Source organism: Photobacterium piscicola (genome assembly GCF_046058925.1).
Taxonomy (GTDB): domain Bacteria; phylum Pseudomonadota; class Gammaproteobacteria; order Enterobacterales; family Vibrionaceae; genus Photobacterium; species Photobacterium piscicola.
The window spans coordinates 2364530-2422200 of record NZ_CP175534.1 but is presented as its reverse complement, the minus strand read 5'-3'; the positions used below and the strand labels follow the sequence as shown (position 1 = coordinate 2422200).

At 39.7% G+C, this 57671-nt stretch carries 53 protein-coding genes, 2 tRNA genes, 1 pseudogene and 1 other annotated feature (2 of these 57 running past the window's edge); of the genes and pseudogenes, 33 read left to right on the top strand and 23 right to left on the bottom strand.

From position 1 onward, the window contains the following. Together ACJZU6_RS11475 and ACJZU6_RS11470 are read left to right on the top strand one after the other, a co-directional pair. Positions 1 to 1446 carry the 3' portion of a Na+/H+ antiporter NhaC family protein gene (locus ACJZU6_RS11475; RefSeq protein ID WP_408900302.1) on the top strand. Its footprint begins 147 nt before the window's first position, so 1446 of the gene's 1593 nt are visible here — the last part of the coding sequence; its start codon lies off the left edge, out of view; its stop codon occupies positions 1444 to 1446. A gap of 173 nt (positions 1447 to 1619) precedes the next feature. Next, complete coding sequence (locus ACJZU6_RS11470; RefSeq protein WP_080156822.1) at positions 1620 to 2198, top strand: thymidine kinase; 579 nt, start codon at positions 1620 to 1622, stop codon at positions 2196 to 2198. A gap of 168 nt (positions 2199 to 2366) precedes the next feature. Here ACJZU6_RS11470 and hisIE read toward each other — a convergent pair whose 3' ends face one another. The 9 genes from hisIE to ACJZU6_RS11425 all read right to left on the bottom strand — a co-directional run bounded on the left by hisIE (position 2367) and on the right by ACJZU6_RS11425 (position 10595). Further along, positions 2367 to 2987, bottom strand: a complete 621-nt coding sequence (hisIE, locus tag ACJZU6_RS11465) for a bifunctional phosphoribosyl-AMP cyclohydrolase/phosphoribosyl-ATP diphosphatase HisIE (protein WP_408900301.1) — start codon at positions 2985 to 2987, stop codon at positions 2367 to 2369. Next, positions 2984 to 3757, bottom strand: coding sequence for an imidazole glycerol phosphate synthase subunit HisF (hisF, locus tag ACJZU6_RS11460; RefSeq protein WP_080156820.1), 774 nt, complete (start codon positions 3755 to 3757; stop codon positions 2984 to 2986). The genes hisIE and hisF overlap by 4 nt, the downstream gene beginning before the upstream one ends. Positions 3758 to 3766: 9 nt before the next feature. Continuing rightward, positions 3767 to 4501 carry a 1-(5-phosphoribosyl)-5-[(5-phosphoribosylamino)methylideneamino]imidazole-4-carboxamide isomerase gene (gene hisA, locus ACJZU6_RS11455; RefSeq protein ID WP_408900300.1) on the bottom strand — a complete coding sequence of 245 codons (735 nt, stop codon included), beginning with the start codon at positions 4499 to 4501 and terminating at the stop codon, positions 3767 to 3769. Positions 4502 to 4533: 32 nt separating this feature from the next. Continuing rightward, complete coding sequence (hisH, locus tag ACJZU6_RS11450) at positions 4534 to 5184, bottom strand: imidazole glycerol phosphate synthase subunit HisH (protein WP_408900299.1); 651 nt, start codon at positions 5182 to 5184, stop codon at positions 4534 to 4536. Continuing rightward, positions 5184 to 6257 (bottom strand): bifunctional histidinol-phosphatase/imidazoleglycerol-phosphate dehydratase HisB, encoded by a 1074-nt coding sequence (gene hisB, locus ACJZU6_RS11445; RefSeq protein WP_408900945.1) that lies wholly within the window; start codon positions 6255 to 6257, stop codon positions 5184 to 5186. The genes hisH and hisB overlap by 1 nt, the downstream gene beginning before the upstream one ends. A gap of 8 nt (positions 6258 to 6265) precedes the next feature. Continuing rightward, positions 6266 to 7318: a histidinol-phosphate transaminase gene (gene hisC, locus ACJZU6_RS11440; RefSeq protein ID WP_408900298.1), complete on the bottom strand. Its 1053-nt coding sequence runs from the start codon at positions 7316 to 7318 to the stop codon at positions 6266 to 6268. A 2-nt stretch (positions 7319 to 7320) separates the two neighbouring features. Continuing rightward, entirely contained in the window at positions 7321 to 8622 is a 1302-nt protein-coding gene (hisD, locus tag ACJZU6_RS11435) for a histidinol dehydrogenase (RefSeq protein ID WP_408900297.1), read from the bottom strand. A 3-nt stretch (positions 8623 to 8625) separates the two neighbouring features. After that, positions 8626 to 9522 carry an ATP phosphoribosyltransferase gene (gene hisG, locus ACJZU6_RS11430; protein ID WP_080156815.1) on the bottom strand — a complete coding sequence of 299 codons (897 nt, stop codon included), beginning with the start codon at positions 9520 to 9522 and terminating at the stop codon, positions 8626 to 8628. A 59-nt stretch (positions 9523 to 9581) separates the two neighbouring features. Next, positions 9582 to 9717: a sequence feature (His leader region), on the bottom strand. A 353-nt stretch (positions 9718 to 10070) separates the two neighbouring features. After that, on the bottom strand, positions 10071 to 10595 hold the full coding sequence (locus ACJZU6_RS11425; protein ID WP_408900296.1) for a YchJ family metal-binding protein: 525 nt from the start codon (positions 10593 to 10595) through the stop codon (positions 10071 to 10073). 222 nt (positions 10596 to 10817) lie between these two features. Here ACJZU6_RS11425 and ACJZU6_RS11420 point away from each other — a divergent pair, with 222 nt between their 5' ends. Next, the gene (locus tag ACJZU6_RS11420) at positions 10818 to 11711 is read left to right on the top strand and encodes a sulfite exporter TauE/SafE family protein (RefSeq protein WP_408900295.1); all 894 of its coding nucleotides are present in this window, start codon (positions 10818 to 10820) and stop codon (positions 11709 to 11711) included. 79 nt (positions 11712 to 11790) lie between these two features. On the opposite strand, the gene lpxH is transcribed toward ACJZU6_RS11420, so the two are convergent. Together lpxH and ACJZU6_RS11410 are read right to left on the bottom strand one after the other, a co-directional pair. Then, positions 11791 to 12531, bottom strand: coding sequence for a UDP-2,3-diacylglucosamine diphosphatase (lpxH, locus tag ACJZU6_RS11415; protein ID WP_408900294.1), 741 nt, complete (start codon positions 12529 to 12531; stop codon positions 11791 to 11793). Between the two features lie 44 nt (positions 12532 to 12575). Next, positions 12576 to 13070 carry a peptidylprolyl isomerase gene (locus ACJZU6_RS11410; RefSeq protein ID WP_036795443.1) on the bottom strand — a complete coding sequence of 165 codons (495 nt, stop codon included), beginning with the start codon at positions 13068 to 13070 and terminating at the stop codon, positions 12576 to 12578. A 190-nt stretch (positions 13071 to 13260) separates the two neighbouring features. Between ACJZU6_RS11410 and cysS the strand changes: the two genes are divergently transcribed. Both cysS and glpQ read left to right on the top strand, forming a co-directional pair. Continuing rightward, positions 13261 to 14643 (top strand): cysteine--tRNA ligase, encoded by a 1383-nt coding sequence (gene cysS / locus ACJZU6_RS11405; RefSeq protein WP_408900293.1) that lies wholly within the window; start codon positions 13261 to 13263, stop codon positions 14641 to 14643. 373 nt (positions 14644 to 15016) lie between these two features. Continuing rightward, the gene (gene glpQ / locus ACJZU6_RS11400) at positions 15017 to 16099 is read left to right on the top strand and encodes a glycerophosphodiester phosphodiesterase (protein ID WP_408900292.1); all 1083 of its coding nucleotides are present in this window, start codon (positions 15017 to 15019) and stop codon (positions 16097 to 16099) included. A gap of 78 nt (positions 16100 to 16177) precedes the next feature. On the opposite strand, the gene ACJZU6_RS11395 is transcribed toward glpQ, so the two are convergent. Together ACJZU6_RS11395 and ACJZU6_RS11390 are read right to left on the bottom strand one after the other, a co-directional pair. Continuing rightward, the gene (locus ACJZU6_RS11395) at positions 16178 to 17002 is read right to left on the bottom strand and encodes an ion transporter (RefSeq protein ID WP_080156810.1); all 825 of its coding nucleotides are present in this window, start codon (positions 17000 to 17002) and stop codon (positions 16178 to 16180) included. Positions 17003 to 17184: 182 nt separating this feature from the next. Further along, complete coding sequence (locus tag ACJZU6_RS11390; RefSeq protein ID WP_080156809.1) at positions 17185 to 17823, bottom strand: YchE family NAAT transporter; 639 nt, start codon at positions 17821 to 17823, stop codon at positions 17185 to 17187. A gap of 735 nt (positions 17824 to 18558) precedes the next feature. On the opposite strand from ACJZU6_RS11390, the gene adhE reads away from it, so the two are divergent. Then, a complete protein-coding gene (gene adhE / locus ACJZU6_RS11385; protein ID WP_327770566.1) occupies positions 18559 to 21237 on the top strand; it encodes a bifunctional acetaldehyde-CoA/alcohol dehydrogenase in 2679 nt (892 codons plus the stop codon). Between the two features lie 231 nt (positions 21238 to 21468). Here adhE and ACJZU6_RS11380 read toward each other — a convergent pair whose 3' ends face one another. From ACJZU6_RS11380 to cmoA, 7 genes are all read right to left on the bottom strand, one after another. Beyond that, positions 21469 to 22158, bottom strand: a complete 690-nt coding sequence (locus ACJZU6_RS11380) for an SDR family oxidoreductase (RefSeq protein ID WP_408900291.1) — start codon at positions 22156 to 22158, stop codon at positions 21469 to 21471. A 222-nt stretch (positions 22159 to 22380) separates the two neighbouring features. After that, entirely contained in the window at positions 22381 to 22938 is a 558-nt protein-coding gene (locus ACJZU6_RS11375; RefSeq protein WP_408900290.1) for a VC2046/SO_2500 family protein, read from the bottom strand. 87 nt (positions 22939 to 23025) lie between these two features. Continuing rightward, entirely contained in the window at positions 23026 to 24000 is a 975-nt protein-coding gene (locus tag ACJZU6_RS11370) for an alpha-L-glutamate ligase-like protein (protein WP_408900289.1), read from the bottom strand. A gap of 3 nt (positions 24001 to 24003) precedes the next feature. After that, positions 24004 to 25518 carry an inactive transglutaminase family protein gene (locus ACJZU6_RS11365; RefSeq protein ID WP_408900288.1) on the bottom strand — a complete coding sequence of 505 codons (1515 nt, stop codon included), beginning with the start codon at positions 25516 to 25518 and terminating at the stop codon, positions 24004 to 24006. A gap of 14 nt (positions 25519 to 25532) precedes the next feature. Continuing rightward, entirely contained in the window at positions 25533 to 26339 is an 807-nt protein-coding gene (locus ACJZU6_RS11360; protein WP_080156804.1) for an ATP-dependent zinc protease, read from the bottom strand. 88 nt (positions 26340 to 26427) lie between these two features. Continuing rightward, the gene (cmoB, locus tag ACJZU6_RS11355; protein WP_408900287.1) at positions 26428 to 27402 is read right to left on the bottom strand and encodes a tRNA 5-methoxyuridine(34)/uridine 5-oxyacetic acid(34) synthase CmoB; all 975 of its coding nucleotides are present in this window, start codon (positions 27400 to 27402) and stop codon (positions 26428 to 26430) included. Positions 27403 to 27418: 16 nt separating this feature from the next. After that, positions 27419 to 28147, bottom strand: coding sequence for a carboxy-S-adenosyl-L-methionine synthase CmoA (gene cmoA / locus ACJZU6_RS11350; RefSeq protein ID WP_080156802.1), 729 nt, complete (start codon positions 28145 to 28147; stop codon positions 27419 to 27421). A gap of 353 nt (positions 28148 to 28500) precedes the next feature. Here cmoA and bla point away from each other — a divergent pair, with 353 nt between their 5' ends. Then, entirely contained in the window at positions 28501 to 29364 is an 864-nt protein-coding gene (gene bla, locus ACJZU6_RS11345; protein WP_408900286.1) for a class A beta-lactamase, read from the top strand. A gap of 20 nt (positions 29365 to 29384) precedes the next feature. On the opposite strand, the pseudogene ACJZU6_RS11340 reads toward bla, so the two are convergent. Continuing rightward, a pseudogene (locus ACJZU6_RS11340) lies at positions 29385 to 30278 on the bottom strand (DUF72 domain-containing protein). A 325-nt stretch (positions 30279 to 30603) separates the two neighbouring features. Between ACJZU6_RS11340 and aspS the strand changes: the two are divergent. From aspS to nadA, 19 genes are all read left to right on the top strand, one after another. Further along, positions 30604 to 32385 (top strand): aspartate--tRNA ligase, encoded by a 1782-nt coding sequence (gene aspS / locus ACJZU6_RS11335; RefSeq protein WP_080156799.1) that lies wholly within the window; start codon positions 30604 to 30606, stop codon positions 32383 to 32385. Between the two features lie 228 nt (positions 32386 to 32613). Further along, positions 32614 to 33135: a crossover junction endodeoxyribonuclease RuvC gene (gene ruvC, locus ACJZU6_RS11330; protein WP_327770574.1), complete on the top strand. Its 522-nt coding sequence runs from the start codon at positions 32614 to 32616 to the stop codon at positions 33133 to 33135. Positions 33136 to 33335: 200 nt separating this feature from the next. Then, on the top strand, positions 33336 to 33959 hold the full coding sequence (ruvA, locus tag ACJZU6_RS11325; RefSeq protein WP_080156797.1) for a Holliday junction branch migration protein RuvA: 624 nt from the start codon (positions 33336 to 33338) through the stop codon (positions 33957 to 33959). Between the two features lie 27 nt (positions 33960 to 33986). Further along, positions 33987 to 35003 carry a Holliday junction branch migration DNA helicase RuvB gene (gene ruvB / locus ACJZU6_RS11320; protein WP_107275376.1) on the top strand — a complete coding sequence of 339 codons (1017 nt, stop codon included), beginning with the start codon at positions 33987 to 33989 and terminating at the stop codon, positions 35001 to 35003. Positions 35004 to 35952: 949 nt separating this feature from the next. Then, positions 35953 to 37539, top strand: coding sequence for a cytochrome ubiquinol oxidase subunit I (cydA, locus tag ACJZU6_RS11315; RefSeq protein ID WP_080156795.1), 1587 nt, complete (start codon positions 35953 to 35955; stop codon positions 37537 to 37539). Positions 37540 to 37557: 18 nt separating this feature from the next. Next, entirely contained in the window at positions 37558 to 38694 is a 1137-nt protein-coding gene (cydB, locus tag ACJZU6_RS11310; protein ID WP_408900285.1) for a cytochrome d ubiquinol oxidase subunit II, read from the top strand. A 14-nt stretch (positions 38695 to 38708) separates the two neighbouring features. Beyond that, positions 38709 to 38816 carry a cytochrome bd-I oxidase subunit CydX gene (cydX, locus tag ACJZU6_RS11305; protein WP_080156793.1) on the top strand — a complete coding sequence of 36 codons (108 nt, stop codon included), beginning with the start codon at positions 38709 to 38711 and terminating at the stop codon, positions 38814 to 38816. Beyond that, positions 38809 to 39111 carry a cyd operon YbgE family protein gene (locus tag ACJZU6_RS11300; protein ID WP_235865856.1) on the top strand — a complete coding sequence of 101 codons (303 nt, stop codon included), beginning with the start codon at positions 38809 to 38811 and terminating at the stop codon, positions 39109 to 39111. Before cydX ends, ACJZU6_RS11300 begins: the two co-directional genes overlap by 8 nt. Before the next feature lie 272 nt (positions 39112 to 39383). Continuing rightward, positions 39384 to 39788, top strand: coding sequence for a tol-pal system-associated acyl-CoA thioesterase (ybgC, locus tag ACJZU6_RS11295; protein WP_080156792.1), 405 nt, complete (start codon positions 39384 to 39386; stop codon positions 39786 to 39788). Beyond that, the gene (tolQ, locus tag ACJZU6_RS11290) at positions 39789 to 40475 is read left to right on the top strand and encodes a protein TolQ (RefSeq protein ID WP_080156791.1); all 687 of its coding nucleotides are present in this window, start codon (positions 39789 to 39791) and stop codon (positions 40473 to 40475) included. Positions 40476 to 40481: 6 nt separating this feature from the next. Continuing rightward, complete coding sequence (gene tolR / locus ACJZU6_RS11285; RefSeq protein WP_080156790.1) at positions 40482 to 40934, top strand: protein TolR; 453 nt, start codon at positions 40482 to 40484, stop codon at positions 40932 to 40934. Between the two features lie 3 nt (positions 40935 to 40937). Beyond that, positions 40938 to 42047, top strand: a complete 1110-nt coding sequence (gene tolA, locus ACJZU6_RS11280; RefSeq protein WP_408900284.1) for a cell envelope integrity protein TolA — start codon at positions 40938 to 40940, stop codon at positions 42045 to 42047. A 71-nt stretch (positions 42048 to 42118) separates the two neighbouring features. Beyond that, positions 42119 to 43441, top strand: coding sequence for a Tol-Pal system beta propeller repeat protein TolB (tolB, locus tag ACJZU6_RS11275; protein ID WP_408900283.1), 1323 nt, complete (start codon positions 42119 to 42121; stop codon positions 43439 to 43441). 65 nt (positions 43442 to 43506) lie between these two features. Further along, the gene (pal, locus tag ACJZU6_RS11270) at positions 43507 to 44076 is read left to right on the top strand and encodes a peptidoglycan-associated lipoprotein Pal (RefSeq protein ID WP_080156787.1); all 570 of its coding nucleotides are present in this window, start codon (positions 43507 to 43509) and stop codon (positions 44074 to 44076) included. Between the two features lie 21 nt (positions 44077 to 44097). Next, complete coding sequence (gene ybgF, locus ACJZU6_RS11265; protein ID WP_080156786.1) at positions 44098 to 44826, top strand: tol-pal system protein YbgF; 729 nt, start codon at positions 44098 to 44100, stop codon at positions 44824 to 44826. A gap of 240 nt (positions 44827 to 45066) precedes the next feature. Beyond that, positions 45067 to 45393 carry a hypothetical protein gene (locus ACJZU6_RS11260; RefSeq protein WP_144396171.1) on the top strand — a complete coding sequence of 109 codons (327 nt, stop codon included), beginning with the start codon at positions 45067 to 45069 and terminating at the stop codon, positions 45391 to 45393. A 17-nt stretch (positions 45394 to 45410) separates the two neighbouring features. Next, positions 45411 to 45731 carry a hypothetical protein gene (locus ACJZU6_RS11255; protein ID WP_408900282.1) on the top strand — a complete coding sequence of 107 codons (321 nt, stop codon included), beginning with the start codon at positions 45411 to 45413 and terminating at the stop codon, positions 45729 to 45731. A 9-nt stretch (positions 45732 to 45740) separates the two neighbouring features. Continuing rightward, a complete protein-coding gene (locus ACJZU6_RS11250) occupies positions 45741 to 46118 on the top strand; it encodes a hypothetical protein (protein ID WP_080156783.1) in 378 nt (125 codons plus the stop codon). 376 nt (positions 46119 to 46494) lie between these two features. Further along, positions 46495 to 47556 (top strand): quinolinate synthase NadA, encoded by a 1062-nt coding sequence (gene nadA, locus ACJZU6_RS11245; protein WP_408900281.1) that lies wholly within the window; start codon positions 46495 to 46497, stop codon positions 47554 to 47556. 99 nt (positions 47557 to 47655) lie between these two features. Here nadA and ACJZU6_RS11240 read toward each other — a convergent pair whose 3' ends face one another. Further along, complete coding sequence (locus ACJZU6_RS11240; RefSeq protein WP_080156780.1) at positions 47656 to 48231, bottom strand: UPF0149 family protein; 576 nt, start codon at positions 48229 to 48231, stop codon at positions 47656 to 47658. 301 nt (positions 48232 to 48532) lie between these two features. On the opposite strand from ACJZU6_RS11240, the gene ACJZU6_RS11235 reads away from it, so the two are divergent. From ACJZU6_RS11235 to ACJZU6_RS11205, 7 genes are all read left to right on the top strand, one after another. Beyond that, positions 48533 to 50185: a LytS/YhcK type 5TM receptor domain-containing protein gene (locus tag ACJZU6_RS11235; RefSeq protein WP_235865854.1), complete on the top strand. Its 1653-nt coding sequence runs from the start codon at positions 48533 to 48535 to the stop codon at positions 50183 to 50185. A gap of 4 nt (positions 50186 to 50189) precedes the next feature. Continuing rightward, positions 50190 to 50921: a LytTR family DNA-binding domain-containing protein gene (locus ACJZU6_RS11230; RefSeq protein WP_080156779.1), complete on the top strand. Its 732-nt coding sequence runs from the start codon at positions 50190 to 50192 to the stop codon at positions 50919 to 50921. Between the two features lie 189 nt (positions 50922 to 51110). After that, positions 51111 to 52310, top strand: a complete 1200-nt coding sequence (locus tag ACJZU6_RS11225; protein WP_408900280.1) for an OFA family MFS transporter — start codon at positions 51111 to 51113, stop codon at positions 52308 to 52310. A 315-nt stretch (positions 52311 to 52625) separates the two neighbouring features. Continuing rightward, complete coding sequence (locus ACJZU6_RS11220; protein ID WP_080156777.1) at positions 52626 to 53081, top strand: L-alanine exporter AlaE; 456 nt, start codon at positions 52626 to 52628, stop codon at positions 53079 to 53081. Positions 53082 to 53295: 214 nt separating this feature from the next. Then, positions 53296 to 53383: transfer RNA gene (locus ACJZU6_RS11215), tRNA-Ser, on the top strand. A 27-nt stretch (positions 53384 to 53410) separates the two neighbouring features. Further along, positions 53411 to 53501: transfer RNA gene (locus ACJZU6_RS11210), tRNA-Ser, on the top strand. A gap of 597 nt (positions 53502 to 54098) precedes the next feature. Further along, positions 54099 to 55373 (top strand): DEAD/DEAH box helicase, encoded by a 1275-nt coding sequence (locus ACJZU6_RS11205; RefSeq protein WP_408900279.1) that lies wholly within the window; start codon positions 54099 to 54101, stop codon positions 55371 to 55373. A 118-nt stretch (positions 55374 to 55491) separates the two neighbouring features. Here ACJZU6_RS11205 and ACJZU6_RS11200 read toward each other — a convergent pair whose 3' ends face one another. Further along, on the bottom strand, positions 55492 to 57671 hold the 3' portion of the coding sequence (locus ACJZU6_RS11200) for a GH92 family glycosyl hydrolase (RefSeq protein ID WP_408900278.1). Its footprint extends 211 nt past the window's final position; the window shows 2180 of its 2391 coding nt (coding positions 212–2391); its start codon lies beyond the right edge, outside the window; it ends in the stop codon at positions 55492 to 55494.

Genomic DNA, 57671 nt, shown 5'->3' with positions numbered 1-57671 from the left:
ACAGCGTCCTATCTTGTTACATCAATTAAAGGGTTATTCATTGCAGAGGATGGCATAAATACTTGGAATATGAGTATTGTGCTGTTTTTAATATTGCTCGGGATGACCACTGCGTTATTAACTTTGTCTGGGGGGACTCGTGCTTTTGCTGAGTGGGCACAGACAAAAATTAAAACCAAACGTGGGGCAAAACTTTTGGCCGCTTTTTTAGGGGTATTCATTTTTGTCGACGACTATTTTAATAGCCTTGCGGTTGGTTCTATTGCCCGTCCTGTGACTGATCGTTTTCAAGTTTCACGTTCAAAGCTTGCTTATATTCTTGATTCAACGGCAGCACCTATGTGTGTTTTAATGCCAGCATCAAGTTGGGGAGCTTACATTATTACGCTTATCGGCGGTATATTAGTGACTCACGGCGTTACTGAATATACGCCATTAAGTGCCTTTATGACGTTAGCTCCAATGAATTTTTATGCTATTTTTGCATTAGCAATGGTGTTTGTGGTGTCATGGTTCCAGTGGGATATTGGACCCATGAGAAAACATGAAAGAGCGGCTAGTCATGGCCGTGGAACTGATGTCGGCGGTGATGTTGATGATCAGGCGAAAGACTTAACAGAAGAGCTCGATATCAAAGAGAGTTTGCAAGGACGAGTTGGTGATTTAGTGTGGCCAATTATTATTCTTATTATTGCTACGTTCTTTTTTATGGTATTTACGGGCTATCAAGTTCTTGTTACAGAAGGTAAGCCATTTTCATTATTAGGCGCTTTTGAAAATACCAATGTTGGCCAAGCATTATGTCTTGGTGGTAGCTTTGGTTTAATTGCCGCGATTATTCCTGTGTTTCGTCAACGTATTGCAGCAAAAGAGATCAGTAACACACTTTGGGTTGGCGCAAAATCAATGTTTGGTGCAATTTTAATTCTATTGTTTGCATGGAGTATTGGTGGCGTTATTGGTGATATGAAAACGGGACAATATTTATCTACCCTTGTTCAAGGTAATATTAATCCTGCATTACTACCAATGATCCTGTTTTTATTATCAGGCATTATGGCATTCTCAACCGGCACCTCATGGGGAACATTTGGCATAATGTTACCTATTGCTGGTGATCTTGCTGGGGCGACTGAAATTAGTTTAATGTTACCTATGCTTGCAAGTGTGCTTGCAGGTTCGGTGTTTGGTGATCACTGTTCTCCAATATCTGATACGACGATATTGTCATCGACAGGTGCTCGTTGTCATCATATAGATCATGTAGCGACCCAATTACCTTATGCATTATCTGTGGCCGTTATTTCTGCGATTGGATTCTTAACCTTAGGGATTACAGATTCATTAGCGTTAGCATTTTTAGTGGCAACCGTTGCATTTATATTAATGTGTTTCCTTTTATCATGGTTGTCGAGCCGACCATTAAAAGGGGCGGCATTACGTTAATAGTAAACGTTATTAAAATAACCCAATGGGCGTAAATTGAACCAGTTGATGATGATCAACTGGTTTTTTTATAGTAACAATAACAGTTGTTGACCTAGGTACTTTCCATTACCAGTAATTTTATGTAGCATCTGCGCGATTTTTAAATGTAATTCGTATGACTAGGAAAGCTAATGGCCCAGATGTATTTCTATTACTCAGCAATGAACGCTGGGAAATCGACCACATTATTACAATCATCATTTAACTACCGTGAGCGCGGCATGACGCCAATTATTTTTACGGCGGCGATTGATGATCGTTTTGGTAAAGGTAAAGTTAGCTCTCGCATTGGTTTACAAGAAGATGCTGAATTATTTAATTCAAAAGATGATTTGTACCAGATATTAATCAACTTTTCGAATGCAGGAAAAATTGATTGTGTGCTAATTGATGAATGCCAATTTTTAACCAAAGAGCAAGTTTATCAATTAACTGAAGTTGTCGATAAATTAGATATTCCAGTGTTATGTTATGGATTACGTACTGATTTTCTTGGCGAGTTATTTGAAGGTAGTCGTTATTTATTATCTTGGGCTGATAAATTAGTTGAGCTAAAAACAATTTGTCACTGTGGTCGTAAAGCAAATATGGTTATTCGTCAAGATGAAGCGGGTAATGCTATTGCTGATGGTAATCAGGTTGAGATTGGTGGTAATGATCTTTACCTCTCAGTGTGCCGAGCGCATTATAAAGAAGCACTGGGGCGATAATACGCATTTAAATGAATAAAAAAAGGAAGCATAGCTTCCTTTTTTTGTGCGGCAATAATAATTTCGTTGCGTAATAAAATAAGTAATATCAGAATAACAGGTGTTGTTTGAATCTTATTATATGATTTATGAGATTATTACGTATTGCATATTAATGACGATTACTCATTATTGTTGGTGACGTTGTTTAAGTTTATTGATGACATCTTCCAGAGCAAGATTCTGATCTTGTAATAGAACCAATAAGTGGTAAATAAGATCAGCTGATTCACAGACTAATTCCGCTTTATCACCCGACGTTGCCGCAAGCGCGACTTCAACCCCTTCTTCGCCCACTTTCTGCGATATACGTTTGGTACCACGGTTATAGAGGCTCGCGGTGTAAGATGAGTCGGGATTTGCACCTTTACGATCAGCCAGTACTTGTTCAAGTTGATGAAGGAACACCAGTGCCGGTTGAGTATTAGTCGTGTCATCATTACCAAAACAACTAGTGGTGTTTAAATGACAAGTAGGACCCATCGGATTGACTTGAATTAATAACGTATCTTGATCGCAATCGAGCTGAATACTTTTTAGGTGTAATACGTTGCCTGATGTTTTCCCTTTGGTCCATAAGCGATTTTTAGTGCGTGACCAAAAAGTGACTTGTTTAGTGGCTAATGTTTTAGCTAACGCTTCATCATTCATGTAGCCCAGCATTAATACTTGGCCACTGTTGTTATCTTGAATAATAGCGGGGATCAATCCGGCTACTTTTTCCCAATCAATAGATGTTGTTAAACTCATAGTCGAATCTCCAGCTGTTGTTGTTTTAGATAGTGCTTTAACTCACCAATATTAATGATTTGTTTATGAAATACTGATGCCGCCAGTGCGCCATCAACATTGGCGAGTTGAAATGCATCATGAAAGTGTGACATTTCACCCGCGCCACCAGAAGCAATTAAAGGCACGTTACAGACACTGCGTACCATATTGAGTTGATCTAAGTCGTAACCGTTACGCACGCCGTCTTGGTTCATCATATTTAATACGATTTCACCTGCGCCACGACGTTGGACTTCTTCAACCCAATCACGTGTTTGCCATTGAGTGGCTTTGGTACGGCTTTCATCTCCCGTAAATTGATAGACCTGATATTGACCCGTTTCAGCATCAAAATAGGAATCAATACCGACAACAATACATTGCACACCGAACTTATTCGCTAGTGTGGTGATTAATGACGGATCAGCCAATGCTGGTGAATTGATAGAAACTTTATCGGCACCAAATTGAAGAATACGGCTTGCGTCTTCAGCTGATTTGATGCCACCTGCGACACAGAATGGAATATCAATCACTTCTGCAACGCGAGATACCCAGCTTTTATCAACGACTCGGCCATCGCTTGAGGCGGTAATATCATAGAAAACCAGTTCATCTGCACCTTCTTCAGCGTAACGTTTTGCCAGTGGTACGATGTCGCCAATGATTTCGTGATTACGAAATTGGACGCCTTTTACAACCTGACCATCACGAACATCTAAACAAGGAATAATACGTTTAGCTAACATGTGTTCTCCTTAGCTATTCCAACACGTAAACGCTTGTTCAGCGCTAAATTTACCGTCAAGCAGAGCTCGACCCACAATGACGCCAGCCACGCCTGAACCTTTTAATGCTGTAATATCATCAAGTGAGCCAATGCCGCCCGATGATTGAAATTGGACTTGTGGATATTGGCGGCATAAATCAACATACAATTCGACGTTTGAACCTGTGAGTGTGCCATCGCGTGAAATATCAGTACACAAGACGTGTTTTAATCTTACTTTTAGAAAGTCTTCAAGTAGCGTTTCAATGGTGACACCTGAGTCTTCTTGCCAGCCTGATACCGCCACAATACGGTTGCCGTTGTTATCAATATTAATATCAAGGGCTAATACAATATGCTCTGCACCGTATTTTTCGATCCAACCTTTAACCCTTTCTGGTTGTTTAACGGCAGTTGAGCCAATAACTACCCGTTGTGCGCCAGCATGGAGTAAATCACTGACATCTTGTTCGCAGCGTACTCCGCCACCAATTTGAATATTAGCTGGCGTACTTGCCAGTAATTGACGAATAAGCGTCAGTTGGCGTGCTTGAGTATTTTTAGCACCAGTTAAATCAACCAAGTGCAGCCAGTTAGCCCCCGCTTGGTGATAAACGGCAAATTGTTCTGTTGGGTTCACATTATATTCAGTCACTTGTCCGTAATCGCCTTGAAATAGACGCACAACTTGTCCATCGATTAAGTCTAATGCGGGAATAATCATCACATGTCCTTTGTATGGTTATTGCTGATTTTTTATAGTTCTAAGAAGTTCTTTATCAGTTGCGCGCCAGCTTTACTTGAGCGTTCTGGGTGAAACTGCACCCCATAGTAATTACCGCTTTGCACTGCAGCTGTAAAGCTTTGGCCATATTGCGCACTGGCGATGGTTTTGCCACCTTGCTGTGCGGTATTGTCAAACACTGGCATGGCATAGCTATGAACGAAATAAAAATAGCTTCCCACTGGAATATCTTTAAATAGCGGGTGATTATCTTGTGGTGTAATGGTATTCCAACCCATATGCGGAAGTGGTAATCCCTCTGCTTGGATTTTCTCAACTGACGCATCACACAAAGCTAAACAAGGAATAATGTCGTTGCCATTTTGACCGTGTTCTTGTGATTCTTTGCCAAGTAGCTGCATTCCTAAACAGATACCTAATAACGGTTTGGTTACTTGTTTTACCAAGTTGACTAAATCACGTTGTTGTAGGTTATGCATCGCTTCACTGGCGGTGCCGACACCCGGAAGAAAGAGTTTGTCAGCAGTAAGCACAATCTCAGGATCTTTACTGACGTTCACTTGATAACCTAGACGTTCGATAGCAAAGCGCACTGAGGATACATTGGCACAGCCTGTATCAATAATCACAACCCGTTGTAGAGTGTTGCTTGTTGCTGTCATTACAACACTCCTTTGCTGCTTGGAAGCTCATTACCTTCCACTTTGATCGCTTGGCGCAGCGTTCGTCCAAAGGCTTTAAATAAACTTTCAACAATGTGGTGATCATTATTGCCTGTTGACGATAAGTGCAGCGTACAGGCTAGGGTATCGGTCAATGAACGAAAGAAGTGAGGTACCATTTCCGTAGAAAGATCACCCACACGATCACGACTAAATGTGGCATCAAATTTAAGATAAGGACGACCAGACAAATCTAACGCACATTGTGCCAAACATTCGTCCATCGGTAAGCTAAATCCAAATCGGCCAATACCTCGCTTATCTCCAAGCGCTTGACGTAGTGCTTCACCTAGGGCGAGGGCAGCATCTTCAACACTGTGATGATCATCAATGTGTAAGTCACCATCAACCGTTAATGTCATTTGAAAACCACCGTGAGTGGCGATTTGATCAAGCATGTGATCAAAGAATCCTAATCCGGTTGAAATTGTATTACCGCCCGTTTGATCTAAATTCACTTTGACACGAATATTTGTTTCTTTAGTGGTACGTACCACTTCTGCGATCCGTGGTTGGGTGGTGAGATCGGTGACGATCTGTTGCCAGTTCATGGTTTGCGGGTGGTATTGAATACCTCGGATCGCCATATTTTCTGCTAATTGAAGATCTGTTTGACGATCACCAATCACTGCTGAAGTAGCAAAATCAACGCGACCTTGCTGTAAGTAGTCTTTGACTAACCCCAACTTTGGCTTACGACAACTGCATTGCTGGTGGTCAAAGTGGGGGCAGATCAATACGTCACTAAAGTGAATTCCTTGTGAGCTAAAAATATCCATCATCATCGTATGAGGGGCATCAAAATCAGCTTGTGGATAGCTATCAGTCCCTAGACCATCTTGGTTAGTGACCATCACTAAGCTATAGCCAGCATTTTGTAGTGCAAGTAACGCTGGAATAACATTTGGTTCAAATTGTAGCTTGTCTAATCGATCTACTTGAAAGTCTAGTGGCGGCTCAACAATTAAGGTGCCATCACGGTCGATAAATAGAATTTTTTCTTGGCTCACAATCAATGTCCTTATTGTTGTTGTAATTGACCACGAATAAACGCGAGGGTTTTTTCACATTCGTCACGGTTACCGACACTGATTCGAATACAGTTTTCAATCGGTGAACGACGCAAAATGATGCCGTTATCCCATAGCGAATTAAATAATGTATCGGCATCAGTAAATTTCACTAATAGGTAGTTACCATAACCATCAAAGACAGTAACGCCGGTTAACATACTAAGGCCTGCTTGTAGGTAAGCGCGGTTAGCACATAGATCCAATACTTGAAATTTGGTGCGCGCACGACCTGCTGCGGATAGGGCTTGTACTGCAATTTCAGTTACAGGCACCGGCACCGGGTAAGGTGCAATGATTTTAAGCAGAATTTCAATGATTTCTTTATTAGCTAAGGTGAACCCACATCGTAATCCTGCCAGTGCAAATGCTTTAGATAAGGTACGTAGAATGACTAAATGTGGATAGGTGGCAAGTAAATCTTTGACACTATCTTGTAGACTAAAATCAATATAAGCCTCATCAATAACCACTAATGCTTTATCTGTCGTCATCTTTAATAAGGCAATAATATCGTTACGTGCCAATAAATTACCGGTTGGATTATTAGGGCTACAAGCAAACACGATCTTGACGTTATCAAGTTGCTCTGCAATGGCAGTAAGGTCTAATTGCCATTTAGGCGTTAACGGTACAACTTTGGCGTTAACATCGTTGATCTCTGCACTAATGGCATACATACCATAAGTGGGTGGACAATAGAGAATGCTGTCGCAATTGGGTTCACAGAAAGCTTTAATGATCAGCTCAATACCTTCATCGGCACCGCGAGAAGTTAGAACCTGTTGTGGGTCAACGCCAGCATAGTCAGCATAAGCCTTGATCAGCTCTGGTGGTTGGCACTCGCTATAACGGTTTAATCCAGCAAGATTAATACTGTATTCATTGGCAAATGGTGATTCATTAGCATTAAGCCAAATATCACCTTTACCGCCTAAACGACGGGCTGATTGATAAGGGGTTAATTCTCGCACGGTTTTACGGGCTAGTTGGGCTATGTTCATGATCAATTCTCTTGTTGTGCAGTTAATTTATTAACCCGAATAGTGACAGCGTGTTTGTGAGCGTCAAGGCCTTCAGCTTCTGCAATTGTGGTCACTGTTTTTGCAATACCGAGTAAACCGTCGGCAGATAATTCTTGTATTGTCATTCGTTTACTAAAATCAGCTAAGCCGAGACTTGAATAAGTGCGGGTATAGCCATAGGTTGGTAATACGTGGTTAGTGCCTGAAGCATAATCCCCCACAGATTCAGGTGACCATTTACCTAAGAAAATTGAACCAGCATTATCAAGCAATGATACTAACTCTCTTGGCTCACAGGTTTGAACAATTAAGTGTTCAGGACCATATTGATTGGAAATAGCGACACATTGGTGCAATGTTTCGGTTACGATCAAAAGGCTAGATGTTAAAGCTTGTTGAGCAATATCAGCCCGTGTTAGTTGGCGCAATTGATTTTCAATCGCTGCTGCAGTTTGATCGGCAATAGTTTGGCTTGAAGTGACTAAGATAACTTGTGAATCAGGCCCGTGTTCGGCTTGGCTTAATAAATCAGCGGCAATAAATTCAGGATCAGCTGTTTCATCGGCAATGACTAATACTTCAGAGGGTCCGGCTGGCATATCAATTGCTGCACCGTTGAAGTCATTACTGACTTGTCGTTTTGCTTCGGTGACATAGGCATTGCCTGGGCCAAAAATCTTATCAACACTGGCAATAGTGTCAGTACCATAAGCCATTGCGGCAATCGCTTGTGAACCTCCTACGTTATATATAGCGTTAATGCCACATAGTTTGGCAACATACAAAATTTCATCGGCAATCGGAGGTGGGGAACATAATACGATTTTACGACAACCTGCAATTTGAGCCGGCACACCTAACATTAATACGGTTGATGGTAATGGCGCACTGCCGCCGGGAATATATAACCCAACTGAATTAATCGGACGCGTAACTTGTTCACAAATCACTCCTGCTTGTGTTTCAACGCGTAATGTTGGTTGTTGTTGTGCAAGGTGGAAGGTGGTGATATTACGATGTGCTTGCTCTAAGGATGCTTTCATATCATCACTTAATCGAGCACAAGCCGCATTAACGTCAGTTGTTGAAACAGCGAGTGTTGTAGGGCGAATACCATCAAATTTTTCGGTAAGCGTAAATAGTGCACTATCGCCTTGCTGACGGACTTGTTGAATAATATCACTGACAATAGCCGTGATATTCGCGCTGTTATTTACAGCAGGGCGCGCCAACAGTTGTTGTTGCTGGTCTTTTGTGAGTGATTGCCATAGTACGGTTTTCATGACTTACTCCATCATTTTTTCAATGGGCAAGACTAAAATAGAGCTCGCACCTAATTCTTTAAGTTGCTCCATGGTTTCCCAGAACAGATTTTCAGAGCTCACAAGGTGGATTGCAACGCGGCTTTTATCTCCTGCTAATGGTAATACGGTTGGATCTTCAGCGCCTGGTAATAATTGTTTAATTTGGTCAAGGCGATCAGTGGGCGCGTGTAGCATGATGTATTTAGATTCTTTAGCTTGAATAACACCTTGAATACGAATAAGTAATCGTTCAATTAGGGCTTGTTTTTCAGCGCTGATCACTGCCATTGATTGAATTAATACCGCTTTAGATCGCAAGATTACTTCGGCTTCTTTTAAGCCATTAGCTTCAAGGGTGGCACCTGTCGATACCAAATCACAAATGGCATCGGCTAAACCTGCTCGTGGTGCAACTTCGACAGAACCATTGAGCATACAGGTTGTAAATTGAACCCCAATATTGTCCATGTAGCGTTTGACTAATTGTGGGTAAGTAGTTGCAATACGTTTGCCATTAAGATCTTGTGGGCCGTTGTAATCAATGTCTTTATCAATCGCAATAGAAAGACGGCAGCCGCCAAAATCTAGTCGACGTAGTTTGAGATAATCACTGGCTTCGTTACGTGCTGCGCGCTCTAGACTAACTTCTTCAAGTTCATTTTCACCAATAACACCTAAATCCACCACGCCATCCATGATCAGACCGGGAATGTCATCATCTCGAACGAGTAATAAATCAATTGGCATATTTTCGGCGTGAACCACTAATCGCTCACCGACCATATTAAATTTAACACCACAGCGTTTAAGTAGATCTTGGCACTCTTTGCTAAGACGGCCTTTTTTCTGAATCGCAATGCGTAATCGTTGTGTTTGCATAGGTATATTCCTTGTCTAAATTCATTCAAATAATAAAAATTTCAAATTGAAAATCAGGTATTAAAAAACCCTCGAAAGAAGTTTCTTCCGAGGGTCTGAATGAGATATTCCGTTATGACCACTGGAAGAAAAAAGACGTCTTCCAGGGTGAGGCGTATCCTCCCGAAAGACTAGTCAGGATGATGATGATGTTGAGATAGAATCATTTGGATACGCATAAATAGTTACTCAATAAGGGTGAACATTATTTGTTGTTGTCATTCACACTAACGAAGGCTGTTGTTTTTTGCAACAATAATTTAAGCGAAAAGTTAAAATAAATGTTAATTGTTTGTATTGATGCGCTGAAGGGATGGGGTGCAGTATTTTTATTGGTAAGGTGATGAACTATAATGGATTGTTTTACTTTTAAAATTAAAGATAGAGGATAGCATTCTTTAAATGTAAATTATTTAAGTGTGTTTTTTCAATGGCGCAACAAATAATGCATCAATAAAACTGAGCATCCTTACTCAGTTTTATTGATGAGTGGTGTTAATACGCTAGCATTAGCCACAACATTTTTTATATTTTTTACCGCTACCGCATGAACAAGGATCATTACGACCAACAGTTTTAGTAACGGTTATTGGCTTCGGTGCTGGCGGTTGTTCGCTTGGTGGTAGCTGAGGGTATTCACCATCAATGTAAAACCAATAGCATTGACCATTAATGGATTCTTGCACAAATCGAGAACGCTCTTGCAGTATATATTCTTCACCTGCTTCTTTATAACCTGCTTTAAATTCAACAAAACCCTGACCATCAGCCGCAATTTCACTGCTAATAACTTCTAGGCCTAGCCATTTAAGGTTAATCGACTCGGCAATGGCTTCACGGTGATGTTCTGCTTCACAACTGGCGTGATATGTTTGTATTACAAAATCAACTAAACCCAGCACATGAGCACTGTAACGCGCACGCATAAGCTGTTCTGGATGGGTTGCTAATGCATGATTAAGATGAATGGGTTTACAGCATTCAACAAGCGGTTTGTGGCTGCCGCAAGGACATTCATTATGGTGTTTTGACATCTTTTTTAAGCCGATTTTAATAAAGAAATTAGGGGTAGTTTACGTTTTCATTATCTCAATTAGCAATCAGTGTTTATATTTACCGCAATATATTGATGGAATGACTAAAACAATGGTAACTCATAGCGTATAAGTACATAATATTTGCGGCTGGAATAATTGCCATTTGCAATGCACCTTTTGTGCTCCTCAAATAACCCTCTTTTTTGTTTAATAGTAGTTATGTCCATATTTACCTTGATACAAGCGGGATTGCTTGTTGGTGGTGGTATCTTTTGTGTGATGTTGTTGGCAGCATGGCGAAGAAATCACAAGCAGGAAGCTGATACACGTATTATCCCGATTGCGATTATCGGTGGCTTTGCGCACTTTTGTGACACTTTAGGTATTGGCAGTTTTGCCATTATGACCTCAGGTTATAAACAGTTTAAGCTTATTGATGATCAACAATTACCTGGAACACTGAATAGCCAATCAGTACTCCCCACTGTGTTTCAGTCATTTATTTTTATGACTGCTGTCGCTGTTGATTCAGTGACATTATTAAGCTTGGTGGCGGCAGCCTGCGTTGGTGCCACAATGGGGGCGCGGTTAGTTTCTAGTTGGGATCGGCAACATATTCGCATCGTAATGAGTGTTGCTTTGTTAATTGTGGCAGGCTTAATGCTTGCTGGTCAATTAAAGCTCTTTCCATTAGGTGGCAGTAGCCTGGGTTTAAGCGGCTGGAAATTGGCTATTGGAATTATTGGTAACTTTATTTTTGGCGCGTTAATGACGGTGGGTATTGGTTTGTATGCACCCTGTATGGTAATGATTTACCTTCTGGGGATGAATCCGTTGGCGGCCTTTCCGGTCATGATGTGTTCATGTGCATTTTTAAGCTTTTTCTCATCAGCTAGCTTTATTCGCCATAATCGTTTTAATAGTCGCGCAACGGTAACCGTTGCCGTTGTTGGACCGATAATGGTGATCATTGCTGCATATTTAGTGAAGTCATTAAATATGTATGTGTTATCGTGGCTAGTGTGTATCGTGGTGTTTTATACTTCGTTCACTATGTACCGCTCATGGCTTGCTGATAGAAAAGTGATGCCTACAGTGGTAAAAGCACAATAAGTATTACGCTAATAAATGATCAGTATGAGATTTTATAGCAATAAAAAAGGTACGCATGTCGTACCTTTTTTTATACTTATTATTTCGAGTTAGAAGCACTGAAATCGCGTGTTTCTAATTGATATCCATCGGGGTGATATACCAGCACTGAGCCATGATCATACCAATCACCAAGAACAATGCGTTGTGCAGGAATGCCATCAATATCAAGATCATGAATATCAGGTCGATGTGTGTGGCCATGAATCATTTGAGTGACATGTGCATCGCGCATTACCCGTACCACTTCTACTTGAGTAACATCCATAATCGATTGGCTTTTAGTTTGATTATTCTTACCACTGTTACTGCGGAATTTATCCCCGACTTTAACTCGGTATGATAATGGTAATCGGGCAAACAACCATTGGATAACAGGATTGTGAACTTTTTTACGGTAACGTTGGTAGGCTTGATCTTCAATACATAGCGTATCACCGTGTAAAATTAAGGTTGGTGTACCATATAGATCAACCACCGTATGCTGAGGCAATAAGGTTATTCCCGTTTGACGGCTAAATTGTTTACCAATTAAAAAGTCACGGTTGCCATGAATAAAGTAACACGGTGTACCAGCATCAGTCAGCATTTTGAAGGCATGCTTGACTTGCTGTAAGAAAGGGGAGTCTTCATCATCGCCTATCCACATTTCAAATAAATCCCCTAATACATACAAGGCATCGATATGGTGGGTTTCTTCGGCCATAAAGCGTAAGAAACAAGCGGTAATGTCAGGACGTTCAGCACTTAAGTGCAAATCTGAGATAAATAATGTGGTCATAAGAGATTAATAAAGGGCGGTAATTGACCGCCCTTTGCGAAGTATTAGTCTTCGATTGTTACGTTTTCGATGATAACGTCTTCAACAGGCACGTCGTCGTGGTAACCGTTACGGCCTGTTTTTACTGCTTTGATTTTGTTTACTACATCCATGCCTTCAACAACAGCAGCAAATACACAGTAGCCCCAGCCACTCATGTTTTCGCCAGTGAAGTCTAGGAAGTTGTTATCTTTTACGTTAATGAAGAACTGTGAGCTAGCAGAGTGTGGTGCGTTAGTACGCGCCATTGCTAATGTGCCTGTTTTGTTGCTTAGGCCATTGTTTGCTTCATTGTTGATTGTTGCGCGAGTTTCTTTCTCTTCCATACCAGGAAGCATGCCGCCGCCTTGAACCATGAAACCATCAATAACGCGGTGGAAAATAGTGCCATTATAGAAACCGTCACGGCAGTATTGTAGGAAGTTAGCACATGTTACCGGTGCTTTATCTTCAAAAAGATTAATTTTGATGTCACCGAAATTTGTGTGAAGAGTGATCATGATTTTTTCCTTTAATGGAGTATTTTCTTTAAGCGTGGATATTAACTTACCTTAGCCGTGTCAGACAAACATTACCCGCTTAATCTGCACTAATTGCTAAAATAGCATCCATCCTTGAATTTTCCTTGCGATCAAATGCTATAAAAGGTGTAATTACGACAAATTTGAAATTAATGAGTAATGCTGAGACATGTTAAAGATCTATAATTCGCTCACACGACAAAAAGAAGTATTTACACCCATCCATCCTGGCAAAGTCGGTATGTACGTTTGTGGCGTTACGATCTACGATTTATGTCATATCGGACATGGTCGTACATTTGTCTCTTTTGATGTTGTGTCGCGTTATTTGCGTTACTCAGGCTACGATCTTACTTTTGTTCGTAACATTACTGATATCGATGACAAAATCATTAAGCGTGCTGCTGAAAATGGTGAAAGCTGTGAATCATTAACAGAACGCCTAATTAGTGAAATGCATGCTGACTTTGATGCTTTAGGCATGAAACGTCCTGATGTTGAACCACGTGCGACGCAATTTATTGCTGAAATTATTGCGCTTTGTGAGCGTTTAATTGAACGTGGCTTTGCTTATGTTGCATCAAATGGCGATGTAATGTTTGAAGTGAGCAAGTATGACGATTATGGTCGTCTTTCTAAGCAAGATCTTGATCAACTTCAAGCGGGTGCGCGCGTTGATATCGATATGGCAAAACGCAGTCCGTTAGACTTTGTTTTGTGGAAAATGTCGAAGCCTGGTGAACCAACATGGGAATCACCATGGGGCCTTGGTCGCCCTGGTTGGCATATTGAATGTTCAGCGATGAACTCATCTATTCTTGGCGATCATTTTGATATTCATGGTGGTGGCTCAGATTTACAATTCCCTCACCACGAAAATGAAATTGCGCAATCATGCTGTGCTCACGATGGTCAATATGTGAATACATGGATGCACAGTGGCATGGTGATGGTTGATCGTGAAAAGATGTCTAAATCATTAGGTAATTTCTTCACTATTCGCGACGTATTAAATCATTATGATCCTGAAACTGTACGTTACTTCTTAATGTCTGGTCATTACCGTAGCCAGCTTAATTACAGTGAAGATAATCTTAAACAAGCGCGTTCAGCACTTGAGCGTTTATATACGTCACTACGTGGCTTAGATACATCAGTAGAAGCTGCTGGTGGTGAAGAGTTCGTTGCTCGTTTTAAAGAAGCGATGGATGATGATTTCAATACGCCTGAAGCATATTCTACATTGTTTGATATGGCGCGTGAGATCAACCGTCTTAAAACGGATGATATTGCAGCTGCATCTTTGTTAGGTGCGCGTATGCGAGAGTTGGCTGACATTTTAGGCTTATTATCTCAAGATCCTGAAACTTTTTTACAAGGTGGTGCAGGTGAAGAAGATGACGTGGCTGAAATTGAAGGGTTAATTCAACAGCGTTTAGATGCGCGTGCTGCGAAAGATTGGGCTGCTGCTGATGATGCGCGTGATAAGTTACTTGCGATGGGCATTATTTTAGAAGATGGTGCACAAGGTACAACTTGGCGTCGTAAATAATTAAATCTGTTGTTTATCAAACCGAGGTATTCTGCCTCGGTTTTTTTATATCTTTATTTTATGTTATCGGCGTAATGTCAGCTTGTTTATATGATTTTTACTGCTATTACTGCTATTACTGTTTGATTTTTATCACGTTATAGACGTGGTAGAAGCAAAGTATGAAATAAATAAGTCGATACGATGAATATTTAATAGCTTTATTCCACTTTGGAATTAAAGTCACCATTTGAGAATTAAAGTTATTATTTAAGCTGAAAAAAGCATTATATACGCATTCGATCGCAAAACTGTCATTTATTATCCGTATCATTTATTTCGAATGAGCATTTACATGTTCGATATGAACCAATGTGTGATTAAAGGAATAATAATGAAAAAAATGATTCTAGCAACAATGATTGGCTGCGCTGTATTGTCCACGCATGTTATTGCTCAACCTAATACTGATAAAGTCGTTATTGCCCACCGTGGTGCATCAGGTTATTTACCTGAACATACCTTACCAGCAAAGGCACTTGCTTATGCGATGAAGCCAGATTATATCGAACAAGATGTGGTAATGACGAAAGATGATAAGTTGGTGGTGTTACATGACCATTATCTGGATCGGGTGACCAATGTTGCTGCTGTTTTTCCCAATCGAGCCCGTAAAGATGGTCGTTTTTATGCGATTGATTTTACCTTGGCAGAGATTAAACAGTTAAGTGTGACAGAAGGCTTTGATATTAAGGAAGGTAAGCAAGTACAAGGTTTTTCTGAACGGTTCCCTATTTGGAAGTCTCATTTTACCGTTCCAACGTTCCAAGAAGAAATTGAAATGATTCAGGGGTTAAATAAAACCTTGGGTTATGACATTGGCTTGTATCCAGAAATTAAAGCGCCATGGTTTCATCGCCATGAAGGCAAAGACATCAGTAAAGCGGTATTAACAGTACTAAAGCAATATGGTTATATTGATAAAAACAGTAATGTTTATTTACAAACGTTTGATTTCAATGAGCTTAAACGTATTAATGATCAATTAATGCCAGCCATGGGCATGGATTTGAATTTAGTACAGTTGATGGCGGAAACAGATTGGAATGAGACCATGGAGTATGACAAAGCAGGTAAAGCACATCCTTATAATTATGATTGGATGTTTGAGCCAAATGGCATGAAAGTCTTGTCTCAATATGCTGATGGTATTGGCCCGTGGAAACCGATGATAGTGAAAGACAGTTCAACTTTAGGTCACATTGAACTCACCGATATGGTGAAAAATGCCCATGCGAACGGTATGGTTGTGCATCCTTATACTTTTAGAGCGGATAAAGATCGTATTCCAGCCTATGTTAAAGATTACGATGGCATGTTAGAGGTGTTTTATAATCAAGCGGGGGTTGATGGTGTTTTTACTGATTTTCCAGATAAAGCGGTTAACTTCTTACAACAGCACACTCAACAGCATTAATTTACACACGATGACTTAAACATCATTTTTGATGGTAAACAGCCCGTACTCAGTGTTAGTACGGGCTTTTTATTGGCGTTATAATGTTTCAGGTAATTTCGTACCACATTTATTACAATATTCAGCCTCCATTTCATGACCACTTGTCGCACAATTAGGGCAACGAATAAGGTCACGATGGGTCTTCATCTCTTGATTTAATTCTGCAGTAATAATACCCGTAGGCACCGCAAGAATGGAGTAACCCAACAACATGGTTAATGACGCTAATGCCTTACCCATGACGGTATGCGGCACAATATCGCCATAACCAACCGTAGTGATTGTGACAATTGCCCAATAAATACTTTTGGGAATACTGGTAAAGCCATTTTCAGGACCTTCAATAATGAACATTAACGAGCCAAACACTGTTACCAGAATTAAAACTGAGCTAAAAAAGACAAATATTTTACGCTGGGCGTGACGAAGTGAACGTAATAATATATTGGAATCACGAAGAAACCTTGCCAGTTTGAGAACGCGAAAAATACGTAACACACGAATAAGGCGAATGATGAGTAAGTAGTTCGACCCTGGAATTAAAAAGGCAATATAAGCGGGTAAAATCGCCATTAAGTCAATCACACCATAGAAGCTACGCATATAAGCAAGGGGACGCGGAGAGCAATATAAGCGCAAAATGTATTCAATAGTGAATAGAATCGTAAATGACCATTCAGCAATAACCAATAAATGGGAGTACTGCGATTCAATGCTTGCAACTGATGAGATAATTAAAATTATTTCAGAACTTACAATGGCAATAATTAAAGCAATATCAAACCATTGACCTAAGCGGGTAGAAGTGCCGAAAATAATTTGATAGAGACGCTGTCTTGGAGTGAGTGTTAGTTTTGTCATAATTTAATTGTATTTATTAACAGATAAGACGCCAACGTAATATTTTAATGTTTATGGTGTGTTATTAATTGGCTTGAATAGTATCTAGTATATCAAAACCCAGCAGTGACTTAAGTATTTATCAGAGGTAAAAAAGCCCCAGCGAATGAATAGGCTGAGGCTTAGATCGTTGATAGTAATAGTTAGCTTAATCCTGGCAACATCACGCGTAGTCCGTTGATTATAAACTCAATACCCAGAGCCGCTAGAATCAAACCCATAATACGTGTAATAACGTTAATGCCTGTTTGACCTAAAAAACGCACAATATAAGGGGCTGAGCGGAATAATAACCAACAACAAAATGCAAAGATGGCAATCGTGATTGCAATGCCCACGGTAGATGTCAAGCCTGGGTAGCGAGCGCCGTATACGATGGTTGAGCTAATAGCACCCGGTCCGGCCATTAATGGCATCGCTAACGGAACGACTCCCACTTGTTCCCGGCTGATGGACTCTGATTTCTCTTCTTTGTTCTGTTTAACTTCGCCGATTTTACCGCTCATCATTGAAAATGCGATGCTGAGTAGCAGTAAACCGCCTGCAACACGAAATGACTCAATAGAAATACTGAATAGATCCAGTAAATGTTGCCCAGCTATTAATGCGACAACTAAAATAATAACAACTGCAACATTGGTTGTTAATGCGGTTTTATTTCGCTCTTCTGGGCTCATTGCTCCAGTAAGTGACACAAAAACAGGCATGATACCTACAGGGTTGACAGTGGCAATAAGCCCAACGAAAAAGTGTAAAAATATTGCTATATCAAAAGCCTGCATAGTTATTACCTATTAAATTACCTTCATTTATTGTGGCGAGAATAATAAAAACAATATGTGTTTTTATTGTCATATTGGTAATAAAGATCAAACGATAGCTAAATTATGTGATCTTTATAACCATTATCTCTGCCCGTGTTCTATAAGGATGTATGGTTGAAAAATACCATTGCGGCCATATTTTAATCTAAGCGAACTATTTCATCTACCGATAAAAGCCAATTAATGCGACTTCAGACGTGGATAATTTTATGTCAGATAAATTATGTAAAGTGTGATTTTGTATATTAGGCTTAGTGAATCAATTATTCAGCAGGATTATATGCAACAAATATTGAGCAGTTAACGTAATAAATCGTGATTTCTGTCACATTTGGACGTGATAGGGGCTAGTAAATGTATTTTTATTACGTAATATTTCGTCTTGTGAAATAAATGGTTTTGATAGATATTAGTTAAATCAACCGTTAGGCTCATGAAATTGCATGTAAAAGTATGATAAAAACACTATATTTCATGTTTTAATGATTATTTCACCATTTTGATGGTGTGGTGATCTAAATCAATTTCTTTTACAGTGTGAAAAATTATAATCAGTTTTGAAAGCAATTTACTAAGTATGTGTATTGTTGAAAGTGTTAATGAATTTTAACGCTCTTATGTAAAAAGATTTCAGCATATTCTTACTAAATGATTTTTAATGAATTTTATAGTTTTTATTTTTGGAGAAAGAATATGCCTGTAACTAATTTAGCTGAACTTGATGCTTTAGTAGCACGTGTTAAAGCGGCTCAAAAAGAATTTGCAAGCTTTTCACAAGAACAAGTTGATACAATCTTTCGTGCTGCGTCTCTAGCTGCTTCAACTGCTCGTATCGAGCTTGCAAAAATGGCTGCAGAAGAGTCTGGCATGGGTATCATGGAAGACAAGGTTATTAAAAACCATTTTGCTTCTGAGTTCATTTACAATAAATACAAAGATGAATTGACGTGTGGCGTTATCGATCGTAACGATGAAGGCGGCACGATCACTATCGCAGAACCTGTAGGTATTGTTTGTGCAATCGTTCCAACGACAAACCCTACTTCAACAGCAATCTTTAAATCGCTAATCTGTCTTAAAACACGTAACGGTTGTATTTTCTCACCACACCCACGCGCTAAAAATGCAACTAACTACGCAGCGAAAGTTGTATTAGATGCAGCAATTAAAGCGGGCGCACCAAAAGATATCATTGGTTGGATTGACCAACCTTCTGTTGAATTATCAAATGCACTAATGAAGCATGATAATGTTAACATGATCCTTGCTACTGGTGGTCCAGGCATGGTTAAAGCAGCTTACTCTTCAGGTAAACCTGCAATCGGTGTTGGTGCAGGTAATACACCTGTAGTTATCGACGAAACTGCTGATATCAAACGTGCTGTTTCTTCTATCCTAATGTCTAAAACATTCGATAACGGTGTTATCTGTGCTTCTGAGCAAGCAGCAATCGTTGTTGAATCAATTTACGATGAAGTTAAAGCTCGTTTTGCTGAATACGGCGCGGTTGTTCTAAGTAAAGAAGATGCAGATAAAGTACGTAAAGTACTGCTTATCAATGGCGCACTTAACGCTAATATCGTTGGCCAACCAGCGTACAAAATCGCTGAGCTAGCAAATGTTAAAGTGCCTAAGGCAACTAAAATTCTTATTGGTGAAGGCTTAGAAGCTTCATGGGATGATGAATTTGCTCATGAAAAACTATCACCAACTCTAGGTCTATTTAAAGCGAAAGACTTTGAAGATGCTGTGCGTCAAGCAGGTATCATTTTAGACATAGGTGGTGTTGGTCATACATCAGTTCTTTACACTGACCAAGATAATAACGAAGAGCGTATTGCGTACTTCGGTGACAAAATGAAAACTGCTCGTATTCTTGTGAATACACCTGCATCTCAAGGTGGTATTGGTGACCTTTACAACTTTGAATTAGCGCCTTCACTAACTCTAGGTTGTGGTTCTTGGGGTGGTAATGCTATCTCTGAAAACGTAGGTCCTAAGCACCTTATCAACAAGAAAATTGTAGCTAAGCGAGCAGAAAATATGTTGTGGCATAAACTACCAAAATCTATCTACTTCCGTCGCGGCTGTTTACCAATCGCAATGACTGATCTTGAAGGTAAAAAACGTGCACTAATCGTAACTGACCGTTTCTTATTCAACAACGGTTACATCGATGACCTACGTTCAATCTTGAAAGAGAAAGGCATGGAAGTTGAAGTATTCCATGAAGTAGAAGCAGATCCAACATTAGCAGTAGTTAAAGCTGGTGCTGAAGCATGTGCAAGTTACCAACCTGATGTTATCTTAGCTGTTGGTGGTGGTTCACCGATGGATGCTGCGAAAATCATGTGGGTAATGTACGAGCATCCAGAAACTGATTTCGAAGACCTATCAATGCGCTTTATGGATATCCGTAAACGTATTTACAAGTTCCCTAAAATGGGTCAAAAAGCTGAATTAGTATGTATCACAACGACTTCTGGTACTGGTTCTGAAGTTACACCATTTGCTGTTGTAACTGATGAAAAGACGGGTCAAAAATACCCATTAGCAGATTACGAACTAACGCCAAACATGGCAGTTGTTGATGCTAACCTTGTAATGGATATGCCTAAGTCTTTATGTGCATTCGGTGGTTATGATGCAGTAACGCACGCATTAGAAGCTTACGTTTCTGTTCTTGCTAACGAATACTCAGATGGTCACGCTCTTCAAGCACTTAAGATGCTTAAAGAGTACTTACCAAGTTCTTACGTTAACGGTAAGAAAGATCCAATTGCACGTGAGAAAGTTCACAATGCAGCAACAATCGCTGGTATGGCTTTTGCGCAGTCTTTCCTAGGTGTGTGTCACTCAATGGCACATAAATTAGGTGCTGAATTCCATATTCCACACGGTCTTGCGAATGCGCTATTAATCTCGAATACTGTTCGTTTTAATGCGACTAACAACCCAACTAAACAAGCTGCGTTCTCTCAGTACGACCGTCCTAAAGCACGTGCTCGTTACGCTGAAGTTGCAGAGCATTTAGGCTTCCGTGAAGGTAATACTGAAACGAAAGTTAATGCGTTACTTGGTTGGTTAGAAGAGCTTAAACTTGCATTGGATATTCCATTGTCAATTCAAGCTGCTGGTGTTGATGAAGCTGCGTTTATGGCTAAAGTTGATGCAATTGCTGAAGATGCGTTCGATGACCAATGTACAGGTGCTAACCCACGTTACCCATTGATTAAAGAGCTTAAAGAAGTATTAATCGCTTCTTACTACGGTAAAGTATACGCTGACGGCGAAACGTTTGAAGATACAGCAGTAGCTAAGAAATCAGAGCCAGCACAAGTTGCTGCAAAAGGTAAAAAAGCAAAAGCTTAATATCCTTACTGACTAAAATATAAAAAAGCCCGTCTAGCAATAGACGGGCTTTTTGTTTTGGGGGGATTTACATCATCATTGATAAGTGCTTAAAATTCACCTCGCAACCTCGCAACCTCGCAACCTCGCAACCTCGCAACCTCGCAACCTCGCAACCTCGCAACCTCTAAACATAGAAAAGGCCAAGTATTCATACTCAGCCAGCTTGATTAGATGATTATTTTATTCTGTTTAGACGCCCATTTCTGATTCTATCATTCGCCCACTAAACGAATCATTACGCACAATGTATTCGACATTACGTGCAATTTCGTCTTGCATCGCAACATTGACAATACCCTGTTGTTCATTGGGTTTATCTTGTAGGTTAATTGGCACAATTCCACCAACGCGAATATTAAAATCTGCCAGTTCATTGGCCCAACTTTGCGTCAAGCCACTGATAACCGTTTTACTGGTGGTTGGTGTATGAGGATGATGGTTCTCATGGCTTAAGGCTAAATTAATAATCACACTTTGATGAGGTTGATTTTGCATAAATTCGGCGGCTATTTTACCAAATATAAAAAAACTGGCGGCGCTTTTTTGCATGGTGTTATTAAAATCACTAATAGAGGTCGGTGATAATAAATGCGGTATTTCTGCACCTGTCCAAGTATTCAATAAAATATTAATTGTTCCAAATCGCTTCCTGACCTGCTGAAAGAGGGTGCTAATGCTGGGTTCATCATAGTATTCTATGTAAAAAGCTGCGGATGACTCACTGATTTTTTGACAAGATTGTAAGGTTTTTTTTAGTTCAATTTCATTATTATCGACCAGTGCCAAGGTTGCCCCTAATGATGCGAAATGAAGTGCCACCGCTTTACCAATAGGATTACCAGCATCGGTGATGATAGCGACTGATTGTCCGATATGCATATATTCCTAGCCTTAATGTTTAAATCGTCTTATTTAAAGCCTTATTGGTATTAATATTATAGCAGTTATATCTAAGGCCATTACTATCATCAATACTAGTCAATAAGCTCGCAAACTAATAATAATAAAGAAGAAATTATGAGCAACATCACGATCAAATATGGTTATTATTTTTGCATCATAAATAGCATATTTTATCTTTGACTAACTGCAAATATTAGCTTAGGCAGCCCAGCTTATTTCACTCATACGTTTAGATTTGATCAATGCTAAATACAGATCTTGCGGTGTTGCTTGCAGTGGTTTTGGTTCAACTGGTGGCAGCTTACGACGTTCGTGAGTCGATAAGTTATGAAACAAATCTTCCGGTAAACCTTTTGTTTGTTGTGGCGGGTAGGACAGAGCTGTTGGCTGTAACTGTGCGAGTAAACGGGTGCTGGTTAAACTTGCTTGATGAAAAGCATGTGCTTGTTCAGCTGCGCGTTGATAGCAAGCTGCTGTTGCTGTGAGGGGCTGTGATGCTGGAATTTCAAAATAAGCTCGCAGTTGCTGTGATGATTGTGTTTCGATAGGGGTGGTATCAACAGGAATGTTCTCATGCAGATCAGAAGATAATAACGCTAACATTAACGCAAAATCAGCGCGATGCCCACCTTCAACCGCATGGTTAAGGTTTGTGCCGAGTTGAATTTCATTAATAAGCTGTACATTATCAAGTGATTGAGTTTGCATGTAATTAATAACAAGCCATGTTGAATAAGGTATTAAGGTTATCGACATAAAAAACAATAACTTTAATGATTTATTTTAGGCAATAAAAAGCCCTGAACATGTCAGGGCTAATAATATTATCGCATTGATAATTGTTTAGAAATCAGGTTTAGCACCAAACTGATATGCACAGTAAGCCACGCGTTCTTCCGGCGTTGGTGTGTGTGCCGTGACTCCCATAGCTTCAATATGACGCAGACGTGGTAATAAACCCGTACCATTCGCAATTTGAATAGCGAGGCCAGGGCGAGCATTTAGCTCTAGTACCATCGGACCTTTGTCTTTATCTAATACCATATCAGTACCAATGTAGCCTAAACCGGTCATTTCCCATGCACTGGCTGCAAGTACCAGTAGCTTGTTCCACTCTGGTACTTTAAGCTCACTTAATAAACGTTCAGTGTCGGGATGACGTTCAACGGGTAAGTTAAACTGGACTGCTCGAATCGCTTTGCCTGAGGCAATATCAATTCCCACTCCAACAGCGCCTTGGTGAAGGTTAGCTTTGCCATCAGATGCTGCTGTTGAACAACGCATCATTGCCATCACTGGGTAGCCTTTAAATACGATCACGCGTACATCAGGTACACCTTCATAGCTAAAACCATCAAACACATTATCAAATTGAATCAGGTTTTCGACCATCGCAACATCATTTTTACCACCAAGCGAGAATAGTCCGGCAAGGGTATTGGTAATGTGGCGTTCAACATCTTGTTGATTGATTTCGGCACCTGATGGTTTTACATAAATTCCATCTTTGTGCTTCACAATCACTAAGATACCTTTACCGCCTGAACCTTGAGCGGGTTTGATTACAAACCCAGGCCAGTCTTTAACCATCTGATGAATATGTTTAACAGCGGCTTGGCTATCGATAACACCAATCAAATCGGGAACGGTTGCTCCCGCTTGTTGAGCAATGAACTTGGTTTTTAGCTTGTCATCCACAAGGGGAAAACGGCTACGATCATTATAACGACCGATATAGCTATGGTTACGTTTGTTCATTCCCATGATGCCACGATCACGCAGTTTTTTTGGTGAAGTAAACTGTGAAAATAATGACATATATTAGTCCTCGGTCAGTGGCTTAAAGCGACGAAGCTCACTTAAGCGATAACCGGTGTAGTTACCTAAAATTAAGATAGCTGCAAGGATAATAAATTGAACGCCAATAAAGTTAAATGTTAAGTGACGTATGATTGGTGTTGTCATTGCAAGGTAAATTAACACGGATGTTAACAGCGAACCGCCACCTTGAATAAACACTTCTTTCGCCCCTTCTTCTTCCCATAGAATCGACATCCGCTCGATTGTCCATGACAAAATGATCATTGGGAAGAAGGTAATTGTTAGACCTTCAATCAAACCAATCTTAAACGCTACCACAGTGAATATTGAAATGATCAATATTACGGTAATTATCACCGCGGATATTCGAGCGACCAGAAGTAGGTTGAGTTTCGAGAGGTAACTTCGAATGATCAAACCTGTACCGACAATCAATAGGAAACCGACAATACCAGTTAATAGCTGAGTTTGCACAAAGGCAACCGCAATTAACACTGGCATGAATGTACCTGATGTTTTTAGCCCCACAATGATTCGCAAGAACACCACAATTAACGCGCCAATAGGCACTAACATGATGGTTTTAAACATTGCTTGTTCTTCAAGAGGCAAACTATGAATTGAGAAGTTTAAAAGATCTTCAACTTTAATTTTCTCTTGCGTTGCACGTTGTGGCGTAATGTCTTGAGCAATAATAGAGAAACTGATATTTGAGTTACGGCCACCAACAACGTCAAGTAATGCATTACCTTGTTGGTTCCAAATCATCACATTTTCAGGTTTGCCTTGCTCGCCAGTTGTGAGATTAAATAACTGCCAATTTTTCTGTTGCTTATCCCACACTTCAACCATCGGTGATACGCTTTGACGACGACGACCATCTTCAAGCGTTAATCCACTGACAATGCGAGAGTGAATACCTTCTAGTGACAATAGGCTTGTAACAACATCAGCTGGTGACATTGTATCAAGTAATACGGCAGCATTTTGATTCTGCTTATCATGTAACTCGCGAATTAATTCACGGGCTAATGTCACATCATCAGCAGATAAATTGCGCGCTTGAGTTAACAGTGCTGTTGCTGCTGTTTGTTGTGGATTACTTAAACTAACGTCAGCGGGTTCACCTTTGGGTGGCACTGGTTTATAGCGTGCGTGATCATCAACTAATAATTGTGTTTTGTAATACAACACTTGTTTACCAATTGCTGTACGTGTTGCCCAATCAGCTTCACGACCGTCTTTAGTATTGTGGATCACAACAGAATAATTAGGGGGTGATGAAGTGCTTTCATCAATAAGAGTAAATCCTTGTTGTGTTCCTGGTGCTGACATTTTTACTTGTACGGGATCGCCGATTGCATCAAATTGTACTCGTGCTTCTACTTCCCATACCGCGCGTTCTTTTCCAGGAGTCCATGGCACACCATAAACATCATGGCGATACACGCTTAATCCAATACCTGAAATTATCAGCAGGGATATCAGTATATAAAAGGGTATTCTAGACGTCATGACAGCCTCTTGATTTATTTGTTAACTTGGACTGGCTTTGGCTCAGTCTTTCCTTGTACAAATTGTTTACCTACATCAACCAATGCAATATCTTTAAAGAATTCACGCCCAAGTAGAACTGGGAAATCCATCTTTGTTCTATCAGCTAATGTAAACTGTGTTTTTTCGTGCAAGCTACCTAATGTAATCCATGCTTCGATCACTGGACGACGCACTGCTTCTTCAGACGTTGACTGACGAATACGTACCCAACGGAAAATAGGCGCTTCAATGGTTTCTGGTTTCGCTTTGTCATTCGCTGCAATTTCAGCGGGTGTGTCGATTGCAGAGTCATGGCTTAAATTAAAACGTACCCACTCTTTACCATCGCGTTCAAATGTTTGTACATCAACCGCATTAAGTGATGATGTTGTCGCACCTGTATCTACACGGGCTTTAAAATGGCTTTTAACAGAGTCAATCCAAACCCATTCTTCTTGTCCTAAAATCACTTTACCGTTAGCAGTCTTAGAATCAGTAACAGGCTGTTCAACTGGAACACGAATAATTTGTTTTTCAACAATGACTTTAGGCTGAGTTAGGCTCTTATGCTTAAGAAATTTTATATCTTTTGAGATAGATGCTAATTTTCTTTCAAGTTGGCCAATATATTGTTGTTGGTTTTCAACATGTGTAGAAACGTTATTGATTTTGCTATCAAGGTGGGTTTCGACATTATTGAGAGCGGCTAAAGTTTGTTGGTGGTTTTTCTCTAGCGTTGCGTTTGAGGTACATCCTGAAAGTATCGCTAGTGCAATTAATGATACGCTAAGACGAAGCATCATATCTCCTATGTGCGTCTGTTTTATATAATAACAACATTAGTTTACATCAAAAAAGGGATGCGCACAGCATCCCTTTTGTCAGTCGTTAGTCAGGATTCCTACCGACTAAGATTGCACGTCTTGGGGCTGGATATCCTTCGATAGTTTTTGAACTATCATCTTGATTTAAATATTCTGGTAAGGAATTATTAGTCATCCAATTGGTTGATCTTTGTTCGTCTGTAGTAGTGATATTCTCATCAACAATACGAACATCAACGAAGCCACATTTTTCCATCCACACTTTTAATGCCTTGGCAGAGGGGAAAAAGTAGACATTATGCATTTGTGCATAACGGTGTGTCGGTACAAGGACAGTATTTTCATCGCCATCAATGACCAGAGTCTCTAAAATAACTTCACCACCGGCACGTAATTGATTTTTCAATTGGAGGATATGATCAAGAGGCGAACGACGGTGATATAACACTCCCATGCTAAACACGGTATCAAACGCTTTTAGCTCAGGTAATTGCTCAATACCTAATGGTAATAAATACGCGCGCTCATCTTGACCCATTAAGCGTTTAATGGCTTCAAATTGGATCAAAAATAAGCTTGAAGGATCAATACCAACAGTTAATTTTGCCCCTTCACCTAGCATGCGCCACATGTGATAACCATTACCACAACCAACATCTAATACACTGCGGCCTTTTAGTGGTGTGATATGTGGTAGTACACGATCCCATTTCCAGTCAGAACGCCATTCAGTATCAATGTGGATATCATGAACAGTGAAAGGGCCTTTACGCCACGGGTGAAGTAAACGTAATAGACTTTCTAAACGTTTTTTCTCACCGTCAGCAATTGGGGTCTCATTGTGTAGGCTAACGTCATTTTTAAGATCAATAACATCAGGCTTATCAGTAGGGAATTTTTGCAGTGCACGTGCCCAACGAGCCATATCACCATGTTCTTGTTGTTCCCAATCACTTAATTGTTGCGGCAGAGTATTTAACCATGGACGCAAGGTCTCATGTTGAGCAAGAAGTTGATAAAAAGCAGAAAAACTAAACATATTGGAACTATAAACCTTATTTAATCGCAAACATTGAGCCAAAATTGAAGCATTGGAACCATACTTCAGAGCTAGAAAAACCGATATTATTAAAACGTTGTTTGTGCGTTTCAATACTATCTGGACGCATTACATTTTCAATAGCACTACGTTTTTGGCTAATTTCTAATTCGCTATAACCATTGGCTCGTTTAAAGTCGTGATGAAGATCGATCAGCAACTCATTGGCGCGTTCATCATCAAATATATATTTTTCCGATAAGATCAATATACCGCCAGGGCGTAGACCAGCATAGATTTTCTCTAATAATGCGAGACGATCTTCGGGAGATAGAAATTGGAGAGTAAAGTTAAGCACGACAACGGAAGCATCTTGAATATCAACGTGACGAATATCTGCTTCAATAACTTGTACGGGGGTTTCAGAACGGTAGGCATTCACTAATAAACGGCAACGCTCAACCATTGCAGCTGAATTATCAATCGCGATAATTTCACAGCCTTCCTGATCAATATGACGACGCATCGATAAAGTGGCAGCACCAAGTGAACAACCAAGATCGTATACTTTCGAATGCGGCTTAGCAAAACGTTCAGCAAGCATGCCAATAGCAGAAATGATATTACTATAGCCGGGTACTGAACGTTGAATCATGTCTGGGAAAACTTCAGCGACACGTTCATCAAACGTAAAGTCACCCAGTTTTGCAATTGGCGTAGAAAAAATATTATCGTGGCTTGCCATTCTCACGAACCTCATCATATATAAAGAACAGGTATCCTACAGGGACTACGATAGTGGCTGGTTTAAAGCGCTCTATCAGGTGATCCATCACCTTTGAAAGGTCGCGTATTGTAGATAAAATAGCATCATTTGTCTTTAACAATTGTTGAATGAGTGGCGGTTAGTGGTGTTAATGATTTATTTGATGGATGTAATTTTAAGTGCGAATCTGGAGAGGTATTCTTTTATAAATTGCGATCAATTGATTGTAGGTCTTTATAAAAAACAATGTTAATGGTTCGTGAATGACCGATTGTTATTGATAAATTTATTCTTTAGAATTCAGCGGTCTTTATTACTTTAATGGATCTAAAATGAAACGATATTGGGTGTTTAGCTTATTAGCCTTATTTTCATATGCGTCATCAGCAGCTAATTTGGAACAGTATTTACGTGATACTGAACAGCAGATTCAGGGGCAAATTGGTGTTGCTGTGATAGATACTCAGAATAACACGCAATGGAATTTTAATGGTTCTGAGCGTTTCCCAATGATGAGTGTATTTAAAACATTAGCTTGCGCGAATGTGTTATATGACGTGCAACAAAATACATTAAGTTTGACTCAGAAGATTGATGTTACAAAAGCGGGATTAATTAATTGGAATCCGATTACGCAAAATTTTGTTGGTGGCCAAATGTCACTGCAAAGTGTGTGTGGTGCTGCAATGTTAATGAGTGATAATTATGCGGCGAATTTAGCGTTAGAGCTGATTGGTGGCCCTCAAGGTTTAACGACTTTTTTACGTACGATTGGTGATAATAATACGCGACTTGATCACTTTGAGCCGAAGCTAAATTATGTTGAGAAAGGGGCTGAAAATGATACGACAACGCCTATCGCAATGATGAATACCGTCAAAAAATTATTAATTGGCAATGTGCTTAATGCTGAAAATAAAGCGCAATTACAATTATGGATGACAAATAATATGGTCTCTGATGGGTTAGCGCGTGCTGTGCTTCCCCAAGGATGGAATATTGCAGATCGTAGTGGCGGTGGTGTCAATGGATCTCGCACGTTAACCGCAATGGTATGGAATAAAGATCATCAACCTGTGTTTATTGGTATTTTTATTGCCAATTCAAAACTTAAAACACTGCCTGAGCTTAACAAAGTAATGGTAGCTATCAGTGAAAAGATTTTTCATCAATATCATATCGTTGCTCAAAAATAATCATCACAGTTAGCTAATAGCTATAGCAGTGTAATTTGTTGCTGTGACTGTTGATGGATTGGTATACCTAAATCGGGTAAGCAGACCGTCGAGCATAATTGGTTTTGTAAGCGTTGATATAAGCGTAGTGCTGATTCTGGTGCCGCATTATTATCGGGTGAATGGATAAATAAATACGGTTGTTTTCCTTCGGCTATCCATAACGGTAGTCGTTGGAGTCAATTTTTAAAGAAAGGGTCATTGTTGCTATCATTGGGATGACCAATAAAACGGATAACAGGGTTGTTTGCAGTGGCGATAGCATGAACCGGTACATGGGGCTTTTTTCGTTGCGCATCTATAATTACCTCAGAGGTGGGTGTTGCAGAAAAAAGCGGCCGACTATCCATAATAATACGATTGCTACGGTGTTCAATTAACAAGCGGTTCAACGCTTGTTCGGCTGAGCCTTTGGCAAAAAAATCTGGGTGTCGAACTTCAACCCCTGTTGTTAGGTGGCTTGGGAATTTGGCTAAAAATTGTGCTAAAATAGGCAGGGAATCAGGTCCAAATTGAGCTGGAAGTTGAATTTTCCAAATAGCCGTTTTAGGTGCTAAGACATACATCGTTTTTAAAAAATCAGCGACGGCTTGATCACAATGGCGTAATTGTTGTTGATGAGTAATGGTTTGCGGTAGTTTAAACGTAAATCGAAAATCATGCGGCGTTGCATCATGCCATTTTTGTACTGTTGCCATACTCGGTATAGCATAAAATGTGGTATTGCCTTCTACTGTTGAAAATACATCAGCATAACGAGCTAAGCGCTCACCACTTTTGCAGCCTTTACCATATAAACTATGAATCCAGTGATTATGCGACCATTGTGCTAGGCCTATTCGAAGTGGTTGTACTTTAGCTGCGGTTAATGTCATCTGAAGTCCACGCCATTGATATAAGACTTTAGGATTTTAGCGTAACTCATCCTAAAAAGCCTAAATAACCATGACTGAAAAAGAATTAATTACGATTCCATTTTTGATTGGCGGTAGATCATGCGAATAAACGTGCTGTTCACTTCGCAAACTGAGGCTGTTTGGGTATAATAGCTTGTTATTTTTGCCTCTTGGCCTGCTTGCTATCCAATTTTATGCGTAAATTAGACAGCAAGCGGTCGGGATTGAACCAGTTGTACTTGGGCTAGCAGTGAGCTGTGACTCGAGTACGAACATGCTAATACAGATAGATTGGGAATTTCTTATGCGCACCCATTATTGTGGACACCTAAATAAGTCCCTTGCAGGACAAACAGTAGATTTATGCGGTTGGGTTAACCGTCGCCGTGATTTGGGCGGTCTTATCTTTATTGATATGCGCGATCGCGAAGGTGTGGTTCAGGTTGTTATTGATCCTGATATGACAGAGATCTTCGGACTAGCAAACCAATTACGTAACGAGTTTTGTATTCGTCTAACGGGTGAAGTGCGTGAGCGTCCTGAAAGCCAATGTAATAAAGACATGGCTACAGGTGAAGTTGAAATTTATGCAACTGGCCTTGAGATCATCAACCGTTCAGAAGCGTTACCTCTTGACTTCAACCAAAAGAACTCAGAAGAACAACGTCTAAAATACCGTTATTTAGATCTTCGTCGTCCAGAAATGAGCGACCGCATCAAGCTACGAGCTAAAGCATCAAGCTTTGTTCGTCGTTTCCTTGATGATAATGCTTTCTTAGATATTGAAACTCCAGTACTAACTAAAGCAACACCAGAAGGTGCGCGTGATTACTTAGTACCAAGTCGTGTACATAAAGGTAAATTCTACGCATTACCACAATCACCACAGCTATTTAAGCAATTGTTGATGATGTCTGGTTTTGATCGTTACTACCAAATCGTTAAATGTTTCCGTGATGAAGATTTACGTGCTGATCGTCAGCCTGAATTTACTCAAATCGATATCGAAACATCGTTCATGTCAGCGGATCAAGTACGTGCGACAACTGAAAAAATGATCACAGAAATGTGGAAAGAGCTACTAAATGTAGATCTTGGCGCATTCCCTGTTATGTCATTTGAAGAAGCCGCTCGTCGTTTTGGCTCTGATAAGCCAGATCTACGTAACCCTCTAGAGTTAGTCGATGTTGCGGATATTGTTAAAGATGTTGAGTTCCAAGTATTCTCAGCACCAGCAAATGATCCTAAAGGTCGCGTTGCTGTTATCCGTGTTCCGGGTGGCGCATCTCTAAGCCGTAAGCAAATTGATGAATACACTAAGTTTGTAGGTATTTACGGTGCTAAGGGCTTAGCATGGATGAAGGTTAACGATCGTGCTGCAGGTATTGAGGGTGTTCAATCTCCAGTAGCTAAGTTCCTAAACGCAGAAATTGTTGAGAACTTACTTGAGCGTACTCAAGCAGAATCTGGCGATATTATTCTATTTGGTGCTGATAGCAAGCGTGTTGTTACAGAAGCGATGGGTGCACTTCGTCTTAAACTGGGTGAAGATCTAGCGCTAACTGATAAGTCTGCATGGAAACCACTTTGGGTTGTTGATTTCCCAATGTTTGAAGAAAATGAAGATGGTTCATTGTCTGCAATGCACCACCCATTTACTTCTCCATTAAACCTAACACCAGAAGAATTAGCGGCTAACCCTGCTGATGCATTATCTAATGCATACGATATGGTTATTAATGGTTACGAAGTTGGTGGCGGTTCAGTTCGTATTCACAACTCAGCAATGCAATCGACAGTGTTTGATATTCTAGGTATCTCAACTGAAGAGCAACGTTTGAAGTTTGGTTTCTTACTTGATGCACTACAGTTTGGTACACCACCACACGCAGGTCTTGCATTTGGTCTTGACCGTTTGGTAATGCTACTTTGTGGTACTGATAACATTCGTGATGTTATTGCATTCCCTAAAACAACGGCTGCGGCATGTCTATTAACAGACGCGCCAAGCCTAGCAAATCCAGCGTCATTGGAAGAACTTTCAATTGCGGTTAATATTGCAAAAAAGAAAATTGATCAAGAATAAGTAAGTTAAATTACTTAATTTGATTTACTTAACTATTATTAATCTCATTAACGATAGTTAATAACAGGCCGACCCTTAGCAATAAGTGGTCGGCTTATTTTTATGTTTATACCAATGTTTATACAGAGTTATTTATATGAGTGCTGAGTCATTGTTTATATATCAGCTGCTGAGATAACTAACTGCAATAAACTATTGGTGTATTAAGCAAATGGTAATATTGGATTCATGTCTATCATTTTAGGTATTGACCCGGGTTCGCGTATTACGGGATACGGGGTTATTCGACAAGTTGGTCGTAAGCTAGAATATTTAGGTAGCGGCTGTATTCGTACATCATGCCCTGATATTCCTGGCCGATTAAAACAGATTTACGCAGGGGTTTCTGAGGTTATTACTCAATTTCAACCCGACTGTTTTGCGATTGAACAAGTGTTTATGGGTAAGAATGCCAGCTCTGCCATTAAGCTTGGACAAGCCCGTGGCAGTGCGATTGTGGCGGCGGTGAATGCTGATCTTCCTGTAAGTGAATATGCTGCGCGATTAATAAAACAAGCTGTCGTAGGTAATGGTGGCGCAGATAAAGTTCAGGTACAACACATGGTGTGTTCGGTACTTAAACTTGATGGGACACCGCAAGCCGATGCCGCCGATGCTTTAGCTATTGCTATATGTCATGCGCATACTCATAAAACGCTAATCGCGATGGCCGGTAAAGCAACCAGCGCTCGCCGTGGTCGATACCGTTAATTTATTCACATTGCAATGAATATTGTGGTTAGGTAATTGTGGTCATAAAAAGCAGCTGTGGCTGCTTTTTTATTGGGTTGGTTATTTTTATAGTAATAAGATGGCGTGTTGTTTGATGATGACATGCATAAAGGGCTGGATATTGATCCAGTAGTTTATTATTCTAGTGCCAGTTTACTTCCTATTATAGAGATGATGTTGTGATTGGCCGACTACGCGGAATTGTGATTGAAAAACAGCCCCCAGAAGTATTACTTGAAGTGAGCGGTATTGGTTATGAAGTTTCCATGCCAATGAGCTGTTTCTATGAGTTACCTGAGTTAGGCCAAGAAGCGATTATTTTTACTCACTTTGTCGTGCGTGAAGATGCCCAATTATTGTATGGCTTTAATAAAAAAAGTGAGCGCGAATTATTCCGCGAGGTTATTAAAGCCAATGGTGTTGGCCCTAAATTAGGCTTAGCGATTTTATCAGCCATGACCGCCAGCCAATTTGTGCGCAGTGTTGAATTAGAAGATGTATCGACATTGGTTAAAATTCCAGGTGTGGGTAAGAAAACTGCTGAACGATTAGTGGTTGAGATGAAAGATCGTCTCAAAGGATGGGGCGAAGGGGATCTCTTTACGCCAGCTCTTGATACTGCCGCATCCAATGCTGCAATTCAGAACCCATCAAATCAAGCTCGCGCTGAAGATGAAGCTGTTAGTGCATTGATTGCTTTAGGATATAAACCACAAGTTGCAGCGAAAGTTGTGGCTCAAGTTGCACAACCTGAAATGACCAGTGAAGCGATGATTCGTGATGCATTACGTTCAATGGTGTGATCACACATTCTGTAATAGGTATTTATTATGATTGAAGCCGATAGACTGGTTTCGAGTAATTTCGAGACACCGCGCGAAGACGACATTATTGATCGTGCTATTCGTCCTAAGTTACTGAATGATTATCAAGGTCAGGATCATGTCCGTGATCAAATGGAAATCTTTATTCAAGCCGCAAGATTGCGAAATGAAGCGCTTGACCACTTATTGATTTTTGGTCCTCCAGGTTTAGGTAAAACGACCTTAGCGAATATTGTTGCTAATGAGATGGGAGTGAGTATTCGTACCACATCTGGACCTGTGCTTGAAAAAGCCGGTGATTTAGCCGCGCTATTAACCAACCTTGAAGAAAATGATGTGCTATTTATTGATGAAATCCATCGTTTAAGCCCACAGGTTGAAGAAATACTTTATCCAGCAATGGAAGATTACCAATTAGATATCATGATTGGCGAAGGCCCTGCAGCGCGGTCGATTAAAATTGATTTACCACCTTTTACTTTAATCGGTGCAACAACGCGGGCGGGATCGCTAACATCACCATTACGGGATCGTTTCGGTATAACTCAGCGATTAGAATATTACAAAGTTGAAGATCTAAAAGATATCGTCTCACGAAGTGCGAGTTACCTTGGTTTATCACTTGATGATGGCGGCGCGATGGAAATGGCAATGCGTGCTCGTGGTACTCCGCGTATTGCTAACCGTTTATTACGTCGTGTGCGTGATTACGCAGAAGTCAAAAGTGATGGTCATATTTGCCCTGATATAGCCAATAAAGCCCTTGATATGCTTGATGTTGATAGTAGTGGCTTTGACTATATGGATCGCAAATTATTGATGGCAATTATTGAGAAATTTATGGGGGGACCCGTTGGACTTGATAACTTAGCCGCTGCAATTGGTGAAGAAAAAGACACTATTGAAGATGTGCTTGAACCTTATTTAATCCAGCAAGGTTTTTTACAGCGCACTCCTCGTGGACGTATTGCAACTCAGCGTGCTTATTTACATTTTGGGCTTGATATACCCAAGACAAAATAAGAAGAAAGATAATGAATGTATAAAAAACGAGACTATTAATGTCTCGTTTTTTTATATCTCGATTTTATGGATGATATTTCTAATCAACAAGTAATAAAAAACGTTCAACAAGAATGTTATTAAAAATAACATTGATTACTATTTAATAACGGTGTTATTACTTTAAATAGAAAATGAGTAGGGCATTTTTATTTTAAAAAGCTATATATTGGTATTAAAAAACAACAACACCTGAAAAATATTTACTCATAATCAAAATCTATTTAATCCAAAATGATCGACTAAGAAAATAATGATGAATAACGGCTATCAATGGGACAAGTAACATTTTGTTCTATATGGTTTTTTATTTATAAATTGTAAGTTTTTATTATGGAATTATTATAATTACCTTATTTTTGTAATGTTTTCTACGAATGTATTTATGCGTCAGTGGAATTCTGCAAAACTTTGTTTCATAATACTTTTCTTAGATTTGTTGAACAATCAAATTACAGTAAAGCAGTGGGTGGTTATGAAGGAATAGGAATAGATTATATTGTGATATGACAGTATTAAAGACAGATATTAAAAATATAAACATTGTAATTTGTGGCATAGCGCCAAAAAAATGCATTATTTATTGATGTAGATCATACTTGGTGCTGTCGATATCTTGCGGTGATATTTTATTTGATAAATATCAAAGCAAAACTATTAATAAATACTTTGAAGATTATTGCTGATATCTGTAATATTAGCCTTGACTTTATTAGCTGTAGAATAATAACAGTAAAACAATATTTTTGATACAAAGCTGCAACAAATAAGATGGCCGTTATTATCAATACGATAAATGCGATCAGAAATATCACCAATATTGCGGTTTGTTATCTACGATTGGCTAAGCCCAATAATCGGTACACTGTGTAGTACTGCGCCAGTCAGCTGGTGAAAAAAGGAGTTATCAATGTTCACTGATGTCGTCGAACTATCGCGGTTACAGTTCGCATTTACTGCGATGTATCACTTTTTGTTCGTTCCCCTGACTCTAGGTATGGCTTTTTTACTTGCCATTATGGAGTCAGTTTATGTTATGACAGGCAAGCAAATCTATAAGGACATGACAAAGTTCTGGGGTAAGCTTTTCGCGATTAACTTTGCATTGGGTGTGGCTACAGGCCTATCCATGGAATTCCAGTTTGGTACAAACTGGGCTTATTACTCTCATTATGTTGGTGATATTTTCGGTGCGCCTTTGGCTATCGAAGCCCTGATGGCGTTTTTCCTTGAATCCACTCTAGTCGGTATGTTCTTTTTTGGCTGGGATCGTCTATCAAAACGTCAACACCTTACAGTGACATGGTTAGTTGCATTAGCATCTAACTTCTCTGCATTGTGGATCCTAATCGCTAATGGTTGGATGCAAAACCCTGTAGGCGCGGATTTCAACTATGAAACCATGCGTATGGAAATGGTGAGCTTTGCAGAAGTTATCTTTAACCCTGTTGCTCAAGTTAAATTCGTTCATACCGTAGCTTCTGGCTATGTTTGTGGTGCGATGTTTATTCTTGGCGTAAGTTCATACTACATGCTTAAAGGGCGTGATATTGCCTTTGCTCGTCGTTCATTTGCAATTGCTGCTGCTTTTGGTCTTGCATCAATCGTTTCTGTAATGATTTTGGGTGATGAATCAGGTTATGAACTAGGTGATGTTCAGAAAACAAAATTAGCAGCAATTGAAGCTGAATGGCACACTGAACCCGCACCGGCAGCCTTCACCGCGTTTGGTTTCCCGAATCAAGAAACAATGGAAACAGATTACGCAATTAAGATTCCATATCTAATGGGTATTATTGCAACGCGTTCACTTGATACTCAAGTAATGGGTATTCGTGATCTTAAGAAGCAACATGCGGTACGTATTCGTAACGGTATGGTGGCATATGGTTTACTTGAGAAATTACGTTCAGGTGAAAGAACACCAGCAAATGTTGCAGCTTTCAATGAAGTAAAAGGTGACTTAGGTTATGGCTTATTATTGAAGCCGTACACTGATAAAGTTGTTGATGCGACACCAGAGCAAATTCAAAAAGCTGTTGATGACTCAATTCCACGTGTATGGCCGCTATTCTTTAGCTTCCGTATCATGGTGGGTGCAGGCTTCCTAATGTTTGCCATTATTGGTGCTGCATTTGTACAGTCTTGCCGTCATAAAATCACAGGTAACAAGTGGGTACTTAAAGCTGCATTGTTTGGTATTCCATTACCTTGGATTGCAATTGAAGCGGGTTGGTTTGTTGCCGAGTATGGTCGTCAACCATGGGCTGTTGGTGAAATTCTACCAGTACATATGGCCGCATCAAATCTTGAACCATCACAATTATGGTTCTCGCTAGCTGCAATTTTCGGACTATATACTCTGTTCTTGATTGCTGAAGTGTACTTGATGCTTAAGTTTGCACGTTTAGGTCCAAGTAGCTTGAAAACAGGTCGTTATCATTTTGAGCAAAAAGATACAGCACAAGATGTGGTTTCACGTCAGGTTGAAGTGTAAGCAGGGAGAAACAGAATAATGTTTGATTATGAAAGCTTGCGAATCATTTGGTGGGTACTAATTGGTGTATTGTGCATCGGTTTTGCAATCACAGATGGTTTTGATATGGGCGTCGGTATGCTGTCACCAATTATTGGTAAGACAGATAACGAACGTCGTGTAATGATTAACTCAATTGCACCGCACTGGGATGGTAACCAAGTTTGGTTGATCACCGCGGGTGGTGCGTTATTTGCAGCATGGCCATTAGTTTACGCAACGGTATTCTCTGGTTTTTACGTTGCAATGATTTTAACATTAGCCTCTCTTTGGTTACGTCCGTTAGGTTTTGATTACCGTTCTAAGCTGACTGATCCAAAATGGCGTGGCTTATGGGATAAAGCAATCTTTGTTGGTAGCTTTGTACCGCCAGTTATTTTTGGTGTGGCTTTTGGTAACTTAATGCAAGGTGTACCGTTTGAAATAAACGAATTTATGATGACGACGTATACTGGGTCATTCTTTGGTTTATTGAATCCGTTTGCCTTACTTTGTGGTGTTGTTAGCCTATTGATGGTTATTACTCAAGGTGCAACTTTCCTACAAATGAAAACAACGAATGCTATCCATGCGCGTGCGCGTAATGTTGCAGCAATCTCTGCAATATTAATGGCTGTTGTGTTTATCATTGCTGGTTTTGTCTCTCAAGGCATTAATGGTTATGTGATTACATCTCAAGTATTACCAAATGTAGCATCAGATCCATTAACGAAAGACGTTGTTCGTCAAGTGGGTGCGTTATTCATTAACTACCATAACTACCCAGTATTGTGGATTGCTCCAATCATTGCTGTCGTTATGCCTTTACTAACAGCGTTATGTTCTCGCGCTGAACGTGCAGGCTTTGCTTTCTTGTTCTCAAGCTTAACGGTTTTAGGTGTGGTGTTAACGTTTGGTTTTGCAACATTCCCATTCATTATGCCATCAAGCTTAAATCCAAATGTAAGTTTGACTATTTGGGATGCAACATCATCTGAATACACATTACAGATTATGACAGTAGTAGCATTTGTTATGGTACCTGTAATCTTGGCTTACACCTCATGGTGTTACTACAAAATGTTTGGTCGTCTTGATACTAAATATATCGAAGACAACAAGACTTCACTGTACTAAGGAGTAGACGAACTATGTGGTATTTTGCTTGGATTTTAGGTATTTTACTGGCTTGTTCATTCGGTATTGTCAACGCATTATGGCTTGAAACGACTGAAAATATGGATAAAGACAGTGAGTAAGATAGATCGTGCGGTTAAGCTAATTCATGCACCTTTGAGCGTGTTACCTCTTAAATTATTAGCAGTAGTAATGGCGTTGACTATTACTGGGCTATTAATGTGGGAACCGCATCAATTTGCCAAAGATATTGGTGGATTCAGTGCAGGTTTAGCACCGTTGATGATTTGGGCAACCTGTAGCGCAATGGTATTTGGCATGGGTTTTGTTCCTCATCGATGGTATTTTCAGGTGTTCTTTACACCGTATATCGCACTGCCTATATTGCTTTATATTCTCGGATTACGTTTTTTATAACACTTAATCTGTAGAGCTAAAAAGCCTGTTACCGTAATGGAACAGGCTTTTTTTATAGGAGTAAATTGTAACCATTTTTAACAATTCGGTTTTAATGCATGATAACTGAACAGAATTGTGATTTGATTGTCAGAACCTACTGACAAATTTCATTTTTCAGTTAAATGCGGTTATCTATTCGCTCCATGATAACTATCAACGGATGACTTAGGGTATAGTAGTGTCAAGCGCGATTGTTAGTACCGTGTAGGCATGACGGTTATGGATACTAAATGAAAGAACAAGATATTTTTAAATGGCCGATTACCATTTATTATGAAGATACAGATGTTGGCGGGGTGGTCTATCACGCTAATTACTTGAAATTTTTTGAACGAGCTCGAACTGAGTTATTACGTTACATAGGCTTAAATCAGCAGCAATTATTTGCAGATAAAATGAGTTTTGTTGTACGTAGCATGAATATCGATTTTATTCGTGGTGCTAAATTAGATGATCAACTGGTTGTTAATACCACGATTGAAAACGCACGTCGTGCATCAATAACGTTTAATCAAGAGCTGGTTAATGATAATAATGTAGTATTTTGCCGTGCCGTTGTAAAAATTGCTTGTATTGATCCAACCATCATGAAACCAATAGCGTTACCTGCACAATTAAAGCTGGAGAACAATTAAGTGAACTCAGAACTAACCATTTTAGACCTTTTTTTACAAGCAAGTTTGTTGGTAAAACTGGTTATGCTTATTTTACTTGGAATGTCGATTGCTTCTTGGGCAATGATCATTAAGCGTTCACAAGTTTTAAAAAGTGCTGAACGTAATGCAACTCAATTTGAAGACCGATTTTGGTCTGGTATCGATCTTTCGCAGCTTTATCAAGAAGTACAACAACGTAAAGATGATCTTTCTGGATCTGAGCGAATTTTCTATTCAGGTTTTAAAGAATTTGCGCGCTTACATCGCAGTAATGGCCGTGTGCCTGAAGCGGTAATGGAAGGTACTGGACGTGCTATGCGTGTTTCACTATCAAAAGAAGTTGATGAGTTAGAAACCAATTTACCATTCCTTGCTACTGTTGGTTCAATCAGTCCTTATATTGGTCTTTTTGGTACCGTATGGGGCATTATGACGGCATTTATTGCTCTGGGTGCCGTAAAGCAAGCAACATTAGCTATGGTAGCTCCAGGTATTGCTGAAGCTTTGGTTGCGACAGCGATGGGTCTATTTGCTGCAATTCCAGCAGTTATGTTTTATAACCGCCTTACTAACAAAGTGACTAAACTTGAACATACTTATGCCACTTTTATGGAAGAGTTTTCAAGTATTTTACACCGTCAGGCATTTGCAGCGAATCAGGAGTAATAAGCAATGGCTTATCAACCGAAGAAACGCAAAATGACGGCAGAAATCAATGTCGTCCCTTATATTGACGTTATGTTGGTTTTATTAATTATCTTCATGGTTACAGCACCGTTTGTAAGCCAAGGAGTTGATGTTGATTTACCTAAAACACAGACTTCTGAAACAATCGCACAGTTAAACCAAGATAACGATACACCTCCTATCATTGTTGAAGTTGATAAAGATGGCAATTTAGGGGTGAGCATCAATAATGATGATATGGCGCATGGCTTGAGCCTCGATGAATTAATTGCTCGAGTAAAAGCAGAGCTTGCTAGCAATCCTAAAACGTTAGTAATGGTTGGGGGTGATGGACGCACACCTTATTCAAATATAGTCGAAACCTTGGATGCGCTAAGCCATGCTGGAGTTGGATCGGTAGGTTTAATGACTGATCCATTAGATAAGCCTGGAAATTAAGGCATGAAAAAGAGTAATTATTCGACATCAGTCATTATATCTGTCTTCGTACATGCACTGTTTATTGTGCTGTTATTATGGGGTGCTGATTTTACCTTCGATAAAAAACCATCGGTCGGTAATACTATTCAAGCGACGATGATTGATCCTGCTATCTTGAATCAACAAGCTCAGCAAATTCGTCAACAGCGCCAAGCAGCAAAAGATGCAGAACAAGCTCGTCAAGCCCGTTTAAAGCAACAAACTGAAGCACTTGAAGCACAACGTAAAGCCGATGCCGAACGTATCCGTCAATTAAAAGAGGATAAGTTAACGGCTGAAAAGGCAACCCGTGAAGCGGAAAAACAACGTCAATTGCAGCAGCAACAAGCTGAAGAAGCTAAGGCGAAAGCAGAAGTTAAAGCGAAGGCAGACGCTAAGGCGAAAGCAGAAGTTAAAGCGAAGGCAGACGCTAAAGCGAAAGCAGAAGTTAAAGCGAAGGAAGACGCTAAAGCTAAGGCAGATGCTAAAGCGAAGGCAGACGCTAAAGCGAAGGCAGATGCTAAAGCGAAGGCAGACGCTAAAGCGAAGGCAGATGCTAAAGCGAAGGCAGACGCTAAAGCGAAGGCAGACGCTAAAGCGAAGGCAGACGCTAAAGCGAAGGCAGACGCTAAAGCGAAGGCAGACGCTAAAGCGAAGGCAGACGCTAAAGCGAAGGCAGACGCTAAAGTGAAGGCAGATGCAAAAGCCAAAGCAGACGCTAAAGCCAAAGCACAAGCTAAACAAGACGCAGCACTCAATGATATGTTTTCAGGACTAGAAGCTGAAAATGAACAACGAGGTGGTGCGCGAGGTAAGCATATTGCTGATGAAGTGGCACGTTATGGCACTATTTATAAGCAAATGATTCAACAAAATCTATTGGTTGATCAAAGCTTTAAAGGTCAAGAATGTAAATTAACCTTACGTTTGTCAGCGAATGGTTTAGTGTTAGATGTTTCACAGTTAGCGGGAAATAATACGCTTTGCCGTGCTGCTAAATCTGCAGTATTACAAGTAAGTGAATTTCCGATGCCAGATAACCCTGATGTGGTTAAACAATTACGGGTTATTAACTTAACGGTTAGTCCGTAGTCATTGTTAAATACAGACTTTATTTTTGCCGCAACAATAGTTGCGGCTTTCGTAACTATAAGGAGCGATTGATGAAACGTTGGATGATAGGTATGTTTTTTGCCTTATTAAGCGTTAGCCAATTTGCACATGCAGCACTAGATTTAGTCATCACTGATGGTGTTGATTCCGCTCGCCCAATTGGTATTGTGCCTTTTGAATGGCAAGGCACAAATAAATTACCGACTGATATCTCAGCTATTATAGCTTCTGATCTACAACGTAGTGGTAAATTTAGTCCAATAGCAAATAGTAAATTACCTCAACGTCCTTATAATGAAAGCCAAATTAATTATAGTGCTTGGACTAAATTAGGTGTTGATGCTGTCGTGACGGGGAGTATTACTCAAAATGCCGAAGGTAATTATGTCATTAGCTACCAATTGGTTGATATTGTTAAAGGTAAGTTGAATAGTGATGCTCAAGGTACCGCGAGTGATTACTTACTGTTAAATAACCGTGCTGTCGTAAAACCAAATCGTATGCGTCAATATGCACATCGTATCTCTGATATGGTTTATCAAAAGCTGACTGGTGAGCGTGGTGCATTTTTAACACGTATTGCTTATGTTGATGATAATCAAGGCGCGCAATTTCCGTATCAATTACGTGTTGCCGATTATGACGGTTATAACGAGCGTGTCGTTTTAAAATCAAAGCAACCATTGATGTCACCAGCATGGTCTCCTGATGGCAGTAAGTTAGCTTATGTAAGCTTTGAAAATGGTAAAGCTGAAATTTTCGTGCTGAATATTTATAAAGGCACGCGTGAGCTTATTGCTAACTACCCTCGTCATAATGGCTCACCACAATTCTCACCAGACGGCACTAAGCTAGCGATGGTGTTATCAAAGACAGGCAGTTTACAGATTTATATTAAAGATCTTAAAACAAAGCAATTACGTCAAATAACCCATGGACGTGCTAATAATACTGAAGAAATTTGGACGCCTGATGGTAAATCAATGTATTTCACGTCAGATCGTGGTGGACGCCCACAAATTTATCATCTTGATTTAGCCACAGGCGAGACACAACGTGTAACATGGCAAGGTAGCCAAAATATGGGGGCGCAAATTACCCCTGATGGTCGTTTTTTAGTGATGGTTAACCGTTCTGATAGTGGCTATAACATTGCTAAGCAAGACTTAAAAACTGGCGCCGTTCAGATTTTAACGAAAGCAAAATTAGCAGAATCACCAAGTATTGCACCTAATGGCAGTATGATTATTTATAGCTCAGCACAAAATAATAGTTATGAATTGTCTCTAGTGTCTATTGACGGTCGATTCCAAGCACGTTTACCTTCAACAAGTAAACGAGTACGTGCACCAGCTTGGGGTCCATTCCTATAATAGGATTATAGAACAATAATATATCCAATTAATGGGTATTACTGAATGATGAAGGATGAAAATAGATGCAACTTAACCGAATTTTAAAAGGCTTAGCCATTGCGTTACCAATGATGACATTGGCAGCATGTAGTTCAACAGACAGTGCTGGTACTTCTGCTGGATCTCAAAACCAAACTGGCAGTGTTGAAATGGGTGGTGTCGGTGGTCTTAATGGCGCAGGTCAAACCTCTATTTCTACATCACTTTCTCAAAGTGGTGCGATGACTGAACAGCAATTGCATGAACAACAAATGCAAAAGTTGCGTCAAGAAGAGCAAACAGTATTCTTCAAATTTGATAACGCTGAAATTCAACCAGCATATCAAAACATGCTAGAAGCTCATGCTGAATACTTACGTAACCATCCAAATACAAAAGTGGTTGTTCAAGGCCATGCTGATGAACGTGGTACACCTGAATACAATATTGCATTGGGTGAACGTCGTGCCACCGCTGTTGCTCAATACCTGCAAGCGCTAGGTGTATCAGCAAATCAAATGTCTATCGTTAGTTATGGTGAAGAAAAACCACTATTGTTTGGACATACTGATGCGGATTATGCGAAAAACCGCCGTGCAGTGATCGTATACTAATTAAGATTTAGGTTGATAATTATGAACAGTAACAAAATAATGCGTCAGTTTGCATTAGTGTTGCTGGTTGGTGCGGCGACCCAAGTGGTCGCCGCGCCTGCTTCAGCGGCTAATTTACAAACATTAGAGCGTATGTTGGAAGCACAAGGGCAATCACAATTGCAGGTTCAACGTCAGCTAGATCAAATGTCAGTTGATATTGATGATATTCGTGGCAAAGTTGAACGTAATAGCTACGATATTAAGCAGATGAAAGAACGTCAACGACAGTTATATAAGGACGTTGATCAGTTAAGTCGTCAGCCTGCAAAAACAGCACCAGCAGCGAAAGAGACAGCCAAAGCACCGACAGAAGCCTACTCTAAAAATATGAGTGAGAATGATGCTTATCAAAATGCTGTGAATTTGATTTTGAAAAAGAAAGATTATCAAGGTGCAACCCAAGCATTTGAGTCTTTTTTAACCACTTACCCTGATTCTGTGTATAAGCCGAATGCGAGCTATTGGTTAGGTCAGTTGCATTTTTCTCAAAATGATTTAGCTCAAGCGGCAAAGAATTTTACAGTTGTTGCTAGTATTAAAGATTCAAGTAAACGGGCTGATGCATTGCTAAAGCTTGGTGTTATTGCTGAGCGTAACAATGATACTGTTAAAGCGATGTCTTACTATACGGAAGTTGAGAAAGAGTACCCCAACTCAACTAGCGCGAAGCAAGCACAGTCTGCGTTAACAAATTTATCAAAGCACTAAAATTGTTGTTTTAATATTTTAAAAACCTGCATTTTTTGTGGGTTTTTTTTTATCTTTTATTGGTTGTTAATAAGAGCTTATCGGCTTTTATTTGATGAATAATAGAAGGCTCAAAAATGCCCTTGTAATAATGAAAACTATCATGGAATTTACTGTTTTTTTTGGTATTATGCGCATCTATGAAATGAGTAGCTGTTGCTGCTCTATGTAATGTTATTACTATGGATAGTTGGAGTTATTTTGTTAAGTCAAAAAAAAATATTATGTTACTCATTGATCTCTATTTCTGGCTGGCTGTTTGCTGCTTATTTAATGTTTACACATCTAAATAATGATCGTAGTTTCATTAACGATAAGATCACCGAGAATGCTTACAATATTGTTTCCCAATCATTACAAGATAAAAAAACAGATCCAGAAATTATCGCGCAAATTCAAGAATGGTTTGCAAAAGGATGGACAGCTCAAACGGGTTCTGTCACTACAATTTGTGATAATGATCGTGACAAATTAAAACGTATTCTTTCTGATTCTGCCATCGTAACAATCTGCCGTTTACGTATATAACTACCGAGGTTATTTTTATGAATAAATTAATGTCGGTATTCTTAGTTTTATTGGCTTTGTCTGGGTGGATCACTGGAGGCATCTTTATGTATGGCGTAAAGATGAATCAAGAGAATGTCACTAAAATGGCAGGGGAGAATGCGTTTAATATTATTGATCAATCGCTGCACCATACCAATTCAGAAGCCACTATCTTAGCTAAAATTAAGCAATGGAAACAAGATGGCTGGACAGCACAAACAGGCTCAATTACTACCTTATGTCAAAATGATCCTCAACGATTTAGTCATTGGGTTACTGTGAAGAATATTTCTAAAATTTGTAAACAGGCTCAATAGGTTAGATAAATGAATATCTTTATGATTGTGATGCTTATCTTTTTCTGTGTCATGACGGTTGTTTCTTATATCTATTTGTTGATGTCTTTTGATGAGAAAGAGCAACACTTATATTTTGATGACAAGACTAAAACCGTTTTTTGTGATGGTAAAAAAATAATTTCAGTACGTGATGGTAGTGGAAACTATCGATTCATAAAGTATATTTTTGAACATACAGATAGGCCTATTTCTGTTACCGAACTTGAGGCCCATGTTTTTTTTGGTCAAAACGTAAATATAGTGAAAGTGTTGAGTAATACTCATTTACCGAAAGAAATTATTAGCACGTTTTTTTGTGTTTCAAAAAATAGTCTAACATTTAAAAATAAAGCCTTTCTCAAGTGAGAAAGGCTTTTCGGCTTAATTTATAATAATGTGCCGTAAGGGCTAGCTTGATGATAGTTATAGACATTCATCAATGTCTCACCTCTTCTACAGGTAGTTAAATCAGTGCGTTACAGCGATAAGATATTATTTAATATAGTAAGCTTTAAAACTGTGATGCATATCAATAATATTTTTTCTGAGATGTTCTCAGAGAATTCTCAAAATAAAATTGATAAGTTTTCACTTTTATATATACGTCTTAGAAATATAATGCGCAAAAGTCGTATTTTATGTGTATGTGCTGTTATACAAGTGTCATTGGTTAATGATGATATTTCAAAAATCATGCGTATAATGATCAAACACGTAAGGAATGCTGACGAGCAAATGAATAATGAATATTACATTTGATCCATCGGAAATGGTCTATCCATTTCCACCTAAACCAGCGCTATTATCGGATAATGAAAAGCAGGTTTACATTACAAAAATCAAGCAACTGCTAAAGAGTAGCAATGCAGTATTGATTGCACACTATTACACCGATCCCGAGATTCAGGCCCTAGCTGAAGCGACGGGTGGTTTTGTCGGTGATTCTCTTGAAATGGCGCGCTTTGGTAATCAACATTCAGCAACAACTTTGATTGTTTGCGGGGTGAGATTTATGGGCGAGTCAGCAAAAATATTAACCCCTGAAAAAAAAGTATTAATGCCAACCTTAGAGGCTGAATGTTCACTCGATCTTGGGTGTCCGGTTGATGCATTTACGGCGTTTTGTGATCAGCATCCTGATCATACAGTAGTGGTTTATGCAAATACTTCTGCCGCAGTGAAAGCACGGGCTGATTGGGTAGTAACATCGAGTATCGCGTTAGAAATTATTGATCATCTCGATAGCGAAGGTTGTAAAATCATTTGGGGCCCAGATCGCCATCTTGGTGGTTATATTCAAAAGCAAACTGGCGCTGAAATGTTACTGTGGCAAGGGGAGTGTATTGTGCATGATGAGTTTTCAGCACAAGCGCTAAAACAGATGAAGCATCTACACCCTGACGCGGCTATTTTGGTGCACCCTGAATCACCAGCTAGTGTAGTTGCACTAGCAGATGCTGTTGGTTCAACGAGTCAATTAATAAAAGCGGCAACAACATTACCGCAAACTAAATTAATTGTGGCAACCGATAAAGGTATCTTCTTTAAGATGCAGCAAATGGTGCCAAATAAAGAATTAATTGAAGCGCCAACAGCGGGGGCTGGGGCGACATGTCGTAGCTGTGCACATTGCCCGTGGATGGCGATGAATGGTTTGAAAGCCATTTATACAGCTTTAGCTGAAGGTGGTCAGCAACATGAAATTTTTGTTGATGAAGCTATTCGAGTGAAATCACTTGTTCCACTCAACAGAATGTTAGATTTTGCAGCTGAGTTACAATTAAAAGTAAAAGGTAATGCGTAAGTAATTACTTACTGTAACAAAAGAAAAGGCGATCCGTTCTGATACTCATTTGAGTTAACAGAATCGATTCGCCTTTTTTATTGCTATTTCAGTCAACTATTACTGGGCGGCAACTAATTGTGCCCCACGTTGTGTTAGGCCACATAGCATAACGGGAATCGCGTTGAAGATTTCTTCAAACTGCGCCAATGCGTCTGCGTTTTGTTCTTTAAGTGCTTCTAATGCTGTTTCAGGATCAAATAACAAGCTAAAAGAAAGTAATACGCCACCAAGTAGGGCATTATCTTCACTTTCTGGCGGCATTATTGTCTCCCAGTCATCACGTGCTAATTGCCAACCTTGTAACATACCTTCACAGAAGTTGCTGGTTACTTCGGTAACAATCTGACTATCGTCTAATGCACAGCCTTCAGGCCATTGCCAAGTGCTTTCAAATAATGCAGCGCGAGCTTCGTTCCAGATTGCAATGATTGCTTTTGCGTAATTTTCTAAGTCTTCATGGTTATCGAAAGGTGATGTTTCTTCGCCACCCCACATAAACGCTAACCATTCTGTAGGATCAATCAGGTGTGGTGCTGCTGCCATGGCAGTAACAAAGCCACGAGTTTGTGATTCAGATAGCAATTGATCTGCTAGTTGAGAGTTTTCCAGGATAGTACTTAGTTGTGAAGGCATAAAACAATCTCAGCTTAATAATGATTAAGTGTTCAGGTGCGTTAACTATACATGCATGACTGAACTTTATACCACTATTGTAACAGTCTCTTGGTAACAACCTAGTAATGGTCAAAGATATTTATCATCTTGTGTCAAAAAAGACGGACAAAGTGCAGTTGCTGACATTAAATTGCTTATTGTTGATTTTAATTAAAACATGAAGCTTTCACTAATAACATAATTCTTAATTACGTAATGTCTTTGCGGTATTAAACCGGTTTAAGTGTCTCATAATTTTACTTATGGTTAAGGTGAAGCAATGTATAGCGAACAGTTTATGATGTTATTGGCCGTATTTGAGCGCGCCGCCTTAATGTTGATGACATTATTTTTATTAACGCGTACCCAATTGTTTCAATCTATCGTTAAGAAAACCCATCGACGGCCTGTTGAAACCGCGATGATCTCTGCATTGTTTATTATATTTGCGGTGTTTAGTACTTATACAGGTTTAAATGTTGATGGTTCACTGGTTAATGTACGTATTATTGCAGTGTTATCTGGTGGTATTATTTTTGGGCCATGGATAGGTATTCCTGCGGGTATTATTGCGGGCATTCACCGTTATTTAATTGATATTGATGGCCCTACATCAGTAGCGTGCTTAATCACGAGTATTTTTGCTGGTTTATTAGCAACCTGGATTCATTGTAAATGTGCTAAAAAAAATTATGCCCAATTAGGTATTTTGGCGGGAATGTGCTGTGAAATACTGACGATGGTATTGATTGTGTTGCTATCACACAATAAAACACTGGCTTACAATATTGTGACACATATTAGTTTCCCTATGATCCTTGGTACATTATCGATTGGGTTAATTATTAAATTAGTCCAAGATCTCGATGAAGAGCAAGATCTTATTGCCGCTCAACAAGCAAAGCTAGCCCTTGATATTGCGAATAAAACCTTACCTTATTTTCGTATTAACAACCGTAATGCCCTACAAAAAGTATGCAGTATTATTCGGTTTTATACGGATGCTGACGCTGTAGCAATTACTAATACGCAAGATGTACGTGCTTATGTTGGTCGTGGGGAAGAGCACTTTTTAGATGCGCACCATAAAATCAGCCAAATGACTCGCCAAGCAGTAGAAAGTGGTGAACAAATAATAAGTAATAACCTCAATGTACATAATTTTCATTCATTACTGATTATTCCACTTTGGGAAAATGGTGAGGTAAGTGGCACACTTAAAATATTTTATTGTCAGCCAGATCATATTCGAATGTCATTGCGTGAAATGGCGATTGGTTTATCACAAATCATATCTACCCAGATGGAGGTTTCACGTATTGAACAGCTAAAGCAAATGGCAGCAAAAGCCGAATTTTCAGCCCTGCAAAGTAAAATAAATCCGCACTTTTTATTTAATGCACTTAACGCGATTTCAACGTTAATTCGTATTCGTCCAGATGAAGCTCGGCAGCTGATTGCAAATTTAGCCGATTTTCTACGTTACAATTTAGAACGAGATGTTGAATTGATTGATATTCAAGAAGAAATCCAACAAGTTCGAGATTATGTCGCTATTGAACAAGCACGTTTTGGTTCAAAACTAGAGGTGGAATTTGATATTGATGATGTCCATCCTCGCATACCATGCTTATTGATTCAGCCATTAGTTGAAAATGCTATTTTACATGGTATTCAACCTTCTCGTGTGGCTGGAAAAGTTGTTATTTCAGTAAAGAGAAGAGTGGATGATGTGGCGATTACGATCACTGATACTGGTGTTGGTATAAGTCAAAAAATAATCGATAAATTATACCAAAGCAAAATAGATTCACACCATATTGGACTCAATAATGTCCACCAACGGTTATTATTACTCTATAGCGATGGACTGCATATTAGTCGGCTTGAGCAAGGAACTAGTATGCAATTTTTTGTAAAAGAACAGGATTGATATCATGCAACTAAATGCCTTGATCGTGGAAGATGAATATCTTGCTCGTGAAGAGTTAACTTATTTAATTGAAAAACATAGCACTATTAATATTGTTGCTGCGTTTGATGATGGACTGGATGCCTTTAAATTTTTACAATCTAACAAGGTTGATGTTGTTTTTTTAGATATTAATGTTCCATCAATTGATGGCATGTTGTTAGCGCGTAATATTGCTCAATTTTCTCATAAGCCTCAAATCGTATTTACAACAGCTTATAAAGAATATGCAGTCGATGCTTTTGAATTAGAAGCGGTTGATTATTTATTGAAGCCACTTAACGAGCAGCGAGTAATCGGCTTATTAGCTAAGTTACAGGCGCGGGCTCAAGAACAAGAACCCCCGCAAGTTACGACAAATATACGTAGTCATACTATTAATTTAATGCTTAATAATCATATTCATGTTACTGCGATTAGTGATATTTGCTGTGCCATTGCTAATGAAAAAGTGACCCATGTTTATACTGCTGAAGGGTGTTTTGTGGCACCGATTACGATAAGTGAATTAATGCTACGTTTACCAACGAGTGATTTTTTCCGTTGCCACCGATCTTACTGCATAAACATTAATGATGTTAAAGAGATCATTCCATGGGTTAATAGTACTTATATGATCAAATTAGCCCATGTTGAGCCGCATATTCCTGTGAGTCGTAGTAATCTAAAAGCTTTTCGGTGTTTAATGCAGTTGTAAATGCTAACTAATGATTAGCGGCAAAATGCATTTCATGCCGCTATATTGCATTTTATTCCTCATACGTTACCACTGATTTTATTGTTTTTTTACCCTCTTGTTATCTATGGTTATTGTCGTATTTTGGTGAACAGCAGCAAGGCAATCTGCAATATGGCCTTGAGTATTTCACCAAAAAAGGATGTCACCATGACCAATCAACTTACCAGTCGCAGCCGTTATTTTACGTTGCTGGGTACCATCATTACTCAGTTTGCTTTGGGTTCAGTTTATACATGGAGTTTATTTAACGCTCAGCTTGCAGGTAAATTATCTGAGCCAGTCAGTCGTGTTGCTTTTTCTTTCGGTATTATGAGTTTAGCCTTGGCGGTTGCATCATCAATGGCGGGTAAAATGCAAGAACGGTTTGGGGTGCGTAATGTCACTCTTGGTGCCGGCATTTTACTAGGGGTAAGTTTATTACTCACAGCGCATGCTACCAATATTTGGTTGTTATATATATTTGCTGGCCTGTTAATTGGTTTTGCTGACGGTACCGGGTACTTAATGACCTTGTCTAATTGCGTAAAATTCTTTCCTGAGCGTAAAGGGTTAATTTCAGCCTGTGCTATTGGTGCATATGGTTTAGGTAGTTTAGGTTTTAAATTTATTAATATGTATTTTCTTGAGCATAATGGTTTAGAAAGTACCTTTGATTACTGGGGCATTATTGCAATGGTCATGGTTATCATTGGTGGCTTAATGATGAAAGATGCACCTAAACAACAAGTATCTGCCACAGAATCTGCTGCTGAAGTGCGTGATTTTAGTCTTTCACAATCTATGAAATGTCCACAGTTTTGGATGCTTGCTTTAGTTTTCTTGACTGTTTGTATGAGTGGTCTGTATGTCATTGGTGTTGCCAAAGATATTGGCCAGGGTTACGTACACTTATCATTAGACGTTGCTGCTGCCAGTGTTGCTATTATCGCTATTGCTAATCTAAGTGGACGCTTAGTGTTAGGTGTTCTATCTGATAAAATGGCACGTACAAAGGTTGTGGCTATTTCATTAGTGGTGTGTTTAACCGGCGTGTGCGCATTACTATTTGCTCATCAAAGCCAGATGAGTTTTTATATTGCGGTTGCCTGCATTACCTTTAGTTTTGGCGGCACAATCACCGTATTCCCTTCATTAGTGAGTGATTTCTTTGGTCTAAACAATCTGACTAAAAATTACGGTATCATTTACTTAGGGTTTGGTGTCGGTAGTTTTATTGGTTCGATTGTTGCTTCTATCTTTGGTGGTTTTATTGCGACGTTCTATTTAATGTTTGTCTTATTAATTGTTTCACTCATTATCGCGCTAACCATTAAGTTACCTAAATTACCGCAGCCATCTTTAGCGTAATAAGTTAGATAAATACATACAAATAACTAATCCGAATTTAGTGTTAAATTCGGATTTTTACTTGTTGCTACTTTGTTATATCAAAGAAATTAACAGTGACAATTAAATGCTTTAATGGTTACTTTTATACCAGATAAAAAACCTATTTTTAACCAAAATAGCAGTTATTTACTCGAAACCAATATTAAATACAGAACCTTATTTTATATAAAAGCTGTTCTAATGCGCACATAAACTGCATGGTGTTAGTTAGATAGCTTTAAGTAACGTTAACCATGATAATACTGGTCGATTTTGCTAGAGTAAGGGGAGTGAATGTCTGTTGTTAAAGTGCCATTTAAGGTTAGAAATGCCGCTGCGGATATATTTGCAATGGTGGTGTTTAGCTTTGTTACTGGAATGATGATTGAAGTTTTTATTTCAGGGATGTCGTTTGAACAGTCATTAGCATCGCGTACGCTATCAATACCGATTAATATTGCGATTGCATGGCCCTATGGCATGTTCCGTGATTATATTATTGGTTGTGGCCGTAGGTTGTCTCCTGCACGATGGATGAAAGGCATATCAGATATGGTGGCCTATGTTGTGTTTCAGTCACCTATCTACGCGTGTATTCTATTTGCTGTAGGCGCAAATAAAGAACAAGTTATTGCCGCGGTAATGAGTAACATCTTAGTGTCAGGCGCACTAGGCGTCGTTTATGGTCAGTTTCTTGAGTTATGCCGCAGAATGTTCCGTGTTACTGCGTGCGCTCAACCAACAATTTAAATAGTTTTTACCGTTATTTGAATTTAACAAAAGCACCCATGAGGTGCTTTTGTTGTTTTTAAAGAGGAGAAATTAGAGCTTTTGGTACAAGAACAGTGCAATTCGCAGTATAAGTCGGCAAATAGAAAAAACTCACATAAAAACCCTTGACCCTGATCCCATAAATCAATATATTACACGCCGTCGACAAGCAAAGCGTTGTTGGCAACAATGTGGTGAGGTGTCCGAGTGGCTGAAGGAGCACGCCTGGAAAGTGTGTATACGGCAACGTATCGAGGGTTCGAATCCCTCCCTCACCGCCATATCTCTTTTAAAGAGATATAAAAATTGGAGAGATGGCTGAGCGGTTGAAAGCACTGGTCTTGAAAACCAGCATACGTTTATAGCGTATCTAGGGTTCAAATCCCTATCTCTCCGCCACATTCAAGAAAGCCGTTAGCGAAAGTTAACGGCTTTTTTACGTCTGAATGAAAGTGGGTGATTAGACCGAGTAAGTAAAGCAGGGTTCAAATCCGCTAATCCTCGAAGCAGCTCCGCCACATTCAAGAAAGCCGTTAGCGAAAGTTAACGGCTTTTTTACGTCTGAATGAAAGTGGGTGATTAGACCGAGTAAGTAAAGCAGGGTTCAAATCCGCTAATCCTCGAAGCAGCTCCGCCACATTCAAGAAAGCCGTTAGCGAAAGTTAGCGGCTTTTTTACGTCTGAACTTTCCCCCGTCATTCCCTACAGGAGGTTACGAACGAGATAGGGAATCTACTATTAGCATGTCGTAAGGTTACTATTTACGTTGATGTTTAAGCATATTTTTATTGGCATCTTTAATGCTCAATGGCGCGGTGAATAGATCACGGATAGCTCATGTTTCGCTTTCGATATGACAGACAATAACCCGTCAAATAGCCCCATTAATCCTCCATAAATACACTCGTCATCCCCATAAAGGAATATCACTAACTGAGTACAGGCTAAATAAGCTAAAATGACAGCAATTATTTTAGTTTTGAGCCCTGTATATTAATGACCACTATTACAACACCAGCCAACTTTGCAGAACTTGGCCTTATTCCGCCTTTGTTAGCACGATTAACGGAGCTGGAATATCAACAGCCAACGCCTATTCAAGCACAAGCTATTCCGAGTGTATTAGCGGGACGTGACTTAATTGCGGGGGCAAATACAGGTTCAGGCAAAACGGCAACCTTTGCTTTGCCGTTGTTACAACAGTTACATCAAACTAAAGCCTCTGAGAATAAAAATGCGAAAGGTAATTATGTTACTGGTCTTGTTTTAGTTCCCACCCGTGAGCTGGCAAAACAAGTTGCAGATAGCATTAAATCTTATGCGACACATTTCAACGGTGCTATTAAAACTGTTGCTGTGTTTGGTGGCGTATCAGCTAACACCCAAATGCTAGCTCTACGTGGCGGCACTGATATTTTAGTAGCAACTCCAGGTCGCTTATTAGATTTGATTTCAAGTAATGCCATAAAACTTGATCGGGTTAAAACCTTAGTACTTGATGAAGCCGATCGTATGTTAAGTCTTGGCTTTACTGAAGAGTTGTCTGCGTTACTAGCGTTATTACCTAATAACAAGCAAACATTATTATTTTCAGCGACGTTTCCTGAACAAGTTAAGCTATTAACTCAAGCATTACTTAACGATCCTGTTGAACTGCAACTACAAAGTGTCGATGCAAGCACATTAGTACAACGTGTTTTTACGGTTAATAAGGGCGAGAAAACCGCAGTATTAGCTCATTTAATTAAACAACATCAATGGCGTCAGGCGCTTATTTTTGTTAATGCTAAAAATAGCTGTGAGCACTTAGCGGATAAACTGTCTAAGCGTGGCATTATCGCTGAAGTATTTCACGGAGATCGCGGCCAAGGTGCGCGTACTCGAGTATTAGAAGCGTTTAAGTCAGGTGAAATTGACGTATTAATTGCCACAGACATTGCTGCTCGTGGTCTTGATATTGAAAAACTGCCAGTGGTGATTAACTTTGATTTACCACGTAGCCCAGCAGATTATATGCACCGCATTGGTCGTAGTGGTCGTGCTGGTGAAGTTGGTCTAGCACTGTCATTGATCGATTATGAAGACAGCCATCACTTTAAGGTTATTGAGAAGAAGAATAAAGTTCGACTTGAGCGTGAACAAGTTGAAGGTTTTGAAGTTGATGAATCAGAAGCTTTATTAGCAGTAGCAAAGCCAATGGCAAAACCTGAAGGTACGGGTAAAAAGAAACGTAAAAACAAACCAGCACCTATTGATGACTTCTGGTCATAAGACGAATCATTAGACTGATCGCTTGTTGTTATTAATACATTAACTAAAAAATCCCTCGCTAGCCATAACGAGGGATTTTTTTATGGTACTAATAATGGTGTGAGTTGCAACGGTTTACTTAGTTAAGTCGGGCTGCCATTGCTTGTGATTTATCAGCAGTCATTACAAAGTGAAGTGTTCCACCTGCTTTTATTTCACTGTGCTCAAAGCTATTAAATACATTCAGAGGTTTACCGTTAATCCGTACAGATTTCACATACTTATTGTCACTGCTATTATTATCAGCCGTGATGGTGAAATCACCCGTTGGTAGTTTGATTTTTACCTCATCAAAAATAGGGCGACCAATGGTGTAAGTTGGATCCGTTGGTGTTACCTGATAGAAGCCCATTGCCGACATAATGTACCATGCTGACATTTGACCGACGTCTTCATTACCAATGATACCGTCAGGGGTTGGCTTATAGAATTCCTTGTAAACTCTATCGAGGTATTCTTGGGTTTTCCAAGACTCATTGGTACGGTTATATAAGTAAATCACGTGGTGTGATGGCTCGTTACCGTGAATATATTGCCCAATAAAGCCGGTCATATCTTGATGGTTTTCACCGCCATTGGCATCGGCTGTGAATAAATCATTCAACTTAGTATTAAATCCTTCAGTGCCGCCCATGACCTCGGTTAGCTTGTTAATATCTTGCATGAACGTCCACTGCCATTGCCACGCATTACCTTCAGTGTACCAATAAGCATCAGAGCTATATGGATTAAAGACATCAGAAGCGAATTCTTTTTCACAACTGTTTAATTTCACCGGTACAAAGAAACCTGCGTCTTTATCCCAATGATTTAAAGACCAATAGGCGCGATCGTTAAACTCTTTATAAGCGGCGTCATCACCGGCTACTTTTGCCATTTGAGCAATTGTCCAGTCATAGTATGAAAACTCTAAAGCATAAGAGACTGAGTTCCAGTTAGGTAAACCAACGCACTTATCACGTTCGTAATAACTTAACTGACCTGCCATCACGGCTTGCAAAGTATGATCAGGAATTTGAGGGAAGTCATATGGACGGTAATAAGCTGATTTCTTTGCCGCTTCTAAGGCATCTTTAGCATTAACATCAAGACCTTTGACGACCGCATCACCAATAATCGCGGTGGCAGGATAGCCAATCATAGTACCCGTTTCTTCACCATAACCTTCCCACTTTGGCAGTAGTCCTGTTTCTTGTGATTTACGGATCAAGTCATTAGCTAAGTCAGTTGCATGTTGCGGATTAGTAATGGTTAGCAAGGGGTGAACAGCACGGAAAGTATCCCATGTTGAATAAACAGAATAGTTTTTATAACCGTCTGCTTGACGAACACTGCCCAGTAAGTCGCGGTAACGACCATCAACATCTTGATATTCAACCGGGGCAATCATTGCGTGATACATCGCAGTGTAGAAATTGGTTTTCTCAGCGTCAGAACCGCCTTTTACTTGAACCGTAGCCAGTTCTTTTGCCCAAGCAAGTTCAGCATTGGCTTTAACGTTAGCAAAATTATAGGTTGGCGTTTCGGCTGCTAAGTTCTTTTGTGCGCCATCCCAATCGACAGGAGAGAGAGCGACACGCATTTCAATTGGTTGATCACCTTTACCAAAATCAAGGTAAGTTATTTGTTCTTTATTTGGACTATTGATTGAGCCGTAAACTGCGCCCATTTGCATGTCCATTGCTTCGCCACCATCACGAGCAATCAATGCATGAGCAATTGGCTGATTAAATTGGGCATAGAAGAAGATATCTTGACCTTGGAACCAACCTGTAGAAACACGACGACCCCGAATGGTGTATTCATCAACCAATTCAACCCGGTTTTGCAGAGATTCACCATTGTTGGCGGCTAGCGTGTGGGCAAGGTCAAGTTTGATTTTACGATCAGCGCCTTGCTGATAGGTATAACGATGGACACCGACACGGGTTGTGGTGGTTAATTCTGCTTTAATGTTGCCATTATTTAATACCACGGAGTAATAACCTGGTGATGCGGTTTCAGTTGCTTTATCAAAGGCATTATTTTCACGGTTAGCGTCATCAGAATACGGTAACACCAGAATATCACCAAGATCTGTTGCCCCTGTGCCTGAAAGGTGGGTGTGAGAAAAACCATAAATATTTAAATCTGTTGCTAACACATCCCCTGCAACGTAATCACTTGCATCCCAATAACCTGATGCTGAATGCCATGGGTTTTGACCTGTTTCAGTATCGGTATTCGTCCCTTTAAAGGTATCTGGACTTAATTGCACCA

Excerpts from the sequence above, each read along its gene's own strand:
- ACJZU6_RS11395 (WP_080156810.1), bottom strand. The coding sequence starts at position 17,002 with ATGACAAAACTAACACTCACTCCAAGACAGCGTCTCTATCAAATTATT.
- hisC (WP_408900298.1), bottom strand. The coding sequence starts at position 7,318 with ATGAACATAGCCCAACTAGCCCGTAAAACCGTGCGAGAATTAACCCCT.
- cysS (WP_408900293.1), top strand. The coding sequence starts at position 13,261 with ATGTTAAAGATCTATAATTCGCTCACACGACAAAAAGAAGTATTTACA.
- ACJZU6_RS11425 (WP_408900296.1), bottom strand. The coding sequence starts at position 10,595 with ATGTCAAAACACCATAATGAATGTCCTTGCGGCAGCCACAAACCGCTT.
- ACJZU6_RS11205 (WP_408900279.1), top strand. The coding sequence starts at position 54,099 with ATGACCACTATTACAACACCAGCCAACTTTGCAGAACTTGGCCTTATT.
- nadA (WP_408900281.1), top strand. The coding sequence starts at position 46,495 with ATGAATATTACATTTGATCCATCGGAAATGGTCTATCCATTTCCACCT.
- ACJZU6_RS11255 (WP_408900282.1), top strand. The coding sequence starts at position 45,411 with ATGAATAAATTAATGTCGGTATTCTTAGTTTTATTGGCTTTGTCTGGG.
- ACJZU6_RS11225 (WP_408900280.1), top strand. The coding sequence starts at position 51,111 with ATGACCAATCAACTTACCAGTCGCAGCCGTTATTTTACGTTGCTGGGT.
- bla (WP_408900286.1), top strand. The coding sequence starts at position 28,501 with ATGAAACGATATTGGGTGTTTAGCTTATTAGCCTTATTTTCATATGCG.
- hisF (WP_080156820.1), bottom strand. The coding sequence starts at position 3,757 with ATGTTAGCTAAACGTATTATTCCTTGTTTAGATGTTCGTGATGGTCAG.
- pal (WP_080156787.1), top strand. The coding sequence starts at position 43,507 with ATGCAACTTAACCGAATTTTAAAAGGCTTAGCCATTGCGTTACCAATG.
- hisIE (WP_408900301.1), bottom strand. The coding sequence starts at position 2,987 with ATGAGTTTAACAACATCTATTGATTGGGAAAAAGTAGCCGGATTGATC.
- ACJZU6_RS11470 (WP_080156822.1), top strand. The coding sequence starts at position 1,620 with ATGGCCCAGATGTATTTCTATTACTCAGCAATGAACGCTGGGAAATCG.
- tolA (WP_408900284.1), top strand. The coding sequence starts at position 40,938 with ATGAAAAAGAGTAATTATTCGACATCAGTCATTATATCTGTCTTCGTA.
- cmoA (WP_080156802.1), bottom strand. The coding sequence starts at position 28,147 with ATGGCAAGCCACGATAATATTTTTTCTACGCCAATTGCAAAACTGGGT.
- ACJZU6_RS11375 (WP_408900290.1), bottom strand. The coding sequence starts at position 22,938 with ATGTCGATAACCTTAATACCTTATTCAACATGGCTTGTTATTAATTAC.
- cydX (WP_080156793.1), top strand. The coding sequence starts at position 38,709 with ATGTGGTATTTTGCTTGGATTTTAGGTATTTTACTGGCTTGTTCATTC.
- ACJZU6_RS11250 (WP_080156783.1), top strand. The coding sequence starts at position 45,741 with ATGAATATCTTTATGATTGTGATGCTTATCTTTTTCTGTGTCATGACG.
- lpxH (WP_408900294.1), bottom strand. The coding sequence starts at position 12,531 with ATGACCACATTATTTATCTCAGATTTGCACTTAAGTGCTGAACGTCCT.
- ruvC (WP_327770574.1), top strand. The coding sequence starts at position 32,614 with ATGTCTATCATTTTAGGTATTGACCCGGGTTCGCGTATTACGGGATAC.
- adhE (WP_327770566.1), top strand. The coding sequence starts at position 18,559 with ATGCCTGTAACTAATTTAGCTGAACTTGATGCTTTAGTAGCACGTGTT.
- hisH (WP_408900299.1), bottom strand. The coding sequence starts at position 5,184 with ATGACAGCAACAAGCAACACTCTACAACGGGTTGTGATTATTGATACA.
- ACJZU6_RS11365 (WP_408900288.1), bottom strand. The coding sequence starts at position 25,518 with ATGACGTCTAGAATACCCTTTTATATACTGATATCCCTGCTGATAATT.
- hisG (WP_080156815.1), bottom strand. The coding sequence starts at position 9,522 with ATGCAAACACAACGATTACGCATTGCGATTCAGAAAAAAGGCCGTCTT.
- ACJZU6_RS11390 (WP_080156809.1), bottom strand. The coding sequence starts at position 17,823 with ATGCAGGCTTTTGATATAGCAATATTTTTACACTTTTTCGTTGGGCTT.
- ACJZU6_RS11380 (WP_408900291.1), bottom strand. The coding sequence starts at position 22,158 with ATGCATATCGGACAATCAGTCGCTATCATCACCGATGCTGGTAATCCT.
- aspS (WP_080156799.1), top strand. The coding sequence starts at position 30,604 with ATGCGCACCCATTATTGTGGACACCTAAATAAGTCCCTTGCAGGACAA.
- hisA (WP_408900300.1), bottom strand. The coding sequence starts at position 4,501 with ATGATTATTCCCGCATTAGACTTAATCGATGGACAAGTTGTGCGTCTA.
- ACJZU6_RS11235 (WP_235865854.1), top strand. The coding sequence starts at position 48,533 with ATGTATAGCGAACAGTTTATGATGTTATTGGCCGTATTTGAGCGCGCC.
- ACJZU6_RS11410 (WP_036795443.1), bottom strand. The coding sequence starts at position 13,070 with ATGATCACTCTTCACACAAATTTCGGTGACATCAAAATTAATCTTTTT.
- ACJZU6_RS11360 (WP_080156804.1), bottom strand. The coding sequence starts at position 26,339 with ATGCTTCGTCTTAGCGTATCATTAATTGCACTAGCGATACTTTCAGGA.
- ybgF (WP_080156786.1), top strand. The coding sequence starts at position 44,098 with ATGAACAGTAACAAAATAATGCGTCAGTTTGCATTAGTGTTGCTGGTT.
- tolB (WP_408900283.1), top strand. The coding sequence starts at position 42,119 with ATGAAACGTTGGATGATAGGTATGTTTTTTGCCTTATTAAGCGTTAGC.
- cydA (WP_080156795.1), top strand. The coding sequence starts at position 35,953 with ATGTTCACTGATGTCGTCGAACTATCGCGGTTACAGTTCGCATTTACT.
- ACJZU6_RS11370 (WP_408900289.1), bottom strand. The coding sequence starts at position 24,000 with ATGTCATTATTTTCACAGTTTACTTCACCAAAAAAACTGCGTGATCGT.
- ruvB (WP_107275376.1), top strand. The coding sequence starts at position 33,987 with ATGATTGAAGCCGATAGACTGGTTTCGAGTAATTTCGAGACACCGCGC.
- tolR (WP_080156790.1), top strand. The coding sequence starts at position 40,482 with ATGGCTTATCAACCGAAGAAACGCAAAATGACGGCAGAAATCAATGTC.
- ACJZU6_RS11230 (WP_080156779.1), top strand. The coding sequence starts at position 50,190 with ATGCAACTAAATGCCTTGATCGTGGAAGATGAATATCTTGCTCGTGAA.
- ACJZU6_RS11240 (WP_080156780.1), bottom strand. The coding sequence starts at position 48,231 with ATGCCTTCACAACTAAGTACTATCCTGGAAAACTCTCAACTAGCAGAT.
- ACJZU6_RS11420 (WP_408900295.1), top strand. The coding sequence starts at position 10,818 with ATGTCCATATTTACCTTGATACAAGCGGGATTGCTTGTTGGTGGTGGT.
- ACJZU6_RS11220 (WP_080156777.1), top strand. The coding sequence starts at position 52,626 with ATGTCTGTTGTTAAAGTGCCATTTAAGGTTAGAAATGCCGCTGCGGAT.
- hisD (WP_408900297.1), bottom strand. The coding sequence starts at position 8,622 with ATGAAAACCGTACTATGGCAATCACTCACAAAAGACCAGCAACAACAA.
- glpQ (WP_408900292.1), top strand. The coding sequence starts at position 15,017 with ATGAAAAAAATGATTCTAGCAACAATGATTGGCTGCGCTGTATTGTCC.
- ybgC (WP_080156792.1), top strand. The coding sequence starts at position 39,384 with ATGAAAGAACAAGATATTTTTAAATGGCCGATTACCATTTATTATGAA.
- cydB (WP_408900285.1), top strand. The coding sequence starts at position 37,558 with ATGTTTGATTATGAAAGCTTGCGAATCATTTGGTGGGTACTAATTGGT.
- cmoB (WP_408900287.1), bottom strand. The coding sequence starts at position 27,402 with ATGTTTAGTTTTTCTGCTTTTTATCAACTTCTTGCTCAACATGAGACC.